This is a genomic window from Kitasatospora sp. NPDC001309, assembly GCF_042896295.1.
Lineage (GTDB): Bacteria > Actinomycetota > Actinomycetes > Streptomycetales > Streptomycetaceae > Kitasatospora.
On sequence record NZ_JBIAXC010000010.1, the window covers coordinates 1 to 55,906 of the forward strand.

A 55,906-nucleotide genomic window follows, 5' to 3' on the forward strand; every position below is an offset into this window, starting at 1 on the left:
CCGAACTCACCAACAAGAAGCTCCGCCGCGGCGTCCACCGCTCCGTCCAGGCCCTCGAACGCGACATCCGCGCCTGGGTCGCCGACTGGAACACCGACCCCCGGCCCTACGTCTGGACCAAAACCGCTGACCAGATCCTCGAATCCCTCGCTGGATACATCCGACGGATCAAGGACTCAGGACACTAGAACCCTCCACCGACACCCGCACCGGCCCCACCAGCAGCACCGAACGTGCCCGGCCCCGCCGCCTCCCGCTCCGCCGCGCACCACGGACACCCCAACCCGCCCGGACCGGCGGCCGACGGGGCGCAGCGGCGGCAGGGCTGGGGGCGGAGACGGGCCGGCCGGGGAAGTCGGCGGGCGGTGTCCGGTGGGGTGGGGTGTCAGGTGGGGGCCGGTGTGGTGCGGAACTGGCGGGCGAGGTAGTCGAACCAGGTCCGGTGGAAGGTGGCGGCCAGTCGGGAGGCGGGGGCGATGAGGTCGAAGGCGTGGTAGGCGCCGGGGTAGAGGTGGAGCTCGACGGGGACGCCCTGGGCGCGCAGGCGGGTGGCGTAGCTGAGGTCCTCGTCCCGGAAGCAGTCGAGGTCGCCGACGGTGATGAAGGTGGGCGGCAGGGCTTCGAGGTCGGCGGCGCGGGCGGGGGCCGCGTACGGGCAGACGTCGTCGGTGCCGGCGCGGTCGCCCAGGATCGCCTGCCAGGCCAGGAGGTTGGTCGAGCGGTCCCAGATGCCGATGTCGGTGATCTCGTGGCTCGACGCGGTCCGGTTGCGGTCGTCGAGCATGGGATAGGTCAGTGACTGGAACAGGGGTGTCGCGCCGCCGCGGTCGCGGACCAGGAGGGCGGTGGCCGCCGCGATGCCTCCGCCGCCGCTCTGGCCGGCGATGCCGATGCGGGTGCCGTCCAGGCCCAGGGCGTCCGCCTCGCGGCCGAGCCACTGGTAGGCGGTGAAGCCGTCCTCGGCGGCGCCGGGGGCGGGTGTCTCCGGGGCGAGCCGGTAGTCGACGACAGCGACGGCGCAGCCGAGGCTCGCGCCCAGTCGGGTCAGCCACGGGTCGTCCTGGGCGGCGAAGCCGAGGACCTGTCCGCCGCCGTGGAACCAGAGCAGCACCGGCAGCGGTCCCGGCGCGGCCGTGGGCCGTAGCAGGCGGACCGGTACGTCGGGGCCGTCCGTTCGGCTCGCGAGGTGTTCCTCGATGGTGACCGACGGGTCGGCGGGAAGGCTGTCGGCGGCCGCTTCGGCCTGGGCGCGGAAGGCGGCGCGCGTCGTGGCGAGGTCGGTCAGGTCGAAGGCGCCGTTGGGGGTCATGGGGACCGCGTCGAGGGCCAGGCTCAGTTCCTGGTCCATCAGTCGGCGGGAATCGGGCATGGGTGTGCCTGCTCTTCGGGGGGACGGTTCGGACGGTTCAGAGGGTTCAGAGGGTTCGGACGGTCAGGCCTGTTCGGACTGGTTCAGGCCGGTTCGGAGGGTTCAGGGGCGGAAGGCGTCGATGACGACGATGCCGGTGGGCCCGTACGTCTCCAGGGACTCCAGGACCTCGCTCGCCTCGTGGAGGCCGACGGTGCGCGAGACGATGCGGCCGGGGCTGAGCCGGCCGGCGGCGATCATGTTCAGCATCGTGCCGAAGCGCTGGCCCTGCATGCCGAAGGCGCTCAGGAACTCCAGTTCCTTGACCATCATGACGTCGACCGGCAGCGCGACGTCCCCCTGTTCCGCGGCGGTGGTGTGCCCGAGTTGGAGGTGGCGGCCGCGGGTGCGCAGGGAGAGCACGGAGTTGCGGCAGGCGGCGGCGATGCCGACGGCGTCGACCGACACGTGCGCGCCGCCGCCGGTGAGGGTCTTCACGGCCTCGACGGGGTCGGTCGCGGCCGCGTTGACGGTGTGGACGGCGCCGAGCGCGCGGGCGGCGTCCAGTTTGTCCTGCGTGATGTCGATCGCGATGACGTTGGCGCCGGTCGCCGCGGCGATCTCCACCGTCGACAGGCCCATGCCGCCGCCGGCGCCGTACACCGCGACCCATTCGCCGCCGCGGATCCGCGCCTGGTCGACGACCCCGTGGAAGGCCGTCATGTAGCGGCAGGCCAGCGCGGCGACGTCCACGAAACCGACGCCCTCGGGCACTTCGACCAGGTTGACGTCGGCGAAGCGGACCATGACGTACTCGGCGAAGGCGCCCCAGTAGGAGACCCCGGGCACGAGTGCGTCGACGTGGTCGCAGACGTGCTGGTTGCCGCTGCGGCACATCTCGCACGAGCCCTCGCCGGGGTTCATCGGGAAGATGACGCGGTCGCCCTCCTTCCACCCCCGAACCTCGCGGCCGACCTCCACGACGGTGCCGGCGAACTCGTGGCCGAGGACGAACGGGGCCTCGACCCGCGGTCCGCCCGTCCAGAACTGCCCGGCCCACAGGGCCCAGTCGGTCCGGCAGATCCCGTTCGCCCCGACGCGCACGATCGCGCCGTCCGGCGGGCAGACGGGGTCGGGCACGTCGCGGAGGACGAGCGGCTTGTGGAGTTCCTCGATGACTGCGGCGCGCATGGCGCGGCCTCCTCGTGCTGGGGGGAGAAGTTGCGGGAAGCGGGGGTGAGTTGGAGGGGAGCGGGGGTGAGTCGGGGGAATCGGGGAGCGATCGCCCGAACGTCAAAAGTCCACCGGTTCAAGCGGTGGACCTGAAAGCTAGCCGTTTGCCCGAAATCATGTCAACCGCATAAAGTGGTGGACATGGAGAGCAGTGTGGAGGACATGGGCGGCAAGGACGGCGGCCGCGAGGGACGCCAGCGCGCCAAGACCGACTTCCGCTTCGACGACGCCCGGCTGTGCTTCGCCTTCGCCGGCACCCTGGCCGACCGCGGCACCGGCACGCCCTTCGAACGGCTGGCCCGGCCAGAGGACTTGAGCCGCTGGGCCGTGCAGAGCGCCTGCACGACAGCCGCGCCGCCCTGCACCGAAGCCGACCTGGACCACGCCAGGCAGCTGCGCGAGGCGATCCAGCGAACCGGCCGCGCCCTGGCGGACGCCGTCCCGCCCTCCCCCGCGGACATCGCGCTCGTCAACCGCGCCGCCGCCGAGCCGCCCCCGAGGCCCGAACTCGCCCCCGACGCGGCCACCGTGCGCCGGCACGGCGACTCGATCGCGGCGGTGCTCTCGATGGTCGCCCGGGACCTGATCGCCCTCTGCGCCTCGGAGCACCGCACCCGCGTCCGTGTCTGCGGCAACCCCGACTGCGGCGCCCTCTTCGTCGACACCTCCCGCGCGGGCGCCCGCCGCTGGTGCTCGATGAAGACCTGCGGCGCCCTCGTCAAGAAGCGCGCCTACCGGGCCAGACTGCACACGCCCGCCGACGACGCCTGACCGGGGCTCCCCGGCCGCCTCCGCGCTCCGGAGCTGCCCGGCGGCGGCGCCGGGGCACGGGCACCCGTGGGCCGGCGACGGTCTCGGTGTGCCGGGCGAGGGCTTCCAGGTCGGTGGGGTCGAGGTGGCCGTACTCCAGGTGGAGGCGGTCGCGACGGCGTGCATGCGCTGCCACTCCACCGCCCTCGGGTTGAAGGCACGGAGCTTGACGGTCCGGAGGATCGCGCCGGCGGGGCGGCGGGCGTCGATCCGCAGCCAGTCCACCGCCGACCCCTGCTCCGCCGGGGCCGGCTGCCCGCCCTCCCCCGCCCCGGTGGCCCCGTCGGCGGAGGCCTCGGCCACGGTGGTGAACTGGGGCTGGGCGCGGTGGGCGCGCAGCTCGGTGATCCGGCCCATCACCCGGGCGTCGTGCGCGGCCAGCGCCCGCAGGACCCGCCAGATCGTCCGGAAGCTGGAGGCCCCGATCCCGGCGTCCCTTCCACCCCGGCTATCGGACGCCCCAGGCCGCGAAGACCACCCCCCGCTCGGCGAGATCTCCGCCGTCGCACGCCACTGGGCCTACACCGACCAGCAAGCCACCCCCCTTGGGGGCTATCGCTGAACCTGCCACAGGCAGACGGCTCCTCGAACAAGCAGCACCACTCTCACCGAACCCCCCGGCCCAGAGAGCTCGCTGACCAGCCCGCCGACACCGTCAACAGGCCGACGGTCCGACCCGCTCCACCTCGGCCGGACGCAGGAGAACCTCTCGGCCGACCCGCGAAGCCAAAGCCCTACCGCTCTCTGACCCGCACACCCGCCGCCACCCCCGTAGCCGAACCGGCCGCACGTCGGCCGACTTCACCTCGACGGCGTGAGGTCGACGGGCATGTCGGCGACAGCCGCCGCGAGCGAGGCCTCGCACTCGTCGGCCGTCGGCGCCGCGACGATCGCGTACCCCAGGCGTGCCATGTAGCCGCGCGGCGGGAGGGTGACCTCCGTGCCTCCGGCGAGAAGCGTGCCGCTGGCGACGAGGTTGGGGTGGGATTCGGGGCTGGGCAGACCGATGCCGTTGAACGTCCCGTCCCGGTCGGCGTAGACGATGCGGTGGGCCGCACTGCCCCGGGCGGAACGCTCAACGGCGGCGGGCTCCCCGCAGGCGAGCCGGGCCGCGATCGATGCCCCGTCGAGTCCCATCGCCAGCTTCGCGAGGTGCGGGATGAAGTCGCCGGCGAGACGGCCGTTGACCTCGATGATCACCGGCCCGTCCGGCGTCAGCCGCAGTTCGGTGTGGGTCACGCCGGTGCGGATCCCGAGTGCCGTGTGCGCGCTGCGCAGCATCTCGATCAGGTCGGCGTCGGAAAGCAGCGGGTCGTCGGCGTCGATGGAATGGCCGGCTTCCTCGAAGAACGGCTCGGGGCCCAGGCGCTTGCGGACAACGTACATCGGCTCGAGTCGGCCGTCGGTCACGGCGCAGTCGACGGCGATCTCCGGGCCTGCCAGGAACTGTTCCACCAGGGCGCCGCCGCCGTGGCGCTGGGCGCCGTCCCGCGCGGCCGAGGCCGCGATGCGGAAGGCCTCCTCGGTGTCCGCCGCCGAGCGGGCCATGACGACGCCGATGCTGCCGGCGAGGCCGCGGGGCTTGAGGACCACCGGGTGACCGAACTGCTCGCCGATCGCGGCGGCTTCCTCTGCGGTCCTGGCGAAGGCGAAGCGGGGCTGGCGGACTCCGGCGTCCGTCAGCAGCCGGCGGGTCCGTTCCTTGTCCCGGCAGTTCTCGGCGACGCCGTGGCCGAGCGAGGGGAGGCCCAGTTCGTCCGCGATCCGGCAGGTGGCGGAGAGGAACATCTCCTCGAAGGTGAGAACGCCGTGAATGGCGATCGATTCGGCCAGATTCCGTACGGCTTCGAGGAGGGAGGAGATGTTCGTACTCACCTGGGCCGAGTTCAGGCGAGGTATCACCGTGTGCCCGGACACGTACTCCCGCTGCCACGTGGGATCCCGATCGGTGAGCAGCCAGATGCGACTTCCGGAGAGTGACCGGAAAATACCCTCCCGATATTCCTTCGGCCCGGTCCCCACGACGAGAAGGTAGCGTTCCGCCGACATATGCCCCCCATTGTTGGATTCAGCGAGAGATGACTCACGATGAGGGGAGTTGTCCGATTTGGACGCGCTTCTCCGGAGTTGCCGGGAAGCGGGGCCGGCCACTCCCCCCGGTGCGGCTCGCAGGCTCAGACGCTACGGCTCCACGGGCGCCGAAGCAAGGGTCTTTCCCGTCCGACGACCACCTTGGGCTGCGGCGACGTCGCTTGTGGATCCGGTCACACGGTGATTGCGGAGGCCGACCCTCCGTGTATTGTTAACCTCCAGTTCACCGCAGGTACACCTGTGGTTGGGGGAACATCGCGGGGGCGACAGCCAGACGCAGCCATGTGGGCGACGGTCTGGCAGCTCAGGAGCGGAACGCCATTCCGAGGCCTCGTGGAGGCTTTCGTCGGACTCGGCCATCTCCTTCTGCTTTTCTGAATCTGGGGGATTCATGAATTCTATCCGGTCGTGCGATGTCGTCGTGGTCGGCGCTGGATTTGCAGGACTTATGTGTGCGGACCGACTCTCCAGGCTCGGCTATTCGGTGACCATCGTCGAGAAGGCGCCGGCGACCCTCGCGGGAACCAGCAGCCGGAACGAGGGATGGCTGCACGCCGGCACCTACCACGCCCTGTCCGTACGGGACCGCCGAGAAGCGACGGCCGTCGCCAAGCGCTGCCGCTACGGCTGGGAGGAGATCCAGCGGCGCTTTCCCGAGTGCGTGGAGGCCGAGAAGGGAAAGGCCGTCGCGATCCTGCCCGAAGCACACCTCGAGGAGTCGCTGAGCCGCTGGGAGGAGGCGCAGGTCGGCCATGCGCGGCTCAGCGTCTCGCAGTACGAGCAACTCGCCGACCACGTCCGCGTCGGCGCGGACGAAGCCGCCTTCGCGGTCGACGACCTGGGGATCAACACCCGGATGCTGGCGGCCAGTCTCATCGCCGAGCTGCGGACCCGCGGTGTGCGGATCCTCCTCGGGGCCAGGATCCTCGGCCGGTCGAACGACCGGGTGCGCGTCGCCACCACCGAGGGGAGCTTCGACCTCGTCCACCGGTTCATCGTCTGCGCGGCCGGCTTCGAGACCGAACGGGCCTGCGCCGACCTGGAGATCGCGCCGGTGAGGGTCCGGCTGTGGCGCAGCCACCTGGTGACCGTTCCCAAGGCGGCGCCGGTGTCGGTGTTCGGGGTGGCCGCCCAGCAGGCCGCGATGATCAATCACGGGGCGTGGAGCATCATCGGGTTCAACGAGGACGCGACCGTCGTGGACCGCCCGACCTTCGACGTGGACCCGGTGATCGCCGACCGCCTCGAGGAGGCCGTCCGGTGGCGCTTCCCCAAGGCCGATCTGAGCGCCACCAGGCGGACCGCCTGCGTGAAGGTCGACTACGCCACGCACGAGGACAGTGCGCGCTCCCTGAACATCCGCATGCTGCCGGTGCTCGACAACGCCGTGGTCGTCCTGCCGGGAAAGATGACCGAGGCGCCCTACAGCGCCAACGTCGTCGCCAGCCACGTCTTCGAAATGCTCGGCCAGGGCGGCGTCACGGCCCGTCCCATCGACACCTACGAGTTGACCAACCAGGGGAGCTGACCGCACGTGCAGGACCAGATCATCGGGCAGATGGACGATCACCGGCGCAGGAACGGGTTCCTGACGCTCACCGAGATGGCCGCCCTCGCCGAGACGAACACCGTCTTCGACCCGTTCTCGACGCTGATCGCCCGCGACGCCGTCATCGGTGACGGCAACACCTTCTTCCCCGGGGTCGTCGTGCAGTGCGACGGTGGGGGGTGCTCCATCGGCGACGGCAGCACCTTCTACCCGTCGACGCTGGTGATCGCCGCCAACGGCGGGCGGATCGCCATCGGCGACGGGTGCTCGCTCGGACCCGGCGGCGTCCAGATCAAGGCCAACCAGCCCGGCTCAGTGCTGTCCGTCGGCGACCGGGCGCGGCTGCTCAACGGGGCCGAGATCGTCGGATCCAGCGTCATCGGCGCCGGCGCCCAGGTCATCGGGGCCATCTCGGCGCAGGGCGTCCGGCTGGCCGGCGGTGACGACTTCACCGGCCCCGACCCGGACCTTCGCGGCGCCGTGCTCAAGGGCACCGGACTGGCCCGCGGGACCACGCTGGCGGCCGGGGACGTCCTCAACGGTCTCGGCGACTTCGCCGCGGCTGCCGTCGAACGCCAGCTGGCCTACCACCCGCGGAGCAAGTGATGAACGGGACGACCACCGACCGGGTGCACGAAGTCACCCTCGGGCTCGGATTGATCGGCATCGGCCGGCCGTGGCCGACCGCGGACGCCCCCGTGTGCCCGGTCGAGCAGGCCTGGGCCTTGCTCGACCGGGCGGTCGAGCTGGGCATCAGCTTCTTCGACACGGCCGCCGCGTACGGCCGGAGCGAGGCGGTGCTCGGTGAGTACCTTCGCAACCTGCCCGCCGGTCGGCGGGACGACCTGCTGATCGCGACCAAGTGCGGTGAAGCCTGGCCGGCCCCGGAGGGCCCGCCGGACCACTCGCTCGGCGCGCTGGAGACGAGCTTCGAACGCTCCCGCGAGCTGCTGGGACGCGTGGATCTGCTCCAGTTGCACAAGTGCACGGTCGACGACCTGCGCGACGAGCACCTCCTCGCCTGGTTCGAGGGCCTGCGGGCCTCGGGCGAGGTGGGCGCGGTCGGCGTCAGCGTCTCCTCCGAGGAGGCGCTGCGCGCGGCGCTCGACGCCGCCGTCTTCGACGCCGTCCAGTTCCCGGCGAACTCCGCCAACACCGGCTTCACCGCCGTGTTCACCGAGGCCGAGCGAACCCACCTTCCGTTGCTCAACCGGCCGATGGCCTCCGGCGCGATCGCCGACATCAGCAACCCCTTTGCCTTCCATCCGGCGGCCTTCCGGCGCGCGGTCGTCCTGACCGGCACCACGAAGGTCAGGCACCTCGAGGCGAACGCGGCGGCATTCACCGCCGCCGTGGCAGCGACCTCCGCCGCAGCCGCAGCGACCACGGACCAGGACCAGTAGATGACCACGACCGAGACCCCGACGACGCCCGCAACCGTCCATCCCCTGTCACCGCAGCAGCGCCGCATGCTCGAGTTCATCGGCGGGCGGGTCGACTCCTACTACCTCATGGTCGAGGCCTTCGTCCTCAAGGGCGACCTGGACGTCCGGGCCCTGCGCCAGGCGGTCGGACACGTCCTCGACCGGCACGAGGTACTCCGGTCCGCCTTTCCGGCCGACCAGGACGGCTACCGGACCATCGGTGCCGCCAGCGAGCTGATCGACCGGATCTGGACCGAGGCATCCGGCGGGAACTTCGCCTCGGCCGACGAGGCGCTGGCCGCCGGCCTCGACACCGCGGCCCGCCCGATGGACCTGGACGGTGAACCCCCGCTCAGGATGTGGCTGACGCGCCTGCGGTCGGACGAGGCCGTCCTGATCGTCTGCGGACACCACCTGGTGTTCGACGCCTGGACGTTCATGCTCTTCTACGAGGACCTCGCCGCCGAGTACCGGGCCGTCACCACCGGCGGCAGGCCGCGACGCGTCCCGCCGCAGTACCCCGATGCCCAGGCTCCGCACGACGACACGGCGCTCGACGGCTGGTCCGAACTCCTCGGCCGCCGCTACCGGGGCATCAGGGCCCTGGACGCCGCCGCCGAGACGCCCAAGGGCCCCGGGGCCGTCCACCGCAGGGTCTGGCCCGGACTGAGCGCCGGCGTGGTCGCCGCCGCCAAGAACCACTCGGTCACCCCGTTCGTCCTCGCCTCGGTGGCCATGCTGCAGGCCCTGTCGGACGTTCTCGGCGACCAGGAGGTCCTGTTCGGCTCCGCCTACGCGGGCCGGACCACCGCGGCCTCCGCGAACGCGCTCGGCTACTACTCGACGACCCTCTTCGTCGGCGAGGACCTCGGCGCCCACGCGTCGGTGGCGGAGCTCATCTCCTCCGTCGGTAGCGGACTGAAGCAGTGGCACCACGGCGCACGCATCCAGTGGGAGGACCTCCTCGCCCGCTACGACGCCGAGGACCTGTATCCGGTGAAGTTCGCCTTCCAGCCCAAGGAACTGGCGGAACGACAGCTCAAGCTGCCGGGAATCGGGACCTCGAGGATCGCCGGCCCGAACACCGCCCCGTCCGCACGCCGCCCGGTCGACCTCATCGGCTCCTACGACGCGGACGCCGTGACGGTGTCGATGACCGCGCGCACCGATGTGCTCACCGAGGACCAGGCGACCGCACTCATCGACGCCTTCGGCGAGCGGCTCACGGCCCTCGCCGAATCGGCGCCGGCCAGTTGAGCGCCGTACCCGCCCGCTGACCGCGGCACCGTCCCGCTTGACCGAGGCACCGCCTCGCCGACCGCGGGACCACACCGCCGGACCATCACCCGGCCCCCGGACCATCACCTACGGCACGCCCTCCCTGGCCGTGCCCGGAACGGAGAACAGCAGTGCAGCACGAACTCGACGTCATCGAGAAGGAGATCACGGTCCTGTGGGCGGAAGCCCTGGGCCTCGACAGCGTGGCCGGTGACGAGGACTTCTTCGACCTCGGCGGCACCTCCATCACGGCGATCCGGCTCCTTCCCGACATCGCGGAGCGCTTCGGCGTGGAGCCGACCATCGGCGTGATCTTCGACAACCCCACCGCGCGCGAGATGGCGGCCGTCCTGGCCGACCTCGGTGCCCGGCTCGAGGGCTGACCCGCCGACGGCCGGCCCGCACACGTACGCAACCGAACTGGGGGGACATCCTTGAGCACACAACGGCCCGGCGGACCGGGGACGCATCCGGTCGTCAGCCTTCTCGACCGTGCGGTCGCCGCCCGTCCCGACGGCATCGCGATCGAAGCACCCGACCGCACGATCAGCTACCGGGAGCTCGGGGAGGAGGTATCCGGCCTCGCCGCACTGCTGCGCCGCCAGGGGGTCGCCCCCCAGGACCGGATCATCATCAGGGGCGAGCGGAGCAGCCGCTTCGTCACGGCCCTGCTCGCCGTCTGGGCGGCGGGGGCCGTACCGGCACCGGTCGACGGCGCGCACCCGGAAGCCCGGATCGCGCGGTACCGGGCAGCCGCCCGGGCCCAGTGGATGCTGTCGCCCTCGCCCTCGCCGGAGCCGGCACTCGCACGGCTGGAGGACGACGGTGAAGCCGCCCCCTGGAGCGGGCTGAGCCACATCCTCTTCACCTCCGGCACCACCGGTGATCCCGCCGCGGTCGCCGTTGGAGAGGAACCGCTGCGGGCGATGTCCGCCTGGTACGCGCGGGAGTTCAACCCCGGCCCGACCGACCGGGTCGGGCTGCTGGGCGGCCTGGGCCACGACCCGGTCCTGCGTGACATCATCGCCGCACTGCTCGGCGCCGCCACCCTGGTCGTACCCGGTCCCGAGGTGCTGGCCATGCCGGGCCGACTGGTCCAGTTCACCGGGAGCGCGGAACTCACCGTCCTCCACTGCACCCCGGCACTGCTCGAGTTCGGCATGCTCCTGGGCACTGAGGAAGACCGCAGGCTGCCGCACGTGCGGCTGATCCTGTGCGGCGGCGCCCCGCTTCCGTACGGGGTGGCGGAACGGACGAAGGTCCTCTGCGACGCGGCCCGCCTGTTCAACGTCTACGGCACGACGGAGACCCCACAGGTCGCCGCCGCTCACGAAGTGCGCGCTCCGCACGGTGCGGACACACCCGTGCCCACCGGCGGCGCGAGCGGGCACGTGCCCGTTGGCAGCGGCGTCGCGGGAGCGGCCGTCCTGCTGGGAGCCGAACTGCCCGGCGCCGGCCTGGCCGCGGATGAGATCGTCGTACGCAGCGGCCACCTGGCCCTCGGCTACCTCGACGACGCGCGCGCCGCAGACCGCTTCCGGCCGGACCCGCTGGGCGAAGCGGGCTACCGCATCTACCTGACCGGGGACCTGGGCGCCCGCGGAGACGACGGCGAGCTGTACGTCACCGGCCGCGCCGACCGGCAGATCTCCGTCAACGGCCACCGGGTCGCCCTGCAGGAGATCGAAGCCGCCGCCGCCCGCCACCCGCACGTCAGCGGAGCGGCGGCGGCACTGGAGGCGGGCCCACGCGGGAACGTCCTCGCGATCACCGTCACCGTCCGCGACGACAACGCCGTCACCGCCACCGAGCTTCGCCGTCACCTGCGCGGAGAGCTGCCGGCGCACGCGGTCCCCTCGGCCGTGCGCTTCGGGGAGTCGGTCCTCGACCGGAACCACAAGGCACGACTGGTGTCCAACGGCTGACCGAGCGCCACAGAACAGGATTCACCGATGCATCACCCCGACATAGTGAGGTTCCCGCAGATCGAGGAGGTGCCGGAGAGCGTCTGGCACGACCTCCGCGAATCGAGCTCCCTCTTCACCGGCCGTGACTGGAGCCTGACCCTTCGGCGCTCCAACCCGGACGTGCCCGTGGAGTTCTGGGCGGCCCGTGACAGCACCGGCTGGCTGCTCGGCGTCCCCGTCCACGTCTACCCCCAGGCACCCGGCCGCTCCACCTACGACGTGTGGTCCCTGCACCGGGACGACGTCGTACCGGCCCCGGGCTCCGAACACCGCGCCCGCCGCCACGTCCTCATCGGCACCCGCAACGGGCAGCGCAACGGATTCCTGCGCTCCGTCCGGCCGCAGGACCCGGCGCTCGCCGGCCGACTCGTCCAGGCGATCGCCGACGAGCACCGGACGAGCGTGGTCGGCATGCTCTACCTCGACCACGCACTCCTCGCCGAGGTCCGTGGCCAGCTCGCCGACCGACTCGCCGACCGACACGAAGGCTGGCACGCCGGCTTCATCGACGCGGCCGCCGAGCTGCGGGTGCCCGCCGACGCGACGGACCTGGACGCCTTCCTGGACACCGTTCCCGACAACCACCGCCGCCGCCGCATCCGCGCCGAACTGCGCTCCATCGCGGCCGAGGAACCGGCGGAGCGCATCGACTCGGTCGGCGAGATCGAGGAACTGGCCCCCGTACTGGCACCGCTCCTGGTGAAGGTCAACCAACGCCACGGCCAGCCCTCCGACGAGGCGAGCATGGCCTCGTACATCCGCGCCGGCGCCAACTCGGGCCTGCAGCCGCAGTTGTTCCTCACCGGAACCCGCACCGAGCCCAGGGCTTTCTCGCTGAGCGTGCAGGACGACCGCCTGATGTCGGTGCGCGTGGGCGGCCACGACGCCGACAGGCTCGGGAACCGGGCCCTGGACTACCCGCGCGTCGTCTTCTACGAGCCGCTGGCGTACGCCATGCGGGCCGGCCTGAAGGCCATCGACCTCGGCGTCGGGGCCCTCTACACCAAGATGCTCCGAGGAGCGCACACCGTGCCGCTGTACAGCCTGGTCCGGATCCCCGACGACCTCCCCGCCACCGTCACCACGGACGGGGACCGGACCAGGCTCGCCGGCCTCCGCGCCGGGAACCCGAAGCTGTCCGAGGAAACCCTGCTCGGCTGGGCGGTCGACCATGGCTAGCCAACTCCTCGAGCGCGAACCGCACATCACCTGGCGGCAGTTCAACAACTACTGGGCGAGCCAGACGTTCGCCCAGGCGGCCGGCCAGGTCCTCAACGTCGGATTCCCGCTCATCGCGGCGGACCTCCTCGCCCTGCGGCCGTCCGAAGTCGCGGTCACCACCTCCCTGCAGTTCATCCCCTACCTGCTGATCACCCCCATCGCCGGCCTCGTCGTGGACCGCGTCAACCGCATCCGGCTGGTGATGACCTGCCACGCGCTGCGCGCCGTCCTTCTCGCGCTGACCGGGCTGCTCGCCGCCAACGGCTCCCTGAGCGCCCCCGTCCTGTGGCTCACCGTGTTCCTGGCGGGTGCGCTCAACGCCCTCGCCAGCGTCGGCACCCTCGCCCTGGTACCGGACCTCGCCCCGGAAGGCGGCCTGGCCAAGGCCAACAGCCGCCTGCAACTGTCCATGTCGATCACCCAGGTCATCGGCCCCTCGGCGGCCGGCCTCCTGCTGGCCGTCTCCGGCAACCTGGTCTTCCTCGCCATCGCCCTGGCCTTCGCCATGGCCGCGGCCATGATCGTCCGTACCCGGACCCGCGAGGTCGAACGGGAGCAGGCACCCGCAGACTCCTGGCTGGCGACCATCGCCGCCGGGGCCCGGTTCGTACGCCGTACCACGGCCCTGTGGGTGCTGCTGCTCCAGATGACCCTGTTCAACCTCTTCGAACAGGCGGTCATCACCCTCTTCATGCTGTTCGCGCTCCGCGAGCTGGACCTGGACTCCACCCAGGTCGGCCTCGTCCTCGGTGCCGGAGCGATCGGATCAGTGGCCGGCGCCTGGCTCGCACCGCGGTTCAGGAGCGCGAGGGGAATCTCGGCCATCCTCGTCCTGTCCACCGGTCTCGCCTCCGTCGCCCCCTGCGCGCTCGCCTTCGTCCCCGAGGGCTCGCCCGCGGTGTCCATGACCATGAGCGGCCTCACCTTCTGCCTCTACGGGTTCGGGCTGACGGTCTTCAACGTCCACTCGAACACCCTGCGCCACCAGATGGCCCCGAGGGAGTTGCAGGGCCGCCTGGCCGCCGTCTTCCGCACCAGCGCCTTCACCTCGGTCGCCCTGGGAGCCGCGCTCGGCGGCGCGCTCGCCGAGCACATCCCGTTCCGGACCGCGATCGGGATCGCCTGCACGGGCCTGGTGTCCGCCTTCGTGCTGTTCGCGGTGCTGCTCCCCCGCGCCACCAGGGGAGCCGCGAACAGCGCGTGACCCGACACGTCAGGGGGCCGCCGGCCTACCGAACGGCGTGCACGCGCCGGCGCTCCACCGCCGCAGGTTGAACGCCCGCAACTTGGACGGCCTGAGGACCTGCCCCCCGGGGGCAGGTCCTCAGGCCGGCGGGAGCGGCCGTTCACGCGCCCGTGGGTGGCGGGGCTGCGTCCGGGGTGCGAGGGGAGTTGAAGGTGAAGGCGCGTGGGGAGGGGCCGTTCTGGCGCAGGTCGGCCAGTCGTTCCAGGGCCTCGTCGATGTCCGGCAGGTGTCCGGCCGGGACCCACCACAGGACCAGGTGCGCCTCGACGTTGCGTTCGAACCACTCGCGTCGGCGCCGCATCGCCTCCAGGTGCCCGCTGCGGTAGGTGAACTCCCACAGCGCCTCCTGGCTCTCCCAGACCGACATGTTGACGACGACGTCCTCGCCCGCCGGGCGCAGGGCGCTCGCGTCGTCCGTCCCGTCCGCGGTGAGCCGCCAGACGAAGCCGGGGGCGGTGTCGGCGGCAGCGTTGATCGGGGAGACCATCTCGACGAACGGCGCGATGCGCGGGTCGTCGACGGGGTGGCGGAGCGTGGCGACGTTGAACTGGGCGAGGTGGTGGGAGGTCATGGCGCCATCCCAGCACGGGCCTTCTTTCTATGTCAATCAGTATTGTTTTTAGAAGGCTCGACCACCACGCAGCACTCCCCCGGCCGGGCGTCCATCCGGGCACGGAGGGTGCCGTCCGTGCCGAGAAGTCCCTCCAGGAGGGCGAGGTTCATGCCGCAGACCAGGGGCGGGAAGCGCTCGGCGACGGAGTGGAAGGGGCAGTTGCGCATGCGGATGGCCCCCTCCTCCAGGCGGGGTTCGTACCCGCGGGCGGCCAGCAGCGCGACGGCCTCGTCGAGTCCCCCGCAGGGCGCGGCCGCTCCGCGCTCGGCCTCTCCCCTCCGCCGCGCGGCTGCGCGCAGCCCGTCGTCCAACCCGGCCCGCTCGGCGGCCTCGGCGAGCAGTTCGGCGGCTGTCCGGTAGTCGCGCGCGGGCAGCGACACCCCCAGCTCGGCGCGCGTGCGCGTGTACACCTTCGCCGGCCGCCCCGCCCCCGGCCCCGACCGCCCGGTGAGCCTGCGACTGCCGCTCTCCAGCAGCCCGGCCTCGACCAGCTTCTCCAGGTGGTGCGCCGCCAGTGTCCGCGCCACCCCGACGGCCTCCGCCGCCTCGTTCCGGCCCACCTCGCGGCCCTGGGCCGACACGTACTCGTAGAGGCGGCGGCGCACGGGGTCGTGCAGGGCGGCGATCGCTTCGATGTGCTCCATGCGGCCATTCTAGGAACAATGGCCATTGGAGATAGAGGGGCTGGTCGCAGGGCCGGCGGGCCCGGGCGAACGCACCCGGCGCGCCGACGCGGGCACAGGCACGGGTACGGCAGTCGGCGACGAGGCTGCGGAGGCTGCTGTCGATCAGGACGGTCCGGATGCGCCCGTCGGGTCCGGGCGTGTCGTCGGCGTGCGTCAGGCCCGTGGGGAGGACGGGCCCGGTTCGTCCTCGCCGAACAGGTCGCGCAGGAAGCGCTCGGGCCGGTTCACGAAGGCGCGGGTCAGCGTGACGGGCTCGGCTTGGTCGTATCCCACCTGCTCGATGGTGCCGTCGGCTTCGAGTTGCAGGATCCGGGCGCCGGGGAGGGCGAGCAGGATCGGCGAGTGCGTCGCGATCACGAACTGGCTTCCCTGGGTGATGAGTTCGCGCATTCTGACCATCAGGGCCAGGCAGCCCTGCACGGAGAGCGCCGCCTCCGGCTCGTCGAGGACGTAGAGGCCGTTCGGCCCGAAGCGGTGGAGCGCGAGGTCCAGGAACGACTGGCCGTGGGAGCGTTCGTGCGGGGAGCGGCCGCCGTAGGCGGGCAGCAGCGGGGTCGGGCCTTCGCGGTCCAGGCGTTCGATCTCGGTGGCGACGTTGTAGAAGCTCTCCGCACGCAGGAAGTATCCGGTGCGCGGGCGCCGGTTCCAGCGCAGCACCAGGTGCTCCCCCAGGACGGACTCGCTGGAGCGGGTGGCGAAGCGGAAGGACTTCGACCCGCCCTCGGCGTTGAACCCGGCGGCCGTGGCGATCGCCTCGATCAGGGTGGACTTGCCCGAGCCGTTGTCGCCAACCAGGAACGTCGCCCCGGGCGCGAACTCGATCCGCCCCGACTCGGCGAGGCGGGCGACCACGGGCAGGTCGAACGGGTAGCCGCCGGCCTCGGGGCCCGGTTCGACCTGGACGTGACGCAGGAACCCCGGGGCGAAGACACTCATCGAACGATCGTAGGCCGGGGCACCGACACCGGCCGCCGGGCGGCGGGGTCGGCCCTCGCCGCCCGGTGCAGCGGGGGACGAGGGGCCGGGCCGCATGTGCCCCGGCTACGTCGCGGGCTCGGCCGTGGCCTTCGCCGTCGCCGCACGCCAGGTGGCGATGGTGGCGGCCGCCTTGGTCTCGAAGTCCGGGTCGCGCCAGGCGCCCGGCATGCCGATCACCGCCGGCAGCTTGAAGTCGCCGTCACGTCCTGCCCCGATCCTCGTACCCCCTGTGGGCTTGCCGTTCGCGCGCCGAACCCTGGAGGCGCGCACCGCCGCCGTACCAGCAATGACCGGGTGGAGGCGTCGGGTGGAAGCCGGACCAGTGGCTCCGTATCCGTACGGAGGCGGCCCGGCTACGGTGTTGCCCGGCCGGCGACGAACTCGTCCCGGGTGGCGATGGTGTCCGCCGGGGGCACCGTGTCGGCCGGAACGGCTCCGAAGGGCTCCCCGTTCCCGGGCGGCCGCGCCCATGGGCGAGTGGTGAACGTGTGTAGTCGCCCGTTCATGATCGCGTGGCGTGGCAGGTGGACTCCGAACTCACCGGACACGGCCTCCAGCAGCGGGCGCTCCGCGGCGGTGACCTCCTCCCCCTCGCCGAAGAACCGGTCCGGGTCCAGCGCCGGTGGCGTCCGCCCGGTACGGTGCAGTTCCCCGTCCGCGTACGTGAAGGCGTACTGCTCGACGCCGTCCTGTGCCACGGAGAGATGGAAGAAGGGCCGCCCGTGCCCGCTTCTCAGGCCGCCCCACCCGACCACCGCGCGGGTACCCTCGCCGGCTGCCGCTGCGGCCGGGGAGACGAACCGCCGCAGGTCGAAGTACGCGACGTCGTCCTCGAAGGCGAAGCTCCAACAGGGACCGGCCCGACCGACCGCCGCCAGGGCCGTGTCGACGACGTACGGGACGGCCCCCGGTCCGCGGGACGCGAAGCCGCGTGCTTCGTCGCGGGTCATGGGCCGGTTCAGCACCGTCCCGTCGCCGTCCGCGAGGCGCCCCGGCAGGTCCGCCGGTGCCACTCCCTCGACCAGGACGAAGCGGTAGGACGTGGGGATGCCGGGGGTGTCCGGGTCCGCGAGCCATGCCAGGTCGCCCGGGTCGCGGTCGGCCGAGCGGCCCGGTGCCTCGCCCGCCTGTCCGCCCCTGGGGGTGGACAGCAGCTCGCAGCCCCGCTCCGGGGTCAGCAGCGGCCCGAGCAGGGGGTCGGCCACCCATCCCAGCGGCGCCAAGTGGTCGGGTCCCGATGGCTGCCACGCCGGCAGGGCGTCCGTCAGAATCCGCCACGCCCCGTCGGTGTCGCCCCACCGCGCCGACTCCCTCGCCCGTTCGACCGCCTCCCCGAACGGTCCGGCCGCCGTGTACCGGTACGTGCCGTTGCGCACCCGCTCCAGCGTCGCAAACGCCAGCGACACCACCTCCCGCCCGGCTCCCCGAAGGTGGAACAGCAGGGCGGAGTCGTCCCTGTGCCCGCGGACCACGTGCTCGGCGGCCAGCACCGGGAGCAGTTCGGGCGCGTAACGCGGGTCGGCCGCCATGCCGTCGAAGTACACCATGTACGTGCGTCCGAGCAGGCGACGCATCTGGTCCCCCAGTGCGGCGGCCCGCGGCCTGCCGTACCCCTTCGCCTCGTCCAGCACGTGCCCGGCCCGTTCCCAGTCGCCGCGCAGCGCCTCCAGGCGGGCCCGCTCCACCCGCGTGTCCAGCTCCCGCGTCAGGTCGTTGGCGAACTCCGGTCCCCCGTCGGTGCGGCCTGCCCGCAGGCAGTGGAACTCGCGGTGCATGTCCCGCATGAAGTCGGCGAAGTTCGCGTACCGTTCGGGCGGCGCGGCCCGCCAGCTCGCCCACGTGTACACAGCCCACTCGCCGTCGTCATCCACGTCCTCGGGATCCAGCAGGACGTGGGTCATGTCGGACTCGACATCGAGCTGGAGCCCTCGCCGCCAGATGCCCGCCCCCCGCCGCTCGGCGTCCGTGGCGTCGTCGTCCAGGCGCTCCTCGAAGATGTCCGCGAGTGCGGACTCGTTGTCGTGCCAGCGCGCGTCCGCCGTCCCCGCCAGCAGGCCGATGAACCCGCCGGCGTTCCGCCATCCGTCGCTGACCTCGAGGAACTCCCGGTACGACGGGGGCATCCGACGGCCGAGGCGCTCCTCCATGGCGACGATCCGCTCCTCGGAGGCCGACGGGAACCCGAGCCAGCGAGCCCGCCGGGCCGTTTCGTCCTCCTCGCGTCGTGTCCCGCCATCGGCCAGGGAGTCCGACCACTCCCCGCTCCATCCGAGCAGGAACGGCCGCCAGTCGAGCGGTGTCGTGTGCGTCATGCGCCCGATGCTGTCAGCCGCCGCTGACACCGTTCCGTACCGTCCCTGACGGGGGCGCAGCGGCTCTCCTCGCTCCGCCCCGCCTGGGGCGGGCAGTCGGCGCGGGCCACGCCGGCCTGCTCCGGGCCGGGCGGTTCCGTGCCCTCGGGACGGTGCCGGACAGGCGGACGTGTCCGAGGGGTGCCCGAGGGGGTGCCCAGGAGAGTGGCGCGGGCGCAGCTGCCTTTCCTAGGATCCGGCTTCGGCCCGGCGCAGGGCCTTCGAGGGGTCCGCCGACGGCGGTCCGTCGGCCGGCGGCCGTGCGCCTTGGGGCGCGCCCGCGGCGCATGTGTCGTATGGGGAGAGCAGAGCAGATGTTCCAGCAGACCGTCCGCACGGCCGCCGCCGCACGGCGGGGAGCGCGTGGGCACCGGCCCTCCGGGCGGGGCGTACGGGAGTCGGGTTCCGTGCCGCTCTCGGTCCTGCGGCCCGGGGTCGCCCTGCGCGGCCGCGGGCTCGACCCGGAGCACGTCGGGTTCCTGGCCTCGCTCGACGAAGCTCTGCCCCCGTACTGGTGCGCCGTGCGGACCTGCGGGTCATCGACGGGATGCACCGCGTCGAGGCCGCGCGGCAGCGGGGGCGGGCGTTCATCGACGTGGAGTTCTTCGACGGCACGGCCCACGAGGCCTTCCTGCTCGCGGTCGAGGCCAATGCCCGGCACGGCCTGCCGCTCTCACCGGCCGACCGGCGCGCTGCGGTCGAGCGGATCCTCGTGACCCATCCGCAACTGTCCGACCGTGCGATCGCCAGGCTGTCGGGCCTCGGTGCCAAGGCGGTGGCGTCCGCGCGACGCCGTGCAACTGCCGCCTCGCCGCAGTTGCACACCCAGCCGGCGGCCCGGATCGGGCTCGACGGTCGCACCAGGGCCCTCGACGCCACCCAAGGGCGGCTGCGGGCGGCCGACCTGATGGCCGAGGACCCGCAGGCATCGCTGCGCACGGTCGCGCGGCTCGCGGGCATCTCACCCGGGACGGTCGCCGACGTCCGCAGGCGTCTCGGCAACGGGGAGGGGCCCGTGACGGTTCCGGCGGTGGTTCGCGGAGCGGGACGGCCTCCGGCCGCGTCGTCGGCCGGGGCCGGAGTTGCCGGTCCTCCCGATCGGTCGACCCCCGGCGCCCGGGTTCCGGCGACGACGGCCACGGCCGTGACGGTCCCCGTCACGACGCCGCCTCCGCCGCACGCCGACGGCCACGGGCGGGGAGCGGCCCTGCCGGGGCCCAGGGCGAACCTGCTCGTCGAGAGGCTCTCCCGCGATCCCTCGCTCGTCCTCAAGGAGGACGGCCGCAGGCTCCTGCGGCTGCTGCACCGGAGCGCCGCCGCCGACTGGCCGAGTCTGTTCGCTGCCGTGCCACCGCACTGCGGGGGCCAGGTCCAGCGCCTCGCGCGCCGGTACGCCGCCGAGTGGCTGGAGTTCGCCCGGCAGTTGGAGGCGCGCGAGGCGGCGGCGCAGGAGGGGACCAGGGCCTCCCGGGCTACTTGAGGCCTTCGGCGACCCGGACGAGCTCCTGGTCGGTGAGGGCGACGGGCGCACCGGTGGAGACGGTGAACGTGTAGGTGCCGTCGTACCAGCTCAGCGACCGGGGCCCGAGGTTCGGGTCGGCGCTGGTGAAGGCCGCCGGATGCCCCTTGACCGTGGTCGTGGCGGTGGGCCGGTCGGTCGGTGCGGGGTCGGCGCCGCCCCTGCTCTGGCGGATGATCAGGGAGGCCCCGGCCCTGGGTTCGGTGCCGACGTGGTAGCCCGTGGCCCAGTTCGGCCGGTCCTCGGGGAACGGGGCCAGGCCGGGGATCTGGGCGATCTGGTCCTCCGGGTAGGGGAAGTACTGGTCGGGGAGGTACGTCGGCAGGGCGAGGTCGCGGCCGTCGAAGTGGATGACGGGGCGACCGGTGACCGCGTCGATCAGCGGCTTGTCCCCGAGAGGTGCCTTCAGCCGGGCCGTGATGCGCGCGTAGCCGCCCATGGGGTCGCAGAGCCCCGGCGGGTCGGTGACCGGGACCGTGTGCCGGACCGAGACCCTCACCTTGTCCGGCAGCTCACGGACCACGAGTTCCGGCCGCGACTCGCAGCCCCAGCCGACGCTGAGGGTGAGGGTGCGTCCGTCCGCACTCGCCAGCAACTGGCCAGTGGCCGCGCCCTCGTGCACCCGCGCGCCGGGGGACCCGGTCGCCCATGTGGTCAGCGCGACCGCACCGCCTGCCACCCCCGCCGCCACGATGACCGGCCACCCGCGCCGCCCCGGGCGCGTCCCGCGACGGCTGCCCGCCTGCCCCATGATTCCTCCCGATGTCGAGGGGAATGGTTCCCCTTTCGGCCGGGAGAGTCAAAGAATTCGGGCCGACCGCGCCCCGGTCCGGATCGGGGGGATTCCCGGCGGCACGGGTGAAGAATCGATGGAGGGGCCCTGTTCACGCCCGAAAAGATCGCATTCGATCTACTTGAGTGAAAGGCGTGCCTTCGATTTCCCCATCATTCGGCCTAGGTTCCGTGCAGCGGGCCGCAAGTGGCCTCGCACCGCATTCCCGAGGAGCCCTGTGAAGCATGTAAAGCACTGGAAGAATTCCGGCCGGACGCGTCTGATGGTGGCAACGGCCCTGCTGTCCACCGTGCCGGCCACGGTCCCGGCCCTGGCCGCCCCGGGCGGCGGCGCGCCGGACGTTCCCCGTCCGGCCCAGGCCCGCGGTACGGACCGGCCCGCGCCGGTTCCGGCCTCGGGTGAGGAGGCGCTGACGGGCAAGGTCGCCCCCGGGATCATCGAGCTGATGAGGAGACAGGAGGTCCTCGACCGGGCCGTGGAGCTGATCACCGGTGGACGGGAGGAGTTCGAGCGCGACCGGATACCGGGCTTCTCCGAGGTGGAGGTCGACCCGGCGGCCAACCGCGTCCTGCTCCACTGGAAGGGAGACCTGCCGCAGCCGGTGGCCGCCGTGATCCGCGACCTGCCGGACGGGGTGAAGGTCGAGGTGCTCCCGGCCAAGTACTCCAAGGCGGAACTGCACGCGGCCCGGGCCAGGCTCGTGCCCGACGGCACGCCCTTGATCCTCACCGCCGACAGGCCCAGCCACATCAGCAGCATCGGCCCGTCTCTGGACGGCAGCGGCCTCGACCTCGGCTACGAGCCCGAGGACGAACGGGCCAGGGGCGCGCACTCCGCGTCCGCCCCGCTCTCGGACGAGGAACTGACGCCCCGGATCGAATCCCTCGCGTCGGCCCTGGCCGGCGTGGAGGTCCACGCCCGGCGGGAAGCCCAGGTCATCGACCTGACCCGGGGAGAGGACGGATCCCCCTGGCACGGCGGCGCCGGCGTCGAGACCCCGGGCGGCACGATCTGCTCGACCGGCTTCGGGGTGTACGGCGCCAATTCCAGGGACCTGGTCACCACCGCCTGGCACTGCGGCGAGGGGAACTACCGGACCTGGTACAGCAGGCAACCCATGGGCAACGCCTCGCAGAAGGACGGGAACGCCTCCGACGACACCATCGGAATCGCCCCGCACACGGGAAGATCGGGTGCCTACGTCTACGACGGCCCCTGGAACGAGAGCACCGGTTACGCCAAACCCGTCGCCGGATACGGTGGCAACAACGTGGGCGATTACGTCTGCCATTCCGCAGCCAACTCCGGCGTCCACTGCGGTCTCCGCGTCCAGGAGGTGGACCGGCATGTCGTGGGGCCGAACAAGGTCCTGCGCAAGTTCGCCGACAAGGTCGTCCAGACCGACCCCAACGAGATCGCCGCCGCGAACGGCGACTCGGGCGGCCCGGTGTTCGCCCTGACCGACGGCGGGAGGAAGGACCAGGCCCGAGGGACCATCACGTCCCTGGAGAACGAAACGAACTGCAACGGACGCAAGCTGTCCGACGGCGGCTACCGCCCCCCGTGGTGCTTCAAGGCGATGTGGTACGTCCCCATCTCCCAGACCCTGGCCGACATGGGCTGGACCCTCAGGACGAGCTGATCCGGCTCCGGGCCCGGACCCGGCGGGAGTGGTGACGCCGGGTGGCAGGATGTCGATGCGACGAGTCGCTTCCGCCGATCGCGCCGACCCGCTTCCCGACCCAGGATGAAGGGCAGGACCGGCCGCGTGGCCGCCGGACGGAAAGGTTCTCCGTGCGCTTCCTCGACTCCCCCTCCTTCACCGCCGAACGCCCGTGGGGCGCGCTCGACCTCGCGGAGCTGGACGACGCGACCGTGCGCCTGCACTGGACCGACCGGCCCTACCGCTGGCACGTCAACGACGGACCGGAGGTGTTCGTCGTCCTCGACGGCGCCGTCGACATGCACTACCGCGTCGACGGCACCGAGCGGGTCGAGCACCTCACACCGGGCCGGGTGTGCTGCGTGGAGCCCGGGGACGAACACGTCGCCCGCCCTGCCCCCGAGGCCCGCATCCTGGTCGTCGAGCGGCGGGGCAGCGACTGACCGTCACCGACGCCGCGTCGCGGCGACACCGCACGCGACTCCGGCACACCGGCAGGGGTGTCACACGGGAACGGGTTGCGTGCGGTCGGCGCGGGCGGGTCGGGCGGGGAGTGAGTGGGACTGCGATTCGGCCGCCCGGAGGCCGGCCTGGTCGCACAGGGCGCCGATGCGCGCGGCCGCGGTGGGGTGACCGGGCCGGTCAGGGCCGCCGCGGGGTCGTCGCAGAGGGCCAGGACGGCGGCCTCGGCCTGGCGGCCCCTCGGCCGAAGGGCGAGCGAGGGGCCGGGGCGCATGTGCCCGGCTACGTCGCGGGCCCGGCCGTCGCCGTCGCCGTCGCCGCGCGCCAGGTGGCGATGACGTCGGCCGCCTTGGTCTCGAAGTCCGGGTCGCGCCAGGCGCCCGGCATACCGATCACCGCCGGCAGCTTGAAGTCGCCGTGCTCGCGGTGGGTGACCCGCACGACGTCCCCGGAGTCGGGGCGGTTGCGGTTCTTCCCGACTGCGACGTTGGTGACGTCCGCCCAGGCGAACCGCTTGCGGGAGCCCAGGGCCCCGGTCCACCAGATCTCGCGCTCGTCGAAGCTCACACTGCTGAAGGCGCCCCTCACCTGGAGGAGCCCACCGATGATCAGGAGAGCGCCGAAAGCCACGACGATGACGGTCCGGAGGTCCGCCGGGACGGACGAAGCGCGGTGGAGAAGGTAGGCGCCACCGGCCAGGAAGAGCGTCGAGAAGATCCACTGACGGCGTATCTGTGCCGGGTGGAGACGGTAGGTCACGTGTTTCACCAGCGGATCTTGGCAGGTCGGACGCATCTGAGGAAGCGTCACCGTCGCCCCCTGCCGTAGCCGAGGTCGGCCGGCCCGAGGCCGTGCTCCCGGCTACGGCTTCGCCTTGCCGGCGACGAACTCGTCCCAGGTGGCGACGGTGTCGGCCGGGGGCGCCGTGATGGCCGGAACGGCGCCGAAGTCGGAGTACTCCTCGACGACCTCGCTGCGGCCCTTGCTGCCGGTGGTGACCTGCTGCGACTTCAGCACCAGGTCGTCCTTGCCGACCCACATGTCGAGGTCCGCCGAGGTCTCGCCCCGCCGCTTGGCCAACTGGACGTAGTAGTCGCGCACCTCGTCCTTGATGGCGGGCCCGGTGTAGTGGGCCAGCTCGTCGAAGACCACCGTGCCGCGGTAGTGGTCGGCCGGCCGGCCGCCCACCTGCTCCTCGCCGACCCAGGAGGTGGACCCGGTCGAGGCGAGCGAGCCCGCGATCTCGTTGACGAACCCCGCCGCCCGTGCGCTGCCGGGGCTGCCGGCCGTCTTCTGGTCCATCCGGTACCAGCTCTTGCCCGGGACGTGGTCCGACTTCATGTAGATGCCGTCGCCGGTGGCGATGATGTGGTTGAAGCCGCTGGGGTTGTCCTCGGACTTCTCCCCCCAGGACTTGATGGCCGAGGCGTACGGCTGCTGCTGGAAGAACATCTCGGACCTGTCGGATCCGCCCCCGCCCGTCTGGACCGTCTTGTAGGAGGCCTGTTCCGCGGTCTTCCTGGCCGCGGCCATCAGCACGGTCCGGGCGTCGGCCCGCTTCGTCGCCGCCTCGTTCCCGCTCCGGGCCGCATCGCCGCTGCGGGACTCCCCGCCGCCGTGCGGCTCCCCGCCGCAGCCTGCCAGGGCCAGCGTGAGCGCCGCCCCCGCGGCCGCCGCCACGACGCCCCTCCTCATCACCCGCACAGCTCTGATTCCTCCTCGGTCGTTTCGACCTGCATGACCATGGTTGTTGCCCGGGACGGACCGCCGACGATCTCGAGCGTCCGCCTCCCGAAGCACCGCCCGCCCGCGCCGGGCGGGCCGCTCCACCCGCGAAACGGCGGGCGACCCCGGGTTAAGGTCAGTTTGACGATAACATCCTTCGTCCCCGGACCGACAACCGCTGCCCCGGGGCCCACACCCACTTCCGCCGGGTCCTCGACGGTCAGGCCGGCTCTGATCCGGCGGAATCGGGGAACTCTGATCTTCACGTGTCCTGCCTCTGGCGTTGGGTGCGCGCGACCGGCCCGGCTTCGCTGCCGGACCGGTCACGCGGTGACGCCACGAGGCTGGCAGGGTGCTCCAACAGCGACCCAACAATCAACCAACCGTGCACCGTTGCGGAACGGACCACCTCCGCACCCGACAGCTCCGACTCTTCTCGGCGGGCCGGGCGGCCTTTCGCGATGCGGACATGACAGCTAGCGTACGTACGAGCTGCCCGGTCCATGACGGTCCGTCACCGGATTCCGCCGTGGACTCGCGCGGTACGGACGGGACGCCGCGCCCGCACGCACGCCCGCCCGCACGTCGAAGACGTCCGTCGCACACCCTGGAGAGCCCGTGGATCCCCGCCCCGCTTCCCGCCGGCAGCGCCTGCGCGTTCCCGGCGCCGCCTGCGTCGCACTGCTGTGTTCCGTCGCCCTCGGCGCCGCGACACCGGCGCAGGCCTTCAGCGGGGGCAACCACGAGAGGATCACCCGGGCCGCCCTGGGGGCCGCGGGCTGGCACCCGGCCTCGCTGACGGCGATGGCGGACGGGAACTCGGGCGCCATCGTCGCCAACGACCACGGCGAGTACTTCGGCATCGGCAAGCTGCACTGCGACAACGCCGACTACCTCGACCCCCGGTACGACAGCCGCTACCCCCGCACCCGCGGGCAGGCCGACGCCGAGATCATCGACTGCGTCGACGGTTCCGTCCACAACTTCAAGCGGGCCGTCGCCGCCGCGGACCGGCTGGTCGACGCGAACGGGCACGTCGTCGCCGCCCAGACCGCCATCTCCCCGGCCTGCGACTGGAACGACCGGCCGGGACGGGCGAAGTGCGAGGTGCTGGAGGACCTGGGCCGCGGCTGGCACCAGATCGAGGACTTCTACGCCCACAGCAACTGGGTCGACCAGGCCGGCCCGGGAGCCGTCGGCGTCAAGAACCCCCCGGGCCTGGGCAGGACCGACCTGCCCGCGTTCTTCTCCATCGCCCGCTACAGCTCCATGAGCAGGCCCGACTGGGCCAAGGACGCCACCGCCCACATCCCGCACGACCTGGCGACCGGCTGCTACCCGGACCGCGACCACAGCGGAACGGTGTCCGACTGCGCGAACCGCGTCACCCACGACGGAGTGCTGAACAAGGACACCAAGGACACCCCGCGCTCGGCCGTCGGCCACAACTTCGACCGCGCCTACGACCTCGCCGTCAAGGACATCACCCGCCAGTGGAACGACTTCAAGGACGAGCTCCGGCGCAGGTACCCGACCAACGGCCGGGCGCAGGCGATGATCTGCGCCATCACCCATGACCACCCGGACAAGACCTGCTGAGCGGAACGGAACGGAGACGTCATGCGAAGGTTCCTGACCAGGCTGTTCGTCGCGGCGGCGGCCGCCACCCTGACCGTGGTGCTGCCCGGTGCGGGCGCGGCGGCGCCGGCCCGCACCGGGCCCGCCTCGGTCGCGGCGGTCAACCACACGGTGACCTTCGTGAACCACTCGTCGCAGCGGCTGTGGATCGGAAGCGGCGTCAACGCCGACGGGTCGAAGCAGTTCAGCCGGCTGCCGGTCCTGGCTCCCGGGCAGTCGGCGACGGTGACGATCCCCGAGACCACCGCCCCGTTCCACTGGCGGGGGAAGTTCTTCGCCCGCCAGGACTGCGGCGGGGCCTCCGGCAACGGCTTCCACTGCCGGGTGGGCGACTGCGGCCCGTTCGCCGACCACTGCACGACGGGCGAACAGCCCGCCAGCCTCGCCGAGTTCAACTTCGACGCCAAGGACGGCGCCGCCCCCTGGTACGACGTGAGCTACGTGAACGCGTTCTCGCTGCCGGTCACGATCACCCCGGTGAACGCCTCGATCCCGGCGGGCGGGGGCTGCGACACCAGGGGCTGCGCGAAGGACCTGCTGCCCTCCTGCCCGCCCGCCGACCTGACGCGCGGGCCGGACGGCAAGCCGCTGCTGTGCACCAACCCCAGCCGCGACACCCAGAGCGACTACAGCCGCGCGCTCAGCGCGAAGTGCCCCAAGGCCTACACGTGGTCCAAGCAGGACCAGGTCCCGGGCAACAAGGTGATGCAGCAGTGCAGCCGTTGCAGCGGCTTCACCGTCACCTTCGGGCCCTCCGCGTGAGCGCCCCGGCCGCGTGAGCGCCCCGGCCGGATGAGCGCCCCGGCCGGATGAGAGCCCCGGCACGACCGCCTGATCGAAGGAGAGGAACGCCTTGCCACGTCGAACACGTCTGTTCGCCGCCCTGCTCGCCGTGCTGACCTGCCTCACGGTCGGCACCACGGGCGACGCGTCCGCCGCCCCGGCGAAGAAGAAGGGCGTGAGCGCCTGGAACTTCACCGACGTCACCAAGGCCATGGCCGACGCCAGGGTGGGCTGGTTCTACACCTGGGCCTCGGACCGGCAGCAGATCAGGCCGCCGGCCGGCGTCGAGTTCGTCCCCATGATCTGGGGCGCGGGCTCGGTGACCGACGCGCAGCTCGCGACGGCCCGGAAGGAGGGCACGACCCTGCTCGGGTTCAACGAGCCCGACCTGCGGGGCCAGGCCTCCATGAGCGTCTCCCAGGCCCTCGACCTGTGGCCCCGGCTCCAGTCGACCGGGATGCGCCTGGGGGCGCCCGCGGTGGCGGGCGGCGGCGACGTCGCGGGCGGCTGGCTCGACCAGTTCATGAAGGGCGCCGCCGCCCGCCACCACAAGGTCGACTTCATCCCCCTGCACTGGTACGGCTCGGACTTCCGCGCCGATGCCGCGACCGGTCAGCTGCGCAGCTACCTCCAGGCCGTCCACGACCGCTACAAGAAGCCGATCTGGCTCACCGAGTACGCCCTGATCGACTTCTCCGGCGGCACCCCGCGATACCCGACGCCGGAGCAGCAGGCCGCGTTCGTGACGAAGTCGACCGCCATGCTCCAAGGGCTCCCCTTCGTCGAACGCTACGCGTGGTTCACCCTCTCCGCGGACCGCGGCGGCACCGGTCTCTACCACCGGGCGACGCCCAACCGGATGGGCGAGGCCTACCGCGCGGCCGGCTGAGCACACCGCCCGGCGCCCGTCAGCGGGTGCCGGGCGGTGCCGGGTGGCTCGCGCGGGTGAGGGCCTGCCGACGCAGGCCGCGGAGTGGGTCGAACGTGGTCACCGGCGGCTCCGGCCGAGCGGCGCAGATCGCGAAGTTGCGTGAGGGGGCGGAAATCTGACGGTCAGTCCGATAGTGATCCCGCGCATGCCGATTCCCTCCCGCCCGCCGGACGGGGGGCCTTCGATGGACGGAAGGGGTCCACCGGATGACCTGTCCGTGCCACTCTGTCTGGTGACGGCGGCGAGGGCACGGGGGAGGCTTGGTGGCTGCCAAGGGTGACAGCGAGGGCACCGGGGCGCGGGCGGCCGTGTTCGTGGGCCCCCATCAGTTGCTGCGGCCGTTGGGCGAGGGCGGGATGGGGGTGGTGTACCTCGCCCGCTCGCCCGGGCTGAGGCTGCTCGCGGTGAAGGTCATCCGGCCCGAGTACGCCGAGGACCCGCAGTTCCAGCGCCGGTTCCAGCAGGAGGTGGAGGCCGCCCGGCGGGTGACGGGGTTCCACACGCCGCCCGTGGTGGACGCCCAGCCGCGCGGTCCGCGGCCGTGGATGGCCACGGCGTACCTGCCGGCGCCGTCGCTGGGCGAGGTGGTGCGGCGGTTCGGTCCGCTGGGCGAGGCGGGTGCGCGGGCGCTGGGGGCGGCGCTGGCGGAGGCGCTGGCCGCGATCCACGCGGCGGGGGTGGTGCACCGTGACCTCAAGCCGGGCAATGTGCTGATCGCGCGGGACGGTCCGCGCGTCATCGACTTCGGGATCAGCCGGGCCTTCGACGCGGTCCACCTGACCCGGACCGGCATGGTGTGCGGCACCCCCGGCTACATCGCCCCCGAGCGCGTCGTCTCCGCGTCCGTCACCTTCGCCTCCTCGGACGTGTTCTCGCTCGGCTGCCTGCTGGTGTACGCGCTCACCGGCCGTACCCCCTTCGGCGCCGGTGAGCCCGCGCAGATCAACCGGCGGGTGGTGTACGAGTGGCCGGACCTGTCCGGGGTGCCCGCCGCGCTGGGCCCGCTGGTGGCCGCGTGCCTGGACAAGGACCCGGGTCGGCGGCCCACGGCGGCGGCCGTGCTGGCCGCGCTGGCCCCGGCCGATCCGGCGGCGCTGCTGAGTCCGGGGTTGCTGGCCGACTTCGAGGCCCGGGAGCGGCAGGCCGGGATCGACCTGGCGGCGCCGCCCGCGGATCCGCCCGCGCGGGCGGTGCGGGCGTGGCGGTCGCTGAGCCGGCGCGGGCTGTTGGGCCTCGGTGCCGGGCTCGGCGCGGGCGCGGCGGCGGCCGTGGGCGTGCCGCTACTACTCACCCGCCGGGCCCGGGCGGCGGCCGGGGCGGCGACGGTCGGTGACCCCGTGGACGCGTGGGGAGCCGACGCGGGCGGCGCGGGCGGCGCGGGCAGTGCCGGGGCCTCGCCCGGTGCGCCGGCCCCGCTGTGGAGCCGGCCGTTCAGCGGCGTGACGGTCCTCCACCAGCTGTCCCTCGTCGGCTCGACGCCGGTGTGGTGGACCGAGGGCACGGGCGCGACCGGCGTGGACCCCTCGACGGGGCGTACGGCGTGGTCCCAGCAGGAGGTCCAGTTCGTCCAGGCGCAGGGCGGGCTGCTCTACGGCACGTCCACGGACTTCGCGAGCCTGGTGTGGCTGGACGCCTCGGCGCAAACCCACCGGATCCCGCTCGCCGTGCCCGCCGACCAGCACATGTACGCCGCGATGACCCTGCGGGTCTTCGGCGCGGACGACCGGACCGTGGTGACGGCCCGGCAGACCTCCGCCACCGGCGGCGGGCTCCTCGCCGGGACCGACGCGGGCAGCGGCGAGGTGCTGTGGCAGCACGACGTCGCCGAGAACCTGGCGGTGTCGATGGCCCGCCACTCGGAGTCCCTGTACAGCGGTTCCGGCAGCGCGATGGGCCTGGTCGCCGACGGCAGGTGCTACTACCGGGACGGTGACGTCCTGCACGCGCTGGACCTGCGCACCGGCGAGTCCCGCTGGCAGGCCGCCGGCCTCGCACCCGCGGGCGCGGGGGTGCCCGCGCGGCTGCTGCGCGCCGGCGACCTGCTGGTGGTCGTCGCCAACCGGACGGTGGTGGCCGTGGAGGCGGCGACCGGGCGGCAGCGCTGGACGGCTCCCCCGGTCCCGCAGGCGGTCTTCGGCTGTGCGCTCGGCGGCGACCGGCTGTTGCTGTCCGGGGCCCAGGGCACGGCCTACTGCCTGGACGTCACGACCGGCCGGGGGCTGTGGCACTGCACCGTGGCGGCCGTGACCCTTCCGAGTGCGAGCGGGGACTTCCGGGCTCCGAGCGCGGGTGACGGCTTCTTCGCCGTCCCGCTGCAGGGCGGGCCGTACGGGACGGCCGTCCTGGACGCCGCCCGCGGTACGGTCCGCTGGGTGGCCCGGCCGCCCTCCGACGAGGGCCTGTGGACCACCGCGGCCGACGGCCCGACGCTCTACTGCGCCTCGTCCACCACGCTGCGCGCCTTCCGAGCCGGTGCCGGATGAGCGCGCGCAGCATCGGCCCGTACCGCGTCCTGCGCAGACTCGGCGCGGGCGGCATGGGCGCCGTCTACCTGGCCGCCACCGGCAGCGGGCGCCCGGTCGCGGTGAAGACCGTGCAGGAGCAGTACGCGGCCGATCCGGAGTTCCGGCGCAGGTTCGCCCAGGAGGTGGCCGCGGCCAGATCGGTCAACGGGGCCTACACCGTGGCGGTGGTGGACGCCGACACGGAGGCGGAACTCCCCTGGCTGGCAACCGAGTTCGTCGCCGGACCGTCGCTGTACGAGGCGGTGGCGCGGCACGGCGCGCTCGCCCGGCCCGCGCTCCACGTCCTGGGGGCGGGCCTGGTGGAGGCGCTCGCGGCCGTCCACCGCGCCCGGATCATCCACCGGGACCTGAAACCCTCCAACATCCTGGTCGCCCGGGACGGCCCGAGGGTCATCGACTTCGGGATCAGCAAGCCGACGGCCGACGCGCTGCCCACCGCGAGCGGCCAGATCATCGGCACACCCGGGTTCATGTCCCCCGAACACGCGGCGGGCCACACCCTCACCCCCGCCAGCGACCTGTTCTCGCTGGGCGCCGTACTGGCCTTCGCCGCGACCGGCCGCGCGCCCTTCGGCGAGGGGCCGCCCGCGGTGCTGGTCTACCGGGCCTCCGAGGAGCCCCCGGACCTGGACGGGGTGCCGCCGGAGCTGACGGGGCTGCTGGTGCGCTGTCTGGACCGGGACCCGGCCCGGCGGCCCGCACCGGCCGAGCTCGCCGAGGCCTTCCGGTACGGCCCGGCGGTCGGCACCGACTGGATGGGCGGGGCGGAGCGGACCGTACGCGGGCGTGAGCGTGAACTGGCCCGGGTGCTGAGCGATCCGAACGGCACCCGGCGCCGGCTGCTCGTCCTCGGCGGCGCGCTGCTCGCCACGGCCGCCGCGGGCGGGGCCACCCGGCTGCTGTGGCCGGGAAACGCGGGGGCGCCCCCGAAGGCCTGGTCGGCGCCCCTCCCCCGGGCCGGGATGGCGCCGGTGGCCTGCGGCCCGGCGGCGGTGGTGTGCGCGGACCGCACGGGGGCGGTCGGCTACGCCCGCTCCGACGGACGGGTGCTGTGGACCAGCACCTCGGAGGCGGGGGCGTCCCCGGTCGGCGACGGCGGGCGGGTGTGGTCGGTGGACCAGGACGGCTCGGTGCGGGCGCGCGACGCGCGCAGCGGCGCCGACCTGTGGCGCTCGTCCGACCCGGTCCCCGGTGCGCAGGCCCTCGCCCTGCCGCTGCCGGGCCTGCTACTGGTCACCGGGGCGGACGGAGCCCTGCACGGCTACGACGCGGCCGCGGGGCGCAGGCTGTGGAGCGGTGCCGCGCTGGGCACCTCCTTCCGCGTCCAGGGCATGGACGCGGCGGGCCTGCTGGTCGTCACGGTCCTCGGCGATCCGGCCCTGCTCGCCGGCGGCGCCTTCCGCTTCCTGGCACTCGACCGCGCGAGCGGGCGCCAACGCTGGTCGCTGGACGCCCAGGAGCTGTACGCGCCGCCGAGCGGCACCAACCTGTACGCCCTGGATCCGGACCGCGCCCTGACCGCCGTGGACGGCGGGCGCGGAACCGCCCTGTGGAGCCGGCCCAGCGGCCTGCCGCCGGCCTCGGCGACCATGTCCGCCGGTTCCTACCTGGGTTCGCTCGCGCTCCGTGGAGCGGTGCTCACCTGCCTGCCCGTCTCCGGGACGACGGCCACCGACGGGCAGATCCCGACGGCGGCCTTCGACACCACGGGCGCCCGGCTGTGGAGCGGCACCCACACCGGCGCCATCACCGGGTGCGCGGACGTCGCGGCCCTGGTCGCGACCGGCGGCCCGCACGGCGTGTCCGGCACCGACCCGCGCACCGGGGCCACCGCGTGGACCTGGCCGTCGGCGCAGGGCGCCGCCACCGTCCGGGGCTCCTGGGGGAACTCGGTCCTCGTCACCGCGCCCACGGACACGGGCGGGATCGCCCTCCAGTCGCTGGCCGGCGCCGACGGCAGCCCGCAGTGGCACCAGACCTTCGCCCGCCAGCCCGGCGACCCGCAGGTCCTGGTCCAGGACGCGGCCCTGCTGGTCGGCTACGGGCCCACCCTGACCGCCTACCACCTGTCAGCCGGCGGCTGACAGCCTTCGAAGGGTTCCGTACGAGATGGCCGAGATCGAGGACACCCCTCCGGCGACCCAGCCGCTGCCCACCCTCCCGCGCACGAGCCCCCTTCCGGCCCAGGCCGTTCCCGCCACCCTCCCCGACCCGGCGGACCTGCGCCCGGGCGGGCCCGCCCGGCGGTGGACCTGGCTGCTCGGGGGCATCACGGCCGGCGCGGGCGCCGCCGCGCTCGTCCTGGGCCTGGTGGCCAACCTCGTCACGCCGACCGCGACCGCCTCATCCGCGGCGAACTCTTCCGCCGCAGTCGCGTCCTCCGGCCCGGCGTCCCCGTCCGCGGCGCTCTACACCGCCTCAGCGGCCGGCTGCTCGCTGGTGCACCCCGAGACGGTCGCCCGCTATGCCAAGGGCGCCCCCTGTACCGAGCAGAAGCCGATCGGGGGCATACCGGTGACGGGCGGGAGCTGGACCAGCCAGGACTCGGGCCTGACCATGCTGCAGGTCCTGGTCACGCTGTCCCCGAGCACCGACAGCATCTACCAGGAAACGTTGAGCAGCGCCCGGACGGCGGCGGCCACCAGCGCCGGCACCATGAAGATCACCGACGACCGGTCGGTCCCCGGCATCGGGGAGAAGGCGACCCTGCTCTACACCGTTGCGTGGGGTTACGGCCGCATCGAACTCGTGGTGCTCCAGCGCAACGCGCTCATCACCGTCAACTACCAGGCGGCCACCCGCTCCGGCTACACCTTGAAGGACGTCCCGCCCTCGGAGGCCGAGGCCGCCGCCACCGCCGCCGCGCGGGACGCCCTGGGCACCCTCACCGCGTGAGAACCACGGCGCCCCCGACTACACGGTGCGATCCGCAGCCGCAGTTCGTACTCCTCGGCTCCGGCGGCACCCGCCTGCTCGCCTGCTCGCCGTCGTCGAGGACAGCGTCGCAGGTCAGGAGCCTGCGGCAGGCGGCCGGGTGGTCAGATCTGGCGGTCCGGGTCGGAGAAGGTCAGGCCGCCGACCGCGAGCGGACGCCGGGCCGGGGCGGGCACTGCGGCGGTCTCGCCGGGCGGCTGCCGGAAGTCGGCGCCCTGCTCGAGCGGCGGCCGGCGCGCGCCGGACTGGGTGGGCAGGGGCGTGTCGGCGGCGGTCGCGGAGAAGGTGGGCATTACGAGAGGGCTGTGGTCTGTCATGATCGACAGTGTCGCAGCACGGACCGGGTCGCGTCGCCACCCTCCCGGAACCGGTGGGGCCGGAGCGGGGGTCGCACAGCCCTCGCGGGTGTCCCTGGGCGGTACGGGCGATGCGGCGGTGTGGGCGGTGCGGGCGGAAATTGCGTTGCCCGGACCCCTGGCCCCCGTGGCACCCTGACCCGGTGTCCAACGCGCTCTACCCCGCAGGCCTGACCTGGGACGAGGTCGACCCCGCCGCCCACCCCTTCGACCCCGCTTCGGCCGCGCAGGTGGTCCGCTCCCTCGGCCCGGCGCGGCGGGTGCCCTCCCGACCGGACCCCGCCGTCGATCCGATCGGAGTCAACTGGGCGCGGGAGGCGGCCAGGCCCTGGACCGATGCCATGACCCACGTGCTGATCGAGCACTACGGCCGGTGGGCGGCGGGGTGGCGCTGGTCGGTCGGCGAGGCGGACGTCGACGGCGGGCCGGTCGGGAACTGGTGCTGCGGGTCGCACTCGATCACCACCGCGGAGCAGACCCTCGACCGGGTCGTGGCCTCGCTGTGCGAGTGGCGCGACTGGCTGGAGCACCTCGCGCGGTGGTTCGAGGCCTACCCCCTGGACCCGGAGACCCTGGTGGCGGACCGGATCCTGTGGGAGCGCGCCGCCCGCAACCTGATCCTGCAGGTCGCCGACCGGACCGGCGCCGAGAGCGGCTGGTACGGGCACTGCCGGCAGGTCCTGGGCTGGTTCCTCACCTACTGGGGCGTCGCCCCCGAGGCGGCCGAACGGCTGGTGCGACAGGCGGTCGGCGGCCGGTTCAAGAGCTGGACCGCGCCGGACACCGTCCTGGCGGAGGAGGTCGCCGAACGGCTCGTCGGCCCGCTGCGCCCGCAGGACACCCGCTGGTCGCCGGCCCCGGGCGGGCTCCCGGACCACCTGGAGCGCTGGCTCGCGGTACGCGAGAGCGTGCCGTGGCCGGACGGCGAGGCCGGCACGGACGGCGCGGACGGCGCGGACCATGAGCCGACGGCTTCCGCCCGCGACAGCGCGGCGGAGGACTTCCGCTCCTTCGACGCCGCCGTGGACCCCGCCCGCGCCGCCGGCCTGCTCACCGCACTGGAGCTGGTGCGGGCCGACGCGGCGCGAGGTGCCACGCTCGACTTCGAGCTGCTGCGCAGCTGGCAGCAGCACGTCCTGGGCACACCCGAGCCGCCGCCGCTGCGCACCCGCCCCGCCTTCGCCAAGGGCGGCGAGGAGCGCTACGGGATCGGCCCCGACACCGGCACCCGCCTCGACGCCTGTCTCGCGCAGGCCACCGACAGCCGGCCCTCGCTGGCCGCCAGGGCGGCCCGGGCCCACCTGGACGTCTGTTTCTTCCACCCGTTCGACGACGGCAACGCCCGCGCCGCCCTGCTCACCCTGCTGTTCGTACTGGCCCGCGAAGGCTTCACCCTCGACTCGGTGATACTCGTCCGCCGGTTCGGCCACCGGGCCGACGACCCGCAGGACGCGCTGAGCCTGTGCCGTTCCGTCGAGCTCGATCTCAGGCGCTGCGCCGCCGCCCGGTAGGAGACGGGAGCGACCCACGCCCCGACACCCCGGACCGGCCGCCATCACCCGGGACGGGTCCCGGACGGGCGGGCTCACCGGATCGGCCGGCCGGGGTTGTCCAGCCAGGCGTGCCAGCCGTCGGGGGTGACGGTCAGCCCGAGGCGCGCGATGCCGGGCTCGCCCTCCTCGTGCCACCAGGCGAGGGCCCGCTCGAAGTCCTCCCACAGGCGGCGGCCGCCGTACTGGCGGACCGGGTGCACGTCCTCGCCGTCGCGGAAGGTCGCCGCCGCCCAGGCCGGGGTGGTGAGGGAGTAGAGCCACAGGGTGCGGGCGCCGTCGTCGTGCGGCTGGATCGCGTGGACGACGTCGCGCAGGCGCAGGCCGGCGGCGAGCGGAAACGGGTCGAACGTGCCGTGCGGCGGCAGGACGGCGGTGGTGGTGGACTCGGCGACGCTCCCGCCACCGGGCGGGTGCTGCGGCCGGCGCAGGCGCTGGGAGCGCATCTTCATGAACTCCACCGGCTGGAGGAACGGGCCGCTCGCGGCGCCGTCGCCGGTCACGGTGAGGCGGACCAGGGCGTCGGCGTTGGAGTAGTGGGTGCCGAACGGCGCCAGGATCAGCCCGCCGGGCCGAGTCTGCTCGATCCAGGCCCGCGGGACCTCGCGCAGCCCGTAGGTCGCGATGATCCGGTCGTACGGGGCGCCGGGCGGGTGGCCGGATTCGCCGTCCGCACGGACGACGGTCGGCCGGTAGCCGGCGCCCGTGAGCGCGGTACGGGCCCGGGCGGAGATCCCGGGGTCGATCTCGACCGTGGTCACATTCGCGTCGCCGAGCCGGTACGCGAGCAGGGCGGCGTTCCAGCCGGTGCCGGTGCCCTGCTCCAGCACCCGCATCCCCGGCTCCACCTGGAGGTCGTCCAGCATGGAGGCGACCAGGGAGGGCATCGAGGCGGAGCTGGTGGGTACGGTGCCGGGCTCGGCGCCCCGGTGTTCTCCGTCGTCCCACTGCGTGACGATGGGGATGTCCGCGGCGGCCGCCGCCAACCATCCCGCCTCGTCGGTGGTCCGGTCGACGGGCCGGCTCTTCCCGGTGGCCATGTCGTGGGCCCAGGCCACGTCCGGTAGGAACAGTGAGCGCGGGACGGCGTCGAAGGCCGACGTCCACGCGTCGGCGACGGGGAAGGACCGCCCCGGCGGGCGGTCCTCCTGCTCAGGTGCGAGCGTCACTTGCGGTGGCCCCCGTCCCCGGGCGGGGGGCCGCCGTCCGGGGACGGCGGGTCGGACGGCGGCGTCCACGGGGTGCCCGGGTGCCCGTCCCCCTCGCCGCCGCCGCCACCCGAACCCGCGCCGCCGTGGCCTCCGTCGTGATCCATGCCGACCTCCCTTGTCGCCGCTGTGATGGTGCCTCCCGGTGCCGGGAGGAGTAGCGGGCCTGCCCGGCCCGCGCGAGCCACGCCGGGCCGCGAACGCGCACATCCGCGCAGTGCGGTGCGCACCGGACGGCAGACCATGGCGGTACTCCGCTCCCTCGCGGGCGGTGACGGCTGCGCCCACCCGACGGGGGGTCAGGCGGGCGCAGCGGCCCCGGCGCGCCCGCCGGGAACCGGGTGTCCGGTCCGTCACGGCGGGCGACGGTTCGACGGTAGGGAGTCACCGCGGGCGTGTTCAATGCGATTGCGGGTGATTGCGGGGATTCACCCGAGGGTGTCGATCGCGATGGCGATGAGTGCCCGGGCCGCCGCGCCGTGGACGGCCAGCTTCGCCAGCTCGGCGAAGGCGCGGTGGTAGTCGGCGAGTTCGCGGGGCTGGGTCACGGTGACCTCGGCGGTCAGGGTCTCTACGCAGGCCTGGTCGTTGTCGAAGAGGTAGAAGGCCTCCAGCGGCCAGATCCTGCGCTGCGCGGTGAAGGGGATGATGCCGAGGGAGACCGACGGCAGGGGCATCACGGCCAGGAGGTGGCCGAGTTGGCTGGCCATCGTCTCCGCGTCGCCGATGCGGTAGCGGAGCACCGTCTCCTCGATGAGGATGACGAACCGGTGGCGGCCGTCGTGGAGCAGCCGGCCGCGTTCGGTGCGGGCGGCGACCGCCTCGGCGACGTCGTCGGGGGTGCCCTGGAACTCGGTGATCGAGCGCATCAGGGCGGTGGCGTAGGCGGCGGTCTGGAGGAAGCCGGGGACGACGTTGGAGACGTAGGCCCGGCACACCGCGGTCCGGTGGTGCAAGGTCAGCGACTCCTGCTGCACCTGCCGCATGCCTGTGCGGTGCACACGGCGCCACTCCAGGTACATCAGCTCCACCGCGCGCAGCGAGGAAATCAGGTCGCCGGTCTGGTCGGCGGAGTCGCACGCGGTGCACCAGGCGCGCAGGTCGGCCTCGGACGGCGCCGACTTTCCGCTGAGGATCCGGGAGGTCTTGGAGGGGTGCCAGCCGCACCGGGCGGACAACTCCTTGCCGTCGATCCCGGCGTCCAGCATCAGCTCGCGCAGCCGGACGGCGAGCGCGGCGCGGGCGGCCTGGGCACTGGATGAGGGCGAGGCGGGCATGGGCTGTCTGCTCGGCGCGGGCGGGCTCAGACGGTGTACCGCTCGTGCGGGACGGCCCGTTCCCACACCGCTTCGAACGCGGTGGCGCAGAGCTTCGCGACGGCGGGGTCCTCGGTGTCGGAGGTGCGCGGGTCGGCCCAGTCGCCGTCACCGGTGAAGTGGTTGAACCGCACGACGCGGTCGTCGAACAGCCAGAAGTCGGCGCCGGGCAACGCCAAGTCGCACGCGTCGCGGCGCGGCAGCCAGCGGACGTCCTCGCCGGCCGCGGTGTTGACCGGCGTCATGGCGTGCAGGTACCGCGTGTAGAGGGTGACCGGCTCGGACACGATCCGGGCCCGGCGGACAGCCACACCCCGTTCGGTCGCCTCGCGCAGCATGGCCGTCCAGTCCCGCCAGTACTCCGACTCCGGGTCGAGGTCGGACTCGCCGGTCAGTCGGAACCGTTCGACGGCCTCTGCCTCGTCCGGGACACCGTAGCTGTCGCGCATCTCCAGGTGGACCGCCGAGTACCGGGCGGCGGCCAGCAGGTCAGAGAAGCTCATCACGCTCTGCGTCATCGCAGGCCTTTCGCAGAATCGGGATCATCCGGTACGGGATGCGGATCACGGCCTCGTGACCGGGAATACCGGGATCGTGCCCCTCCACCCAGATCGTCCCGCCGACCTCGGCGTTCAGTGCGTCGTCCGCCTTCAACCCCTGAATCACCAACTCCTGCTTGTCGTTGTCCAGCAGCACCATGGGCGACCCTTCCTTCCCCGTCTCAGGGTCGATCCCCACGAAATCTAGCCCCACGACACCCTCCAGCACCACGCCGGTTGCGGTCACTTGCGCGTCACCGTTCCGCAGTGCTGACGATCCGTCAAGGGCGTGCGGGCGCAGCCGGGCGGCTCGCGTCCGCGCTGGCCGTACGGCGTGCCCCGGCTCGTACAGCGAGGGGCGCGACCGCCGGGCGCAGCCGGGGAGCTGTGAGGTGAAGTGTCAGGGGAATGTCCGGCGAACGTCGTTCCCTGCGATGGCTGTGGAGAGGCAATCTGCCCGGGAGAGCTCCCGCTCCAACTGCGCTGTCGTCTGCACGGCAGAGGGCCGGACAACAGGAGGTACTACATGAGGTTCAGGGTCGGCCGCCGTACGGCGGCGGTCACGACGGCTGCGGCTTTGAGTGTCGGCGCGCTTGTCTCTGCCGTAGGGAATGCTCACGCCGACGACTACGTCCCGATCAATGTCGGCCACTGGGTCGGCCTCTACGACGCTCCCAACACCAGCTCGAAGGACGGGTGGGCCGACGTACCTCCCGGTGGCGCGATCATCGCCCAGTGCTGGACCGTCGGCGAGAGCATCGGCAACTACGGCGACACCTGGTACCGCACGAACCGGATCTTCTGGAACGACGGCCACGGATGGACCAACGTCCTACCCACCGTCTACGTCTTCGCCGGGTATGCGGACGGCAACGCCCGCTCCGTCGACCGGGACCCCAACATCCCCCGCTGCCCTTCGTAGCACCCAACGCACCCGGCCGGCGTCCCTCCGGAAGCCGTAGGACACCGGCTACCCGCCGCGAGGTTACGGGTCTTCCTGGGAGGCCCGGTGCTGTTCCGAGGTTGACGGGAGCGACCCGCTGCCCGGCCTCGCCGGCACCTGGAAGTCCGGCCGCGCCCGCCGCCGCCCGGGGGCGGCGGGCGCGGCGTCAGGAGGTCATGGACAATGCCGCAAGGTCAGGTGGTACACGGTTTTGACCGTGCCGTCCGTCGAGTCCATCTCCAGGAAGCTGGTGTCGCCCGGGCTCGAGGTGCCGCGGTCGACCTGCAGTTCGGTGGTGATGTCGAGGTTGCGCTCCTCCCCGCAGGGGGCGAAGGCCAGGGCCGCGGCCGGCGCGGTGTCGGCCGTCTGCCAGTCGCCGTTGAACCCGCCCTTGAAGTGGTGGGTCGCGGTGGTGGTGCGGGGGTCGCCCTGGAAGTGGTAGCGGGCCCGCTGGGTGCCGGAGGCGCCCGGCGCCAGCGATGCGAAGCCGCGGTAGTCGGCGGACACGATCGCGTAGGTGTAGCCGCTGGGGACGTGCACGAGAAGGGTGAGCTGACAGTTCTTCCGGAAGTCCGTCGGCGACGCCCCGGGCCCCACCTGGGCGAGGTAGTTGCTGTAGGTGACGGTGAAGGCGGTGTTGTCGGGGGACACGGCGACGGCGGCCGTCCCCTCCGGGCAGCCGGTGCCGTTGACGGCCACGCTGTCGATGACGACCTGCTCCTGCGGCGGGGGTGGGGGCGGGGCCGGGCTGCCGCCGAAGGCCGACGAGCCGAACAGTGAGGTGGCGACACCAGTCGCGGCCAGCACGCGGAGCACCATGGTTTCCCTTCGACCGTCCACGGGTCCGGGGGCGGGCGTCGGTCTCCGCGCCCGCCCCCGGATCTACACGTCGGCATCGCACCACACACCGCGCACCCGAGTACAGAAGGTGACAATTCGGTCACTCAAACGGCCCGCACGGTCGGGGCGTCGTTCACCCACGTACGGGAACAGGGCGCCGCGCGGGTGGGCGGAACGTCCCCGCCCGCACCGTCGGGTGGTGTCAGTGGACGAAGATCCGGTGCGGGGTGTCCTTGGTGGCGGGCTGGTTGCGGTCCAGGTGGACGCCCGGGTACGTCTTTCCCGCGTTGCGTACGGCGAAGCTGATGAGCACGGCCATCAGGCCGGTCACACCCGACAGGCCGGGGACGGCTCCGCCGCCGCCGATGAGGCAGGCGACGGCGATGAGGGCGATGCCCGCCGCGAGCAGGAGCCAGCCGGAGGTGGTGCGGGTGCGCTGCTTCTGTGCGGCGGTCGGCTCGGATTCCAGCACGACCTTGATGGGGAGGCGGCAGTCGCCGCAGTACGCGTCGAGGACGACGGACCCCGACTCCGGGCGCCGGCTCGCGCCGAGCGGGAACAGGTGCCACTGCGAGTGGTAGGTCGTGCTGCGCAGCCCCTCGGTGCGGGTCATGCTCGTCCGGTGGCCCAGACGGAACCGTGAGACTTCGGTGGGCACGCTCATGGATCTCGCTCCGTCTCCCCGTGCGCGGCCCCCCAAGTGTCCGCGCGGGCCGCGATGTTAACAAACGCACGTGTACGCGAGGGGCCGCCGGGCGACGCCCGGGCGGCGCGGCCGGTCCGGAAGTTCCCGGCCGTCGGGCGATGAGTTTCGCCGCCCGGGCCGGTCTACCCCTTGAACACACCGACACGAGCAGGAGAGAGCACATGTCCTTCCAGGCGTACCTCGACACCATCGAGACCAGGACCGGCCTGACGCCGCGCCAGTTCGTCGCGCTCGCCGAGCAGCGCGGCTTCGACGCCCCGGCCACGAAGGCCGGGGTGATCCTCGCCTGGCTCAAGGAGGACTACGGACTGGGCCGCGGCCACGGCATGGCCCTCGTCCACGTCCTCAAGCACGGCGCGAAGATCGACGCCCGGCACGTGGGCACCACGGGGTCGCACCGCGACGCCTCCGACACCCTGTGGCTGGACGGCCGGGCGACCAGGCCCGCGTGAACGGTCGGGGCCGGACCGGGGCCGGGCCGGGGTCGGGCCGGGGTCGGGCCGTTTCGGGGTGTGCTACGGTCGTCGGCGCTGGCTGGAATGCGCGAAAAAATCCGCTCCTGAATGGTGTTTCTGAGCGGCGCCCCACACGGTGTTCGTTCCTCTGCGAGGAACCCGGTGCTTCCTTCGTCGTCCTGAACGAAGGCAGAGGACTGTGCTTTTTCCGTACCGTGTGATCATCATCGGGGCCGGACTGGGCGGGCTCGCGCTCGCCCACGGCCTGCGCGAGCGAGGCGTCGACGTCACCGTCCACGAGCGCGACGCCCGTCCCGGGGCCCGGCCGCAGGGCTACCGCATCCAACTCGACGAACCCGGCCTCACCGCCCTACAGCAGTGCCTGCCCGCCGAGTTGTTCGGGCTCTGCCTGGCCACGGCCGGGGCACCGCCGGCCCGGGTCTCGGTCCGCAACCGTCACCTGGAGGTCCTGGCGGACCGAGCCACGGGCCGAACCGCGGACCCGACGGCGGGCTTCGAGGCGGCGGGCGTCGGCCCGCACGCCTTCGACCGGCCGACGCTGCGTCGGATCATGCTCCTCGGACTGGGCGACCGGGTGCACCACGGCGCACAACTGGCCTCCTACCGGCACGAGGACGACGGGCGGGTCACCGCCTGCTTCGCCGACGGCCGAACCGCGACCGGCGACCTGATCGTCGGCGCCGACGGCGTCAACTCGACGGTGCGCCGGCTCCTGCTGCCCGCGGCCCGGGTCGAGGACGCCGGCCTGCGGCTGGTCTACGGCCGGATCCCGCTGGACGGGCGGGCCCGCGCAGCCCTGCCGGACTGGGCCTTCGAGAGCATCTTCACCGTGGTCACCGACGGCCCGGGCAAGGCCCATCTGGGCCTGGGCCCGGTGGAGTTCGCCACCCGGCCCGACCTGGCCGGCCGGGCCCGGACCCCCGCCCTCGACCTGCCCCCGGCCCACGACTACCTCGCGTGCATGGTCGGCGCACCCGCCGACCACCCCGCGATGCCCGCCCCCGCGGACCTGCGCACGCTGCCGCCCGCCGCCCTGCGCGAACTCGCGCTGCGGCTGCTGGGCGACGGCTGGCACGAGGACGTCCACCGCCTGCTCGCCCGGTGGGACACCGCCTCGCTCTTCCCGCTGCGCATCTCCACCTCCGCCCCCGTGCCACCCTGGGAGCCGGGCCCGGTGACGCTGATCGGCGACGCGATCCACGCGATGAGCCCGGTCCTGGCGATGGGCGCCAACACCGCCGTCCGCGACGCCGCCGAACTCAGCCGCGCCCTGGCCGACGCGACCGGCCCGGGCCCGGGCCTGGCCCGGGCAGTGGGCGCGTACGAGAGCCGGATGCGGGACTACGCCTTCCCGATCGTCGCCGACTCCCGCCGGACCGGACAGCAACGCGTCGGCCAGCGCTGACCGGACACCTGCGGGAGGGGGTCTGCGGAAGGGAGTCCTGCGGGCGGGCGAGGGCGGGCTAACGCCCTTGAGCGGAGCCGGTGTTGGTGCTTCACTGTGCGGATGATCAGCGAGGCCGAGATGACTGACCTGTTCGGCGCCGTGCTCAGCAGGCACCGGGTGGACACCGGGGCGCGGTGGCGCAACGCCGTGTGGGCGCTGGTGGTGGCCGTGCCCAGCGGCTGGCTCGGGCTGTGGGCGCTGGTCGCCGCGGACGACGGCCGTCCGGGCGGGGGCCGGGCGATCGGCCTGGTGATCGGCCTGTCCCTGGGCGCGCTGTACATCGCCGTGACACAGGCGTGGCGCGCGGTGCGGGGCGGGTCGGGAGAGTACTTCGAGGTCCGCGAGCGCGGGATCGTCCACGGCTCGCGGCGCGGTGCGGTGGGCTGGGAGTGGAGCCGGATCGTGTCGGTCACGATCCCCGGCACCCCGAGGATCCACGGCCTCGCCCGCCGGCTGGGCAACGACTACCGCTGCCGCCTCGCCCTCGACGGCGGCGCCCGCCTGTACATCGACGGGCACGCCGCCGGGGCCTTCGGCCTGGGCCGCGCGGTGCTGGAGCACAGCCCCCGGGCGCGGCGGCTGCAAGGGGACGAGTGGCAGGACCGGGCGGGCGGCTGGTTCCTGGCCGGGGCGGCGGTGTTCCTGCTGGCGGGGGTCTCGATGGTCGCCTATCTCGCGAGCCACGCGGACACCACCCGCACGGTCACCGACCCGAACGGGATGCTCCGCGAGGAGACCGTGCAGGGCGTCGGCGACGGTGTGATCATGGCGGTCGGGCTGAGCCTGCCGGTGTGCGCGATCGGCGCGATCACGTGCATCGTGCTGTACGTCCGCTACCGGCGCTACCGCCCGCGCTGACCGGGCGGTTCCACCCCGGCACTACCCTGGCCTTCCCCGGCCCCGGAGGACGCCGTGCCCCCCACGCGAAGCGCCGGCGGTGACGCCCCCGTGCCGCCGCCGCGGCCCAGCGGCCGGCGCCTGCTGCTCGGCGTCGCCTGGGACGTCGTGGTCCCGATCGCGGTGTACTACGGGCTGCGCGCCGCCGGGGTCGGCGTCTTCGGCGCGCTGCTGGCCGGCGCCGTCCTGCCCGCGCTCACCACAGCGGTGCGGTGGCTGCGCACCCGGAGCCTGGAGGGCATGGCGGGATTCATCGCCGGGACCATGCTGCTCGGCGTCGCGGCCGCGCTGGTCAGCGGCAGCCCCCGGTTCCTGCTGGCCAAGGACGGGTGGCTGACCGGCGTGGCCGGGCTCTGGTTCCTGGTCTCGGTCAGGGCCAGGCGTCCGCTGCTCTTCCACGCCGGACGGCCGCTGCTGGAGGGCCGGTTCCGCTCCGACGGCACCTCCTGGGACGTGCTGTGGGAACGCGAACCGGCCTTCCGGCGGATCTGGCGGGTCTCGACCGCGATCTGGGGCGTGGCGATGCTGCTCGACGCCGCCGCGCGGGTCGTGATGGCGTACACCCTGCCGGTGGACGCGGTGCCCGGCCTCGGCGCGCTGCTGTGGCCGGTCACGCTGGTGCTCCTCCAGGTGGTCAACGGCCTCTACTACGAGCTGGCCGGGCTCTGGCGGCTGACCTCCGGCACGACCGCGCGACCGCCGCGCGGCTGAGCACCCCCGGCCGGGAGGTCACCTGCGGTGCGGTGCCGGGCGCGGCCGTCACCGCTGGAAGGGGCTGGGGCCCCAGGCCTTCCCGCCGACCGGGTAGCTGTACAGCGGCCGGCCCTTGACCGCGCTGGTGCGGAACGGCGCGCCGCCGCCGGGGCCGACGGTCAGCGTGCCCTTCCGGGTGCCGCTGGACCACTCCAGTTCCAGGTACCAGCTGACGTCGTGGGAGGTGGTCTGGGCGGTGACCTCGATGACCTGCGGGTCCCGCTCGCTCACCTCGACCGGCAGGCCGGCGCTGCCCTCGGCCATCACCGGGCGGGAGCGGAGGCGGGGTCGTTCTTCGACGACTCGCTGATCGGCGACGTCGTCACGGTCGTGCACTCCAAGGAGAAGACCGTCGCCCCCGACAAGGGACTCGGCGGCTGGAACCTCCTCTGGGCCAACTGGTAGCACCCGCCCGGGCGTTGGCCGGATCCACGGCGCCTCGCCGCCGGCACCCGCCGCACGGGGTTCCACCGGGGTTCCACCGGGGGCTTGATCACGACGGGTGGTCGGGGCCAAGATCTCCCCCGGTTGGATCACAACGGGGGGAGCCGTGATGTCCGAGGACCGGTCGGTCAGTCGTGGGCTGAGACAGCGCCACATCGCCATGATCGCGCTGGGCGGTGCGATCGGAGCCGGGCTGTTCGTCGGCTCCGGCGTCGGAATCGCCGCGGCGGGGCCGGGGATCGTGGTGTCGTACGTGGTGGCCGGGGTGCTCACGGTGCTGGTCATGCGGATGCTCGGCGAGATGTCCGCCGCCCGCCCCGGCTCCGGGGCGTTCGCCGCGCACGCCACCCGCGCCTGGGGGCCGTGGGCCGGGCTGCTGGCCGGCTGGATGTACTGGGCGCTGCTGGTGGTGAGCGTGGCCGCGGAGGCGATCGGGGCGTCCCGGATCGTGGCGGGTTGGCTGCCGCAGGTGCCGGCCTGGGTGTGGGTGGCGGTGTTCATGGCGCTGTTCACCGGGACGAACCTGGCGGGTGTGCGGCACTTCGGCGAGCTGGAGTTCTGGTTCGCCGGGGTGAAGGCGGCCGCGATCTGCGCGTTCGTGCTGCTCGGCGCCGCCGCCGTGCTCACCGGCCGGACGCCGGCCGCGGAGAACCTGACCGCGCACGGCGGGCTGCTGCCGCACGGCTGGCACGGGGTCGCGGTGGGCACGATCGCCGCGGTGTTCGCGTACGGCGGGCTGGAGACGGTGACCATCGCCGCCGCCGAGTGCGCGGACCCGGTGGCCGCGGTGCGCCGGGCGGTGCGCACGGTGCTGTGGCGGGTGGCGCTGTTCTACATCGGCTCGATGGCGGTGATCGTCGCCGTGGTGCCGTGGGACGACCCGGCGGTCGCCGGCGGCCCGTACGCGGCGGCGATCGGCCGGATCGGGGTGCCGGGCGCGGCGCAGCTGATGGACGCCGTCGTGCTGGTGGCGCTGCTGTCGGCGATGAACGCCAACATCTACGGCTCCTCGCGGATGCTGCACGCCCTCGCGGCCCGCGGTGACGCGCCGCGCCTGCTGACCGGGCGTGGTGGGGTGGAGGACTCGGGTGGTGCGGGCGGCGGCGCGCTGGTCGGGGCCGGGCGGGCCGTGCTCGCCTCGGCCGCGTTCGGTTTCGGGTCGGTGGTGCTCAGTCTGCTGTGGCCGCGGACCGTCTTCCCGTTCCTGCTGAACTCGATCGGGACGGCGATCCTGGTGGTCTGGATCCTGATCGCCGCCTCCTACCTGCGGCTGCACGGCCGACGGCGGCGGCGCACGGACGGGCCGGAGCGCGGGCAGGAGCAGGACCGAGGGCAGGAGCGCGGGCGGGAGCAGGCGGCCTCGATGTGGGGCTTCCCGTACCTGGGCTACGGGGCGCTGGCGGCGATGGCCGGGGTGCTGGTGTTCATGCTGGTGGACCCGGGCAGCCGCAGCCAGGTGCTCTGCACCGGCGCGTGGACGGCGGTGCTGCTGGTGGTGGCCGGGCTGCGGCGGCACCGGCGCGGGCCGGTCGCCGGTCCGGCCGTGGCGGCGGCCCCGGGCGCCGGGCCCGCCGTCGCCGCGGTCACTGCTCCCGTGCGTACCGGGCCAGGAACAGGTCGACCCCGGAGCTGATCGTGCGGTGCATCGCGGCCTCGTCCAGTTCGGCCTCCGGGCGGAACGTGCGCACCAGCTGCGGCACGCCCACCGTGCAGGCGACGAGCTGCTGCACGGCCAGCGCCGGGTCCTCCACGGCGAGCACCCCGCGGCGGTCCAGTTCGGCGAAGGCCTCGATCAGCGGGCCGTTGTTCATGTCGTAGCTGACCCGGTACCAGAGCTGGCCCAGCTGCGGGAAGCGGTCGATCTCGCCGATCACCAGCCGGCGCAGCGACATGATGTCGGGGCGCAGCAGGATGCGGGTCCAGTCGAGGGTGAGCGTGATCAGCGCGGAGCGCAGGTCGTCGGCCTCGGCGATGGTGGAGTTCCACGGCTTGAGGTCCTCGTAGGTGGTGGGCAGTATGCCGCCGATCACCGCGAGGAAGAGCCGCTCCTTGTTCCCGAAGTGCTTGTAGATGGTCGCCTTGGAGACACCGGAGCGCGCGGTGATGGCGTCCATCGAGGCGGCGGAGTAGCCCTCCTTCAGGAACTCGACCAGGGCCGCGTCGATGATGGCCTGTCGGCGGCGCTGGGCGGCGTCGACCGGGCTCGGGATGATCGGGATGCCGAACTCGTCGGTCGGCTGGGGGTCGTCGGCGGCCATCGGGTTCTCCTCGGGGTGCTCGGGGGGAGACGGTACGGGCCAGTATATGAAACTGAACGGTTCGGTCGGTCCGCTCGGGCGGGGCGCTCGGCCCTGCGCGCTCGGTCGGTGTGCTCGGCCGGCGCGTCGGCGGGGCGGGTTACGGGCCCGGCACGGCGATCCGCTCGGCGAGCACCGCCAGTTGCGGGCCGAGCGCCGCGCCGAGCAGGAACACCAGGTTGAACAGTCCGATCGCCTCCGGTCGCCGCTGCGGTGCCACGGCCTCGGCGGCGGCGCCGGTCAGGATGCCCTGGCCGCCCGCGTTGACGCAGGCGCTGGCCCCGGCGCCCAGCAGCACCAGCGGTGCCCAGGGGCCGAAGGCGGCGAGCGCGAGTGCGGTGAAGGAGCCGCCGAGCAGCAGGCCGGTGGTGCGGCGCAGGCCGAGTCGGGGTGCGGCGCGCACCAGCGACCAGGAGAGCAGCGCGCCGGTGAGGGTGGCGAGCGAGCCGACGGCGCCGGTCTGGACGGTGCTCCAGCCGGTGAGCGCGGCGGCCCGCCGGGGTGCGCCGTAGACCAGGCCGAAGTTGACGGTCGCCAGGACCAGCATCACCGCGGCGACGGCCCGGAAGCGCGGCACCGCCAGGGCGTCCAGGCCGAGGAACGAGCGGCGCGGCGCCTGCGCGCCCGGGCCTTGCGCGGGCTTCCGTACCGGATCCTGTGCCGGCTCCCGCGCCGGCTCGGGCTTCGGTCCGGGCTTCGGTCCGGCGCATCCGCGCAGTACGGCCGGCAGTACGGCCAGGGTCAGCACCGGCAGCACCAGGCAGGTCCGCCAGCCCAGCCCGGTCGCCACCGCCGCGCCGATGAACAGGCCGGCGGTGCCGCCCGCCGCGCTGCCGATCGCGACGACCCCTGAGGCGCGTCCGTCCGGCTGGCGCGCGGCCAGTTGGAAGGCGGCCACGTTGAACCCGGCCGCGCCGACCGCTTGCAGGGCGCGCCCGGCGACCAGCGGGCCCAGGTCCGCCCCGGCGGCGAGGGTGACCAGTACGCCGAGCAGCAGTGCCCCCGCGGAGGCGAGCAGCAGTGTCCGGGGGTCGCGCCGCCCGGCGGTGGCGGTGAGCAGCGGGGTGCCGAGCATCATGCCGAGCCCGTAGCCGCTCATCAGCCAGGCGGCGGGGCCGGGGCCGGTGTGCAGTTCCCGCGCGACGGCGGGCAGGACCAGGCTCGGGCTGGAGAGTCCTGCGGCTCCCGGGGCGGCGAGCGCGGCGAGCAGCAGGCCGGTCCGGAGCGACCCCCGTGCGCCCCGGCCGGTGCTGTCCGTCGGCGGCTGCGCGGGGCGGGCGTCCGCCCCTGCCGCCGTGTTCAGTGCTCCCGGCTTCATTCCGGGATCCGCCCGAACTTCCCGTTGGAGAAGTCGAGTTGGGCCTGCCGGAGCTCGGCCGCGGTGTTCATCACGAACGGGCCGCCGCGGGCGACCGGCTCGCCGATCGGCTCGCCGGCCAGGACCAGCACCTCGGCCGGTCCGTGCGGTGCGGCGACGGTGATCCGCTCGCCGTCGTGCGCCAGGACCGCGAGCTGGCCGTCCGTCAGCGGCGTGTCGGGCAGTTCGACGGCGCCGGAGAGCACGTAGACGGCGGCGTTGTGGCCGGTCGGCACGGTGAAGTCGGCCCGCCCGCCGGCGGGCAGCACGGCGTGCGCGAGCAGGACCGGCAGGTGGGTCTCGAAGGGTCCGGCCACGCCGTGGCTGCGGCCCGCGATCACCTTGACCCGGCTGCCGTCCTCGGTGTGCACCACCGGGATGGTGTCGGGCCCCTGGTTCTGGCTGCGGGCCGGGAGGTCCTTGAGCCGGGCGGGCAGGTTCACCCAGATCTGGAGCATGTGCTGGCGGCCGCCGTGGGTGAGCAGTTCGGCGGTGGGCTCGTTGGAGTGGACGATGCCGGCGCCGGCGGTGAGCCACTCGACCTCGCCGGCGACGCTGGTGCCGCGCCGGCCGGTCGAGTCGGCCCAGTCCATCGAGCCCTCGATGAGGTAGGAGACCGCTTCGAAGCCGCGGTGCGGGTGGGCGGGGGCGCCCTTGGCCTCGCCGGGGGCGAGCAGCAGCGGACCGGTCTGGTCGACCATCAGGAACGGGTCGAGCATCGGGAGCTCGGCCACCGGGAACGGGCGGCGGACGGGGAACCCGGCGCCCTCGAAGGTGTGCACGGGGTCGATGACGGTGGTGGTCGAGCGGACGGGGGCGGCCTGGGCCGCGGCGGACTGAGTCGTCGTCATGCCGAGGACTGAACTACACAAGCCAGTTCAGAGTCAAGACTGAACTGTCTGGTTGACGCATTGAACTGAACGGTTTAGGTTTCTCGGCGTCGGAACAACCACCGCCGCCCCGGCAGCCACACGCACACCGCAAGGAGCACCGTCATGAGCGCGTCCAAGGTCTTCGCCATCTCCGGCTCGCTTCGCGCCGACTCGCACAACACCGCGCTGCTGCGCGCCGCCCGGAAGCTCAACCCGGCCGGCATGGAGATCGAGATCTACGACGGCCTGCGCGAGATCCCGCCGTACGACTACGACCTCGACCACCCCGGCAAGCGCCCGGCCGTCGTCGACGAGCTGCGCCGCAAGGTCACCGAGGCCGACGGACTGCTCATCGCCACCCCGGAGTTCAACTACTCCGTCCCCGGCGTCCTCAAGAACGCCCTGGACTGGCTGAGCACCGACTGGAGCAAGAGCGAGGGCCTGCCGCTGCACCGCAAGCCCACCGCGATCATGGGCGCCGCCCCCACCAACTTCGGCTCCGTCCGCGCCCAGCTGGCGCTGCGCCAGGTCTTCGTCTGGACCGACAGCGACGTCGTGGTCAAGCCCGAGCTGGTCGCCTTCCGCTCGCACGAGCGCTTCGACGAGCAGGGCGAGCTGACCGACGAGGGCACCGCCGGCATCCTCAAGGACCTGCTCGCCGCCCTCCAGGGCAAGATCGACGCCCGCGCCTGACACCCCCTCCCCCGGAACCCACCGCCCCCACGCGACACGGAGCCCCGCCGAGCACCCGCCCGGCGGGGCTTCGCCGTGCCCGGGCTCCCCGGCGTCACCGGGGAGGCCGGGGGCCGGGGACGGCAGGGACGGCAGGTCTCAGGCGGTCGGGCCGAGGAGGGCCGCCAGTGCGGTGCGCAGGTGTTCGTCCTCGCGGATCATCGCGTGGTCGGCGCCGGAGAGGACCAGGCGGCGGTCCCGGGTGGCGAGCGCGGTCAGGCGGTCGTGCTGTTCCGGGGTCAGGGCCGAGGCGCCGAGGGCCCGCAGGGCCTCCACGGCGTGCTTGAGGTCGGCGTGGGTCTCGGCGGAGTGCAGGGCCGCTTCGGCGAGGCGGGTGCGGTCGAGGACGGCCGGGTCGCCGACGGCGAGCAGGGCGAGGACGGCCGAGGGTGCCAGGGTCGGGTCGTCGAGGAAGGATTCGAGGCGGGCGGTCAGTGGGCGTCCGGCCGGGCCGAGGGCGGCGATCTCGCGGGCGGCGCGGGCGGCGGTCCAGCGGAACCACTGCCGGCCCCGGCCGTTGTCGAGCACCGAGGCCAGGACCGGGACGGCTTCGGCCGCCTGCCCGGTGATCCGCCACAGGGCGAGCGCCAGGGCGAGGTCGGTGTCCACCTGCGGGGTGGTGTCGCGCTCGGCGGTGCGGCCGAGCGCCTCCCGCAGGGCCGGGACGAGGGGGGCGGCCGCCGGTCCGAGGGCGGCCGCGGCCTGGGCGCCGTCACCGGCGCCGCGTACTCCGGTGGCGAACGCCGCCTCGGCGGCGGCCAGCAACGGTCCGCTCTCGCCGGTCAGTTCGTGCAGTGCCCGGGCCACCAGGAGCTTCCCGGCCTCGGCGCGCAGACCGGTGGCGGCCTGCGCGCGCTGCTCCGGTCCGCCGTCGGCGGCGACGGCGGTGATCGCGGTGGCGGCGTACGGGAACCGGGGCAGCACGGCGCACAGTTCGGGCAGCGCCGTGACGGCCTGCGGGCCCCATCGCCGCAGCAGGTGGACCAGGCCCGCGATGTCGTTGTTGTCCTTGACCGTCGTGCAGCCGCAGTCCTGGCATTCCGAGGCGGGCCGCTCCAGGGCCTTGGCGGCCAGGCGGGCGCGGACCGCGGCGAACAGCTCCGGGTCGAACGGGAAGGGGGCGTCGGCCGGGGCGTAGGACCCGGCGGCGCTCTGCATGGCGCGCGGGCGCCGGCCGAGGGCCCGGGCCAGCAGCGGGGCGGCGGCCTCCGGCGCCACCAGGACGAGCGCGGCGAGGGCCTGGTCGGCCGCCTCGTCGTCCGGCCCGCTGCCCGGCCCGCTGCCCGGCCCGCTGCCCGCCTGGGCGTCCGGCCGCGCGGCGAGTTCGGCGAGGACGGGCGCGGCCTCGGCGGCGGCCGGGCCGAGCTTGGCCAGCAGCTGGGCGGCCGCCCGGTCGGCGGCGAGCGGGACGATCGCCGGGACCAGCCGCTGCGGGGCGCTGCGGGACAGGGCGCAGGCGCGGTCGGCCGCCCACAGGGCCTCGGCCCGCACCTCGGGGCGCTCGTCGCGCAGGGCGGCGTCGAGCAGGGCGAGGGCGCTCTCGCGGTCGGCGGCGTCGTCCCGCTCCAGCAGGTGCCCGACGATCGTGCGCAGCGGCTCCCGGTGCTCGCCCGCGTGGCCGAACCGGGCGGTCTCGCACGCGGGCAGCAGGCCGAGGACGGCGTCGTGGTGGGCTGCGAGCCACGGTTCGTCGGCGTCCAGCGCGGCGAACACGGCGGCCAGGCGCAGCGGCGCGGGGGTGTCCGGGGTGAGCAGGGCGCGGGCCTGGTCGGCGGCGCCCTCGCGGTCCAACCGGCCGTAGGCGGTGAGGAGTTCGGCCCGGACGGCGGGTTCGGTCTCGGTGGCGAGGCGGGCCCGGACGGCGGGCAGGGCGGTGCCGGTGTCCCGGGTGTGGCCGACGGTCCAGCCGGCCGCCTGCCGTACGTCGGCGTCCTCGTCCGCCAGCAGCGGTATGAGCAGGGGCAGTTGGGCGGTGACGGCGGCCCGTACGGCGCCCGGCTCGACGCCGTGCTCGTCCTCGCTCTCGGCGAGGCAGCCGAGCAGGCGGAGCGCGTCGACGCTCTGGCTGCCGGAGGCGGCGATCCGGGCGAGGTAGGGGGCGGCGTCGACGCTGGCCGCGTACACGGTGCCCTGGTGGACGATCGAGCCGTACAGCTCGTCCAGTGCCTCCTCGGCGTCCTCGCCGCCCTCGGCGAAGGCGCGCAACAACTCGGGCAGGTCCTCGGCGGGGCCGTAGGCGTGGTCGACGGTGGCCCAGGGGTGGTCGTCGAGGCCGGCGAGGGCGGTGGGGAGCTCCATGGCCGCGATCTTCGCAGGGGCCTCCGACATCAACCCGGACGGGGTGGCGCGGCCGGACCGGGGTGGGCGAGACGGGCCTCCGCGGTTCCGGGGCGGGCTCTATGGCGGCGGCGCGCCGGGGCATCCGCCGTCGCGGCCGACGACAGCAGGACATCCACCGCTCACGGCGGCGGCGACAACACGGCCCGCGACCTGTCCCGCCTGCCCGCAGCACCGCCGGTGGCGCTCACCGGTGCGCGTCCTCGGCGAGGAGGCCGGCGCGCTGCGCCCACAGGGCGGCCTGGAGGCGGTTGGCGACCCGCAGCTTCGCCAGGAGCTCGCCGACATGGCCTTTGACGGTCCCCGGACTCAGGTGCATGGCCGCCGCGATCTCGCCGTTGGTCAGTCCCCGGGACAGTCCGATGAGGACGCCGCGCTCGCGTTCGGTGAGCCCGGCGGTGCCGGCGGCCGCGGATCCGAGTCCGCGGTGGTGGCGCAGGTAGCCGTTGACGACGGTCGGGACGACCTTCGGGTCCAGGACGACGAGTCCCTCGGACAGGGAACGGACCATGGGGGCGAGGCCGTCGGGATCGGTGCCCTTGAGGAGGTAGCCGGAGGCACCGTCCCGCAGGGCCTGCGCGATGTGTTCGTCGGAGTCGCAGTTGGTCAGCATGGCCACGACGGGCGGTTCGGGAAGTTCCATCAGTCGCCGCAGAACGGTCAGGCCGTCGACGTCGGGCATCCGGATGTCCAGCAGGACGAGGTCCGGGGCGTACTCGGCAACGGCTTCCAGGGCCTGCCCACCGGGGACCGCGGCCACCACCTCGATGCCGGCGGCGACGTTCAGGATCAGGCGGAGGGCCGAGCGGATCAGCGCCTCGTCGTCCACCACCGCAACCCGGATCACGCTTGGTCCCCGCCCCCGTCGTCCTGCGCCGCGGGATCCGGTCGACTGCGCGGAGCGCGCCCCGTCCCCCAGCGCCGCAAGCCCGGCAGGCGCCGCCCCGAGGATATCCAGTCGTGCCCGATCGATCGGCCGTGGCGCGGGCACGGCCAGGTGCCCAGCGACGTGCTTCCGGACGGACGGGTGGATCGATTCGCCACCTGGCCAGACCATGCCGCGGGTCGTGTCCGGAACTCGACGCCACGCCTCGACGCCCGGCGCACCGTCCCGGGGAAGAAGGCGCAGGACGAACGGCAGACCCGGGCCGCGGGGAGACCGACCCGCCGGTTGGGGGGTGCTGGCCGGAAGCCGCTCCCGTGCCTCCGCGGCGCCCCCGGACTCTCTTGATCGACCGTCAGGAGTGCGGATTAACTACGGGTCGAGCAGCAAGGCCCTGACGATCAGGACCGGATCCGCTCACACATCCGCTCATTCGGGGGGCGGGGCCGGGCGAGCACGGGAGCCGTAAGTGTCCAAGCCGACGGCCCCACGAACAGCACCTGATCCCGCCCCCCTTTGTGCACAACGCAAAGGAAGAGTACTTGAACCGCAACACGATACGCCTCGGTGGTGTCGCGACCCTCGCCGCCGTGGCCCTCGCCTCCGGCGTTACCACCGCCCAGGCCGCGCCCGTCCGGACCCCCTCCCCGCAGCTCTCCGTGGAGTCCGTTCCCCCGACCTGGACGATCGACCGTCAGGCACCGGCCCCGGCCGTGCCCTCGGCCGCTGACGCCGGTGCCGTCACGCCGCCCCAGGGGACGACGGGCAAGGCCGAGTGGGACCCGTACATCCAGACCCGAAACGTCCGCAAGGTGCAGACGGACATCTGCGGCGGTAACCGCCTCGACGCCGTGTCCGGCAACGGCCCCATGACGCTGACGCTGTCCCAGAGCCGGGCCATCGCCAGCCAGTGGTCGGCGACCGGCGGCATCTCCGCGGGAGCCGTGTCCGTGGGCGTCGGATTCAGCGTGACCGACACCGCCACCTACACCGAGACGGGCTCTTTCGCCGTCCCCGCCGGACAGTACGGACACCTGGAGGCCTACCCGATGTTCGACCGCTTCACCTACGACGTCGTCGACACGCGCATCGGCGGCGGCGCCACGGTCGGCACCGGAGAGGCCCTGCACGGGTCGGGGTACTGCTACAAGAGCTGGACCAACTAGGAGAAATCAGCACATGCGTCGATCCGTCAGGCTCACGATCACCCTGGTCGCCCTCGCCGCCGCAGCGGCGTGCACCGGCGACGGGGCGCCCCGAGGGCAGGGAACACTTCCCCCCTGGCCCCTGGACGGACTGGCCGCCGCCCCCGTGGAGGCGGCCGTCCAGACCGGCGTCGACACCCTGCCGGGCAGAAATCCTGCGAAGGTCCTCGGCGTCGCCCGGATCTCGGGCACCGACGTGGTCCTCGCCGTCAGGAACGGCATCTGCCTGGCAGCGTTCCTGCCGCTCGCTCCCGAAGGGCCGACCGGCACGGCGTCGGTCTCGTTCGGAGCGCAGCGCCCAGCGGCCGGAACCGACTTCTCGGACGATCACCAGCAGTTGCCGGGGTCCGTGCTCACCGGCCCGTACACGCTGGCGATGAGCCCGGTGGCGCCCTTCACGGCCGCGACCATCGGCTGCTCCGAGAAGGGGATCGCGCTCAAGATCGAAGGGGTCGACGGATCGGCGCAGGTGCAGAAGGTGGCCGGCGATTCGCTCGGGTACCGGAAATCCGGTCGGGACGTCCTGGTGACCGTCGGAACCTCCGACGCGATCCAGCCCCTCGAACCCGGTACGTCCTCGCCTGCGACCGGCCGGTAGTCGGCGAAGGCCCGTACTGGCCCTGGCAAGGGGCGACGGCAGCGGTCTGCGGGAGCGGGTGGCGGTGGTGGAGCCACTCCTCCCGCGGACTGCCGGGAACAAGACGAGCACGCCCGCGGACACCCTGACCGGTGGTTCGTGCGACGATCAGGGCGATCTCGTACAGGCACCGGACACACTGGAGCGTTAGGAGCCGGTCCCGCCGGACGCGCACCCGGTGGCGGAGAGCACGCGCATGGCGCAGCAGTCCCCGGGGCGAGCCGGACGGCGGGCGTCCGGGTGTCCGGCCGGGACGGCGGCCAGGGCGCGGCGGTGGGGCGGTTCGTACGGGGACGGAAAGCGGTGGCGGTGGATCGGCGGCACTCTTGGAGGAGGTCGACCA

At 73.5% G+C, this 55,906-nt stretch carries 52 protein-coding genes and 1 pseudogene; 29 read left to right on the top strand and 24 right to left on the bottom strand.

From position 1 onward, the window contains the following. Positions 1-188, top strand: a pseudogene (locus ACFY2K_RS12810) (IS630 family transposase); the annotation flags it as partial. A 197-nt stretch (positions 189-385) separates the two neighbouring features. Here the strand turns inward: ACFY2K_RS12810 and ACFY2K_RS12815 are convergent. Together ACFY2K_RS12815 and ACFY2K_RS12820 are read right to left on the bottom strand one after the other, a co-directional pair. Further along, positions 386-1,369, bottom strand: coding sequence for an alpha/beta hydrolase (locus tag ACFY2K_RS12815; RefSeq protein ID WP_380587335.1), 984 nt, complete (start codon positions 1,367-1,369; stop codon positions 386-388). Between the two features lie 102 nt (positions 1,370-1,471). Continuing rightward, complete coding sequence (locus tag ACFY2K_RS12820) at positions 1,472-2,539, bottom strand: alcohol dehydrogenase catalytic domain-containing protein (RefSeq protein WP_375896590.1); 1,068 nt, start codon at positions 2,537-2,539, stop codon at positions 1,472-1,474. Positions 2,540-2,722: 183 nt separating this feature from the next. Here ACFY2K_RS12820 and ACFY2K_RS12825 point away from each other — a divergent pair, with 183 nt between their 5' ends. Further along, on the top strand, positions 2,723-3,352 hold the full coding sequence (locus tag ACFY2K_RS12825) for a CGNR zinc finger domain-containing protein (protein ID WP_387711212.1): 630 nt from the start codon (positions 2,723-2,725) through the stop codon (positions 3,350-3,352). Between the two features lie 840 nt (positions 3,353-4,192). On the opposite strand, the gene ACFY2K_RS12830 is transcribed toward ACFY2K_RS12825, so the two are convergent. Further along, entirely contained in the window at positions 4,193-5,440 is a 1,248-nt protein-coding gene (locus tag ACFY2K_RS12830) for an ATP-grasp domain-containing protein (RefSeq protein WP_387711214.1), read from the bottom strand. A 433-nt stretch (positions 5,441-5,873) separates the two neighbouring features. Here ACFY2K_RS12830 and ACFY2K_RS12835 point away from each other — a divergent pair, with 433 nt between their 5' ends. The 8 genes from ACFY2K_RS12835 (at position 5,874) to ACFY2K_RS12870 (ending at position 14,125) form a co-directional block, all read left to right on the top strand. Next, positions 5,874-7,010 (top strand): NAD(P)/FAD-dependent oxidoreductase, encoded by a 1,137-nt coding sequence (locus ACFY2K_RS12835; RefSeq protein ID WP_387711215.1) that lies wholly within the window; start codon positions 5,874-5,876, stop codon positions 7,008-7,010. 30 nt (positions 7,011-7,040) lie between these two features. Continuing rightward, positions 7,041-7,637, top strand: coding sequence for a hypothetical protein (locus ACFY2K_RS12840; protein ID WP_387711217.1), 597 nt, complete (start codon positions 7,041-7,043; stop codon positions 7,635-7,637). Next, positions 7,637-8,434: an aldo/keto reductase gene (locus ACFY2K_RS12845; protein WP_387711219.1), complete on the top strand. Its 798-nt coding sequence runs from the start codon at positions 7,637-7,639 to the stop codon at positions 8,432-8,434. Before ACFY2K_RS12840 ends, ACFY2K_RS12845 begins: the two co-directional genes overlap by 1 nt. After that, positions 8,435-9,712 carry a condensation domain-containing protein gene (locus ACFY2K_RS12850; RefSeq protein WP_387711221.1) on the top strand — a complete coding sequence of 426 codons (1,278 nt, stop codon included), beginning with the start codon at positions 8,435-8,437 and terminating at the stop codon, positions 9,710-9,712. Positions 9,713-9,864: 152 nt separating this feature from the next. Beyond that, entirely contained in the window at positions 9,865-10,116 is a 252-nt protein-coding gene (locus tag ACFY2K_RS12855) for a phosphopantetheine-binding protein (RefSeq protein ID WP_387711223.1), read from the top strand. 51 nt (positions 10,117-10,167) lie between these two features. Then, entirely contained in the window at positions 10,168-11,658 is a 1,491-nt protein-coding gene (locus tag ACFY2K_RS12860; RefSeq protein WP_387711225.1) for an AMP-binding protein, read from the top strand. Positions 11,659-11,685: 27 nt separating this feature from the next. Beyond that, positions 11,686-12,879, top strand: a complete 1,194-nt coding sequence (locus tag ACFY2K_RS12865; protein ID WP_387711227.1) for a hypothetical protein — start codon at positions 11,686-11,688, stop codon at positions 12,877-12,879. Beyond that, the gene (locus ACFY2K_RS12870; protein WP_387711229.1) at positions 12,872-14,125 is read left to right on the top strand and encodes an MFS transporter; all 1,254 of its coding nucleotides are present in this window, start codon (positions 12,872-12,874) and stop codon (positions 14,123-14,125) included. The genes ACFY2K_RS12865 and ACFY2K_RS12870 overlap by 8 nt, the downstream gene beginning before the upstream one ends. Before the next feature lie 142 nt (positions 14,126-14,267). Here the strand turns inward: ACFY2K_RS12870 and ACFY2K_RS12875 are convergent, their stop codons facing one another. The 4 genes from ACFY2K_RS12875 to ACFY2K_RS12890 form a co-directional block, all read right to left on the bottom strand. After that, positions 14,268-14,738: a DUF3291 domain-containing protein gene (locus ACFY2K_RS12875; protein ID WP_380587344.1), complete on the bottom strand. Its 471-nt coding sequence runs from the start codon at positions 14,736-14,738 to the stop codon at positions 14,268-14,270. A gap of 32 nt (positions 14,739-14,770) precedes the next feature. Next, positions 14,771-15,424 carry a helix-turn-helix transcriptional regulator gene (locus ACFY2K_RS12880; RefSeq protein ID WP_387711231.1) on the bottom strand — a complete coding sequence of 218 codons (654 nt, stop codon included), beginning with the start codon at positions 15,422-15,424 and terminating at the stop codon, positions 14,771-14,773. A gap of 195 nt (positions 15,425-15,619) precedes the next feature. Continuing rightward, on the bottom strand, positions 15,620-16,402 hold the full coding sequence (locus ACFY2K_RS12885) for an AAA family ATPase (RefSeq protein WP_387711233.1): 783 nt from the start codon (positions 16,400-16,402) through the stop codon (positions 15,620-15,622). Between the two features lie 395 nt (positions 16,403-16,797). Next, the gene (locus tag ACFY2K_RS12890; protein WP_387711234.1) at positions 16,798-18,756 is read right to left on the bottom strand and encodes an SMI1/KNR4 family protein; all 1,959 of its coding nucleotides are present in this window, start codon (positions 18,754-18,756) and stop codon (positions 16,798-16,800) included. Positions 18,757-19,309: 553 nt separating this feature from the next. Here ACFY2K_RS12890 and ACFY2K_RS12895 point away from each other — a divergent pair. Beyond that, positions 19,310-20,275: a transcriptional regulator gene (locus tag ACFY2K_RS12895; RefSeq protein ID WP_387711236.1), complete on the top strand. Its 966-nt coding sequence runs from the start codon at positions 19,310-19,312 to the stop codon at positions 20,273-20,275. Here the strand turns inward: ACFY2K_RS12895 and ACFY2K_RS12900 are convergent. Continuing rightward, positions 20,268-20,993, bottom strand: coding sequence for a hypothetical protein (locus ACFY2K_RS12900; RefSeq protein ID WP_380525982.1), 726 nt, complete (start codon positions 20,991-20,993; stop codon positions 20,268-20,270). The genes ACFY2K_RS12895 and ACFY2K_RS12900 overlap by 8 nt on opposite strands. Before the next feature lie 376 nt (positions 20,994-21,369). On the opposite strand from ACFY2K_RS12900, the gene ACFY2K_RS12905 reads away from it, so the two are divergent. Together ACFY2K_RS12905 and ACFY2K_RS12910 are read left to right on the top strand one after the other, a co-directional pair. Further along, positions 21,370-22,749, top strand: a complete 1,380-nt coding sequence (locus ACFY2K_RS12905) for a trypsin-like serine protease (RefSeq protein ID WP_387711238.1) — start codon at positions 21,370-21,372, stop codon at positions 22,747-22,749. Positions 22,750-22,901: 152 nt separating this feature from the next. After that, entirely contained in the window at positions 22,902-23,213 is a 312-nt protein-coding gene (locus ACFY2K_RS12910; RefSeq protein ID WP_387711240.1) for a hypothetical protein, read from the top strand. A gap of 301 nt (positions 23,214-23,514) precedes the next feature. Here ACFY2K_RS12910 and ACFY2K_RS12915 read toward each other — a convergent pair whose 3' ends face one another. Together ACFY2K_RS12915 and ACFY2K_RS12920 are read right to left on the bottom strand one after the other, a co-directional pair. Next, entirely contained in the window at positions 23,515-23,991 is a 477-nt protein-coding gene (locus tag ACFY2K_RS12915) for a DUF308 domain-containing protein (RefSeq protein ID WP_387711242.1), read from the bottom strand. Between the two features lie 102 nt (positions 23,992-24,093). Continuing rightward, positions 24,094-24,912 carry a hypothetical protein gene (locus tag ACFY2K_RS12920; protein WP_387711243.1) on the bottom strand — a complete coding sequence of 273 codons (819 nt, stop codon included), beginning with the start codon at positions 24,910-24,912 and terminating at the stop codon, positions 24,094-24,096. A 663-nt stretch (positions 24,913-25,575) separates the two neighbouring features. On the opposite strand from ACFY2K_RS12920, the gene ACFY2K_RS12925 reads away from it, so the two are divergent. The 6 genes from ACFY2K_RS12925 to ACFY2K_RS12950 all read left to right on the top strand — a co-directional run bounded on the left by ACFY2K_RS12925 (position 25,576) and on the right by ACFY2K_RS12950 (position 33,729). Beyond that, a complete protein-coding gene (locus ACFY2K_RS12925; RefSeq protein ID WP_387711245.1) occupies positions 25,576-26,556 on the top strand; it encodes a hypothetical protein in 981 nt (326 codons plus the stop codon). A 21-nt stretch (positions 26,557-26,577) separates the two neighbouring features. Continuing rightward, positions 26,578-27,357, top strand: a complete 780-nt coding sequence (locus ACFY2K_RS12930; protein ID WP_387711247.1) for a thaumatin family protein — start codon at positions 26,578-26,580, stop codon at positions 27,355-27,357. A gap of 91 nt (positions 27,358-27,448) precedes the next feature. After that, positions 27,449-28,267 (top strand): glycoside hydrolase family protein, encoded by an 819-nt coding sequence (locus ACFY2K_RS12935; RefSeq protein WP_375896396.1) that lies wholly within the window; start codon positions 27,449-27,451, stop codon positions 28,265-28,267. Positions 28,268-28,572: 305 nt separating this feature from the next. Next, the gene (locus ACFY2K_RS12940) at positions 28,573-30,792 is read left to right on the top strand and encodes a PQQ-binding-like beta-propeller repeat protein (RefSeq protein WP_387711249.1); all 2,220 of its coding nucleotides are present in this window, start codon (positions 28,573-28,575) and stop codon (positions 30,790-30,792) included. Further along, positions 30,789-32,918 carry a protein kinase gene (locus tag ACFY2K_RS12945; protein ID WP_387711251.1) on the top strand — a complete coding sequence of 710 codons (2,130 nt, stop codon included), beginning with the start codon at positions 30,789-30,791 and terminating at the stop codon, positions 32,916-32,918. The genes ACFY2K_RS12940 and ACFY2K_RS12945 overlap by 4 nt, the downstream gene beginning before the upstream one ends. A 25-nt stretch (positions 32,919-32,943) precedes the next feature. Further along, complete coding sequence (locus tag ACFY2K_RS12950) at positions 32,944-33,729, top strand: hypothetical protein (protein WP_380587383.1); 786 nt, start codon at positions 32,944-32,946, stop codon at positions 33,727-33,729. A gap of 143 nt (positions 33,730-33,872) precedes the next feature. Here ACFY2K_RS12950 and ACFY2K_RS12955 read toward each other — a convergent pair whose 3' ends face one another. Continuing rightward, positions 33,873-34,085 (bottom strand): hypothetical protein, encoded by a 213-nt coding sequence (locus tag ACFY2K_RS12955; protein ID WP_380401193.1) that lies wholly within the window; start codon positions 34,083-34,085, stop codon positions 33,873-33,875. 182 nt (positions 34,086-34,267) lie between these two features. Here ACFY2K_RS12955 and ACFY2K_RS12960 point away from each other — a divergent pair, with 182 nt between their 5' ends. Further along, positions 34,268-35,635, top strand: coding sequence for a Fic family protein (locus tag ACFY2K_RS12960; RefSeq protein ID WP_387711253.1), 1,368 nt, complete (start codon positions 34,268-34,270; stop codon positions 35,633-35,635). 74 nt (positions 35,636-35,709) lie between these two features. On the opposite strand, the gene ACFY2K_RS12965 is transcribed toward ACFY2K_RS12960, so the two are convergent. From ACFY2K_RS12965 to ACFY2K_RS12985, 5 genes are all read right to left on the bottom strand, one after another. Then, positions 35,710-36,843 carry a methyltransferase domain-containing protein gene (locus ACFY2K_RS12965; protein ID WP_387711255.1) on the bottom strand — a complete coding sequence of 378 codons (1,134 nt, stop codon included), beginning with the start codon at positions 36,841-36,843 and terminating at the stop codon, positions 35,710-35,712. Further along, positions 36,840-36,989 carry a hypothetical protein gene (locus tag ACFY2K_RS12970; RefSeq protein WP_387711257.1) on the bottom strand — a complete coding sequence of 50 codons (150 nt, stop codon included), beginning with the start codon at positions 36,987-36,989 and terminating at the stop codon, positions 36,840-36,842. Before ACFY2K_RS12970 ends, ACFY2K_RS12965 begins: the two co-directional genes overlap by 4 nt. A 321-nt stretch (positions 36,990-37,310) precedes the next feature. Continuing rightward, a complete protein-coding gene (locus ACFY2K_RS12975) occupies positions 37,311-38,159 on the bottom strand; it encodes a helix-turn-helix domain-containing protein (RefSeq protein ID WP_380641492.1) in 849 nt (282 codons plus the stop codon). 26 nt (positions 38,160-38,185) lie between these two features. Beyond that, positions 38,186-38,716 carry a DUF6879 family protein gene (locus tag ACFY2K_RS12980; protein WP_380529014.1) on the bottom strand — a complete coding sequence of 177 codons (531 nt, stop codon included), beginning with the start codon at positions 38,714-38,716 and terminating at the stop codon, positions 38,186-38,188. Further along, entirely contained in the window at positions 38,688-38,897 is a 210-nt protein-coding gene (locus ACFY2K_RS12985; RefSeq protein ID WP_380641490.1) for a hypothetical protein, read from the bottom strand. Before ACFY2K_RS12985 ends, ACFY2K_RS12980 begins: the two co-directional genes overlap by 29 nt. A 366-nt stretch (positions 38,898-39,263) precedes the next feature. Here ACFY2K_RS12985 and ACFY2K_RS12990 point away from each other — a divergent pair, with 366 nt between their 5' ends. Beyond that, positions 39,264-39,659, top strand: a complete 396-nt coding sequence (locus ACFY2K_RS12990) for a hypothetical protein (RefSeq protein ID WP_387711259.1) — start codon at positions 39,264-39,266, stop codon at positions 39,657-39,659. Positions 39,660-39,854: 195 nt separating this feature from the next. Here the strand turns inward: ACFY2K_RS12990 and ACFY2K_RS12995 are convergent, their stop codons facing one another. Together ACFY2K_RS12995 and ACFY2K_RS13000 are read right to left on the bottom strand one after the other, a co-directional pair. After that, complete coding sequence (locus tag ACFY2K_RS12995; protein WP_387711261.1) at positions 39,855-40,499, bottom strand: DUF4360 domain-containing protein; 645 nt, start codon at positions 40,497-40,499, stop codon at positions 39,855-39,857. Between the two features lie 223 nt (positions 40,500-40,722). Then, complete coding sequence (locus ACFY2K_RS13000; protein WP_375895091.1) at positions 40,723-41,133, bottom strand: hypothetical protein; 411 nt, start codon at positions 41,131-41,133, stop codon at positions 40,723-40,725. A 254-nt stretch (positions 41,134-41,387) separates the two neighbouring features. On the opposite strand from ACFY2K_RS13000, the gene ACFY2K_RS13005 reads away from it, so the two are divergent. The 4 genes from ACFY2K_RS13005 to ACFY2K_RS13020 all read left to right on the top strand — a co-directional run bounded on the left by ACFY2K_RS13005 (position 41,388) and on the right by ACFY2K_RS13020 (position 44,757). Then, positions 41,388-41,678 carry a DUF4287 domain-containing protein gene (locus ACFY2K_RS13005; protein WP_375895089.1) on the top strand — a complete coding sequence of 97 codons (291 nt, stop codon included), beginning with the start codon at positions 41,388-41,390 and terminating at the stop codon, positions 41,676-41,678. Between the two features lie 220 nt (positions 41,679-41,898). Then, entirely contained in the window at positions 41,899-43,107 is a 1,209-nt protein-coding gene (locus ACFY2K_RS13010) for an FAD-dependent oxidoreductase (protein WP_387711263.1), read from the top strand. A 102-nt stretch (positions 43,108-43,209) separates the two neighbouring features. Further along, a complete protein-coding gene (locus ACFY2K_RS13015) occupies positions 43,210-44,007 on the top strand; it encodes a hypothetical protein (RefSeq protein ID WP_387711265.1) in 798 nt (265 codons plus the stop codon). 54 nt (positions 44,008-44,061) lie between these two features. After that, positions 44,062-44,757, top strand: a complete 696-nt coding sequence (locus ACFY2K_RS13020; RefSeq protein WP_387711267.1) for a VC0807 family protein — start codon at positions 44,062-44,064, stop codon at positions 44,755-44,757. A 48-nt stretch (positions 44,758-44,805) separates the two neighbouring features. On the opposite strand, the gene ACFY2K_RS13025 is transcribed toward ACFY2K_RS13020, so the two are convergent. Continuing rightward, positions 44,806-45,135 (bottom strand): hypothetical protein, encoded by a 330-nt coding sequence (locus ACFY2K_RS13025; protein WP_387711438.1) that lies wholly within the window; start codon positions 45,133-45,135, stop codon positions 44,806-44,808. A 217-nt stretch (positions 45,136-45,352) separates the two neighbouring features. On the opposite strand from ACFY2K_RS13025, the gene ACFY2K_RS13030 reads away from it, so the two are divergent. Then, the gene (locus tag ACFY2K_RS13030) at positions 45,353-46,876 is read left to right on the top strand and encodes an amino acid permease (protein WP_387711269.1); all 1,524 of its coding nucleotides are present in this window, start codon (positions 45,353-45,355) and stop codon (positions 46,874-46,876) included. Here the strand turns inward: ACFY2K_RS13030 and ACFY2K_RS13035 are convergent. The 3 genes from ACFY2K_RS13035 to ACFY2K_RS13045 all read right to left on the bottom strand — a co-directional run bounded on the left by ACFY2K_RS13035 (position 46,827) and on the right by ACFY2K_RS13045 (position 49,748). Then, on the bottom strand, positions 46,827-47,501 hold the full coding sequence (locus ACFY2K_RS13035; protein WP_375895075.1) for a TetR/AcrR family transcriptional regulator: 675 nt from the start codon (positions 47,499-47,501) through the stop codon (positions 46,827-46,829). The two genes, ACFY2K_RS13030 and ACFY2K_RS13035, sit on opposite strands and share 50 nt — an antisense overlap. Before the next feature lie 139 nt (positions 47,502-47,640). Then, the gene (locus ACFY2K_RS13040) at positions 47,641-48,858 is read right to left on the bottom strand and encodes an MFS transporter (protein WP_387711271.1); all 1,218 of its coding nucleotides are present in this window, start codon (positions 48,856-48,858) and stop codon (positions 47,641-47,643) included. Beyond that, positions 48,855-49,748, bottom strand: a complete 894-nt coding sequence (locus tag ACFY2K_RS13045; protein WP_380529030.1) for a pirin family protein — start codon at positions 49,746-49,748, stop codon at positions 48,855-48,857. Before ACFY2K_RS13045 ends, ACFY2K_RS13040 begins: the two co-directional genes overlap by 4 nt. A gap of 144 nt (positions 49,749-49,892) precedes the next feature. On the opposite strand from ACFY2K_RS13045, the gene ACFY2K_RS13050 reads away from it, so the two are divergent. Further along, positions 49,893-50,462, top strand: coding sequence for an NADPH-dependent FMN reductase (locus ACFY2K_RS13050; RefSeq protein ID WP_375895067.1), 570 nt, complete (start codon positions 49,893-49,895; stop codon positions 50,460-50,462). Positions 50,463-50,600: 138 nt separating this feature from the next. Here ACFY2K_RS13050 and ACFY2K_RS13055 read toward each other — a convergent pair whose 3' ends face one another. Further along, positions 50,601-52,799, bottom strand: coding sequence for a HEAT repeat domain-containing protein (locus ACFY2K_RS13055; protein ID WP_387711273.1), 2,199 nt, complete (start codon positions 52,797-52,799; stop codon positions 50,601-50,603). 226 nt (positions 52,800-53,025) lie between these two features. After that, positions 53,026-53,685 (bottom strand): response regulator, encoded by a 660-nt coding sequence (locus ACFY2K_RS13060; protein WP_387711275.1) that lies wholly within the window; start codon positions 53,683-53,685, stop codon positions 53,026-53,028. A 578-nt stretch (positions 53,686-54,263) separates the two neighbouring features. Here ACFY2K_RS13060 and ACFY2K_RS13065 point away from each other — a divergent pair. Both ACFY2K_RS13065 and ACFY2K_RS13070 read left to right on the top strand, forming a co-directional pair. After that, the gene (locus tag ACFY2K_RS13065; RefSeq protein WP_375895060.1) at positions 54,264-54,887 is read left to right on the top strand and encodes a hypothetical protein; all 624 of its coding nucleotides are present in this window, start codon (positions 54,264-54,266) and stop codon (positions 54,885-54,887) included. Positions 54,888-55,032: 145 nt separating this feature from the next. Beyond that, the gene (locus ACFY2K_RS13070; protein ID WP_387711277.1) at positions 55,033-55,524 is read left to right on the top strand and encodes a hypothetical protein; all 492 of its coding nucleotides are present in this window, start codon (positions 55,033-55,035) and stop codon (positions 55,522-55,524) included. The last annotated feature ends 382 nt before the right edge of the window (positions 55,525-55,906 follow it).

Bases quoted from the DNA above. Each gene is read 5' to 3' on its own strand.
- ACFY2K_RS12970 (WP_387711257.1), bottom strand. From the start codon at position 36,989: ATGGATCACGACGGAGGCCACGGCGGCGCGGGTTCGGGTGGCGGCGGC.
- ACFY2K_RS12840 (WP_387711217.1), top strand. From the start codon at position 7,041: ATGGACGATCACCGGCGCAGGAACGGGTTCCTGACGCTCACCGAGATG.
- ACFY2K_RS12995 (WP_387711261.1), bottom strand. From the start codon at position 40,499: ATGGTGCTCCGCGTGCTGGCCGCGACTGGTGTCGCCACCTCACTGTTC.
- ACFY2K_RS13045 (WP_380529030.1), bottom strand. From the start codon at position 49,748: ATGACGACGACTCAGTCCGCCGCGGCCCAGGCCGCCCCCGTCCGCTCG.
- ACFY2K_RS13050 (WP_375895067.1), top strand. From the start codon at position 49,893: ATGAGCGCGTCCAAGGTCTTCGCCATCTCCGGCTCGCTTCGCGCCGAC.
- ACFY2K_RS12870 (WP_387711229.1), top strand. From the start codon at position 12,872: ATGGCTAGCCAACTCCTCGAGCGCGAACCGCACATCACCTGGCGGCAG.
- ACFY2K_RS12830 (WP_387711214.1), bottom strand. From the start codon at position 5,440: ATGTCGGCGGAACGCTACCTTCTCGTCGTGGGGACCGGGCCGAAGGAA.
- ACFY2K_RS12880 (WP_387711231.1), bottom strand. From the start codon at position 15,424: ATGGAGCACATCGAAGCGATCGCCGCCCTGCACGACCCCGTGCGCCGC.
- ACFY2K_RS12985 (WP_380641490.1), bottom strand. From the start codon at position 38,897: ATGGTGCTGCTGGACAACGACAAGCAGGAGTTGGTGATTCAGGGGTTG.
- ACFY2K_RS12875 (WP_380587344.1), bottom strand. From the start codon at position 14,738: ATGACCTCCCACCACCTCGCCCAGTTCAACGTCGCCACGCTCCGCCAC.
- ACFY2K_RS12820 (WP_375896590.1), bottom strand. From the start codon at position 2,539: ATGCGCGCCGCAGTCATCGAGGAACTCCACAAGCCGCTCGTCCTCCGC.
- ACFY2K_RS12905 (WP_387711238.1), top strand. From the start codon at position 21,370: ATGGTGGCAACGGCCCTGCTGTCCACCGTGCCGGCCACGGTCCCGGCC.
- ACFY2K_RS12835 (WP_387711215.1), top strand. From the start codon at position 5,874: ATGAATTCTATCCGGTCGTGCGATGTCGTCGTGGTCGGCGCTGGATTT.
- ACFY2K_RS13000 (WP_375895091.1), bottom strand. From the start codon at position 41,133: ATGACCCGCACCGAGGGGCTGCGCAGCACGACCTACCACTCGCAGTGG.
- ACFY2K_RS12945 (WP_387711251.1), top strand. From the start codon at position 30,789: ATGAGCGCGCGCAGCATCGGCCCGTACCGCGTCCTGCGCAGACTCGGC.
- ACFY2K_RS12950 (WP_380587383.1), top strand. From the start codon at position 32,944: ATGGCCGAGATCGAGGACACCCCTCCGGCGACCCAGCCGCTGCCCACC.
- ACFY2K_RS12890 (WP_387711234.1), bottom strand. From the start codon at position 18,756: ATGACGCACACGACACCGCTCGACTGGCGGCCGTTCCTGCTCGGATGG.
- ACFY2K_RS12885 (WP_387711233.1), bottom strand. From the start codon at position 16,402: ATGAGTGTCTTCGCCCCGGGGTTCCTGCGTCACGTCCAGGTCGAACCG.
- ACFY2K_RS13035 (WP_375895075.1), bottom strand. From the start codon at position 47,501: ATGGCCGCCGACGACCCCCAGCCGACCGACGAGTTCGGCATCCCGATC.
- ACFY2K_RS12865 (WP_387711227.1), top strand. From the start codon at position 11,686: ATGCATCACCCCGACATAGTGAGGTTCCCGCAGATCGAGGAGGTGCCG.
- ACFY2K_RS12845 (WP_387711219.1), top strand. From the start codon at position 7,637: ATGAACGGGACGACCACCGACCGGGTGCACGAAGTCACCCTCGGGCTC.
- ACFY2K_RS12975 (WP_380641492.1), bottom strand. From the start codon at position 38,159: ATGCCCGCCTCGCCCTCATCCAGTGCCCAGGCCGCCCGCGCCGCGCTC.
- ACFY2K_RS12825 (WP_387711212.1), top strand. From the start codon at position 2,723: ATGGAGAGCAGTGTGGAGGACATGGGCGGCAAGGACGGCGGCCGCGAG.
- ACFY2K_RS12980 (WP_380529014.1), bottom strand. From the start codon at position 38,716: ATGACGCAGAGCGTGATGAGCTTCTCTGACCTGCTGGCCGCCGCCCGG.
- ACFY2K_RS13030 (WP_387711269.1), top strand. From the start codon at position 45,353: ATGTCCGAGGACCGGTCGGTCAGTCGTGGGCTGAGACAGCGCCACATC.
- ACFY2K_RS13055 (WP_387711273.1), bottom strand. From the start codon at position 52,799: ATGGAGCTCCCCACCGCCCTCGCCGGCCTCGACGACCACCCCTGGGCC.
- ACFY2K_RS13015 (WP_387711265.1), top strand. From the start codon at position 43,210: ATGATCAGCGAGGCCGAGATGACTGACCTGTTCGGCGCCGTGCTCAGC.
- ACFY2K_RS12930 (WP_387711247.1), top strand. From the start codon at position 26,578: ATGCGAAGGTTCCTGACCAGGCTGTTCGTCGCGGCGGCGGCCGCCACC.
- ACFY2K_RS12955 (WP_380401193.1), bottom strand. From the start codon at position 34,085: ATGACAGACCACAGCCCTCTCGTAATGCCCACCTTCTCCGCGACCGCC.
- ACFY2K_RS13040 (WP_387711271.1), bottom strand. From the start codon at position 48,858: ATGAAGCCGGGAGCACTGAACACGGCGGCAGGGGCGGACGCCCGCCCC.
- ACFY2K_RS13005 (WP_375895089.1), top strand. From the start codon at position 41,388: ATGTCCTTCCAGGCGTACCTCGACACCATCGAGACCAGGACCGGCCTG.
- ACFY2K_RS12850 (WP_387711221.1), top strand. From the start codon at position 8,435: ATGACCACGACCGAGACCCCGACGACGCCCGCAACCGTCCATCCCCTG.
- ACFY2K_RS12815 (WP_380587335.1), bottom strand. From the start codon at position 1,369: ATGCCCGATTCCCGCCGACTGATGGACCAGGAACTGAGCCTGGCCCTC.
- ACFY2K_RS12990 (WP_387711259.1), top strand. From the start codon at position 39,264: ATGAGGTTCAGGGTCGGCCGCCGTACGGCGGCGGTCACGACGGCTGCG.